Origin of the sequence: Lichenibacterium ramalinae (assembly GCF_004137085.1) — a bacterium.
Taxonomy (GTDB): Bacteria; Pseudomonadota; Alphaproteobacteria; order Rhizobiales; family Beijerinckiaceae; genus Lichenihabitans; species Lichenihabitans ramalinae.
Genome location: NZ_QYBC01000021.1, coordinates 52,912 through 109,285, shown reverse-complemented (window position 1 = coordinate 109,285; position 56,374 = coordinate 52,912). Strand labels below are relative to the sequence as shown.

The window sequence follows — 56,374 nt, the reverse complement described above, 5'->3', positions numbered from 1 at the left end:
TCGCGCCCTACCGGGCCGGCCTCGGGGTCACGCCGTGAGCCTCCTGCTCGGCGCCGTGGCCGACGACTACACGGGGGCCTCCGACCTCGCCGGGACCTTCGCGGGCGCGGGCCTGCGCGTGGTGCAGACCATCGGCGTGCCGCCCGGCGACCTCGCCCTGCCGGAGGTCGACGCCGTCGTGGTGGCGCTGAAGAGCCGCTCGGTCCCGGCGGAGCGCGCCGTGGCCTTGTCGCGCGCCGCCGACGCCTGGTTGCGCGAACGCGGCGCCCCCCACGTGCTGTTCAAGGTCTGCTCGACCTTCGATTCGACCGACGCCGGCAACATCGGGCCGGTGACGGAGGCGCTGGCGGCGCGCACCGGCGCGGTGCCGCTCGTGTGCCCGGCCTTCCCGCGCAACCGCCGCACCGTCTACCGCGGCCACCTCTTCGTCGGCGACGACCGGCTCGACGAGAGCCCGCTCAAGGACCATCCGCTGAACCCGATGCGGGATTCGAGCCTCGTCCGCACGCTGGCCCGCCAGAGCACGCGTCCGGTCGGCCTCGTCGCGCTCGAAACCGTGGAGGCGGGCGTGGAGGCCGTGCTGGAGCGCCTGGCCCTGTTGGCCGAGGACGGCTGCGGCAGCGCCGTCATCGACGCGGTGCTCGACCGGCACCTCGACGTCCTCGGCCGGGCCGCGCTCGCCGGCCCGCTGTCCACCGGCGCGTCGGGCCTCGGGCTCGGCCTCGCGCGCGCCGTGGCGGGGCAGGGGCGCGCCGGCCCGGCCGAGGCGCCGCGCCCGGGCCGGGACGCCGGGACGCCCGGCACGCTGATGCTGGCGGGGAGTTGCTCGGCCGCCACGCTGGGCCAGATCGACCGGGCCGAGGCCTCCGGCGTGCCGGTGCTGCACCTCGACGTCGCCGCGTTGCTGGCGGGGGGCGGCACCGCCGAAGCCCTCGCCTGGGCGCGGCAGCGGCTGGCATCCGGCCCCGCGCTGCTGGCGACGAGCCGCCCTCCCGCCGAGGTCGCCGCCCTGCAGGCCCGCTTCGGCGCGGCCGCGGTGTCGGAGCGGCTGGAACAGGCCCTCGCCGAGATCGCGGCGGCGCTGGCCGACGACGGCCTGTCCCGCCTCGTCGTGGCGGGCGGCGAGACGTCGGGCGCCGTGGTCGACCGCCTCGGCTTCCAGGCCTTCGCGCTCGGCCCCGAGATCGCGCCCGGGGTGCCGCTGCTGGAGGCGGTCGGCGCGCGGCACGCCGGGTTGAGCCTCGCGCTGAAGTCCGGCAATTTCGGCGGGCCGGACTTCTTCGCCGATGCCGCGCGGGCGTGAGTGTGGGTGAACGAATGGGCTTCGCTCCGGAAGCGAGGCGAAAGTCCCCGATGATCCCAGCGGGCCTTCGGGCACGGTTTCGAACCCGCCACAGGCTCTGAGCGGTCCGCCACAGTTTCTGAGCGGTCCGCATGGCGAGGCCGGTGCGGCCCCGCCATGCGGCAGGGGACGGGCAGCCCCGAGCCGAACGCCGGCCGGGGCGACGCCGGCCTTGCCTCGCCGTGCCGGCCTGGGCAAAAGTCCGTGCAGGATCCTCGCTCGGCGAGGCAGGATCCTCGCTTGGCGAGGCAGGGTCTTCGCCCGGCGAGGCTAGCTCCTCGCTTGGCGAGGCTAGCTCCTCGCTTGGCGAGGCAAGCTCCTCGCCCGGCGAGGCTGCGCGATCTCCCTCGAGCCCAGAACGGAATGTCCCATGCCAGACCTCAACCCCGCCCGTGACGGCACGGCCTTCACGGTTCGGCCCCACGCGTCCCCGGTTTCGGCCGAGCAGCGGGCCGAACTGTTGCGGGACCCCGGCTTCGGCCGCGTCTTCACCGACCACATGGCGGTGATCGACTATACCGAGGGTCGAGGCTGGCACGACGCCCGGATCGAGGCACGCGCCCCCGTCCTCATGGATCCGGCGTCGGCGGTGCTGCACTACGCGCAGGAGATCTTCGAGGGCCTCAAGGCCTATGCCACGCCGGACGGCGGCGCCACGCTGTTCCGGCCGGACCAGAACGCGCTCCGTTTCGCGCGGTCGGCGGAACGCCTGGCCATGCCGCCGCTGCCGAACGACCTCTTCGTCGATTCGCTGCAGCAGCTGATCCGGGTCGACCGGGACTGGATCCCGACGGTGGCGGGCGGCAGCCTCTACCTCAGGCCCTTCATGTTCGCCAGCGAGGTGTTCCTCGGTGTCCGGCCATCGAAACAGTACCTCTACATGGTGATCGCTTCGCCGGTCGGTTCCTACTTCAAGGGCGGGGCCAAGCCCGTCACGGTCTGGGTGTCGCAGGACTATACGCGGGCGGCACCGGGGGGCACCGGCGAGGCGAAGTGCGGCGGCAACTACGCCGCCAGCCTCGCCGCCCAGGCCGAGGCGTCCCGGCACGGCTGCGAGCAGGTCGTGTTCCTCGATGCCGCGGAGCGCCGCTGGGTCGAGGAACTCGGCGGCATGAACATCTTCTTCGTCATGGACGACGGCACCCTGGTGACGCCGCCGCTCGGCACCATCCTGCCCGGCATCACGCGGGACTCGCTGATCGCCATGGCGCAGCGCGAGGGCATCACGGTCCGCCAGGAGCCCTATTCCATCGACCAGTGGCGCGCCGATGCGGCGAGCGGCCGCCTGCGCGAAGTCTTCGCCTGCGGAACCGCCGCCGTCATCACGCCGATCGGAACCGTGCGGACGACGGAGGGTGAGTTCATCATGCCGGGCTCCGGCGCCACGCAGGGCATCACGGAACGGCTCCGCCGGACCCTGACCGACATGCAGCGCGGCTCCGGGCCGGACCCGTTCGGCTGGGTCCACCACGCGGCGTGACGCCGGCGCGGGGCTGGCCCGGCGGCGGCGGGCGGGCCGGAACAGCGGTCGGATGGCGCCCGTTCCGCAGCCACGACGGCCCGAAGTCCCCGGCGGAGCCGCGCTCCGCCGTTGCCCCCGGGCCGCGGGGTCGCGGCGCGTTTCGGGCCGGCGGCGACCGGGGACGAGCATCGCGCACGGTGGGTCATGGCCGGCATCGACGGGGAGCTGACGGATCGGACCGCCGCGTGGCGGGACGTGGTGGCGACGGCCGCCCGCCTCATCTGCGAGTGCGACGGGCGGCGGTGGGAGGCGCTGGCGCCCTGGGAACAGGACCGCTACGCGCGCGTCGCCGCCCTCGTCGAGGACACGATCGCGCGGATGCGCGGCGGGTCGAGCCGTGCCGCGGCGATGAACTGACACCGGCGGAGACGGCCTGGGGGGCTCGAGCCTCGAAGGCCGTCGATCTGTCGCACCGTGCCCGGAACACCCCCGACGCCACCAGGAGAGTCCGCTTCGGTTTCAGGGAGGAGGGCCTTCATTCGGTTTCTCAGTGCGCCAAGGCCGGGCGACGCCCGCGGCGTACGGCCAGGACCACCAGGAGCGCGACACCGCCCGCCATGCCGCCGACCAGCACGGCCGGCCGCACCCCGGTGCGCTGCGACAGGTTCTGCACCGCCACCTCGCCGGCCCCGGCGACGTCCATGGCGAAGGGCACCACGACCTGGTCGAGGTAGCGCTTTGCCGGCGACGGGCCGGGCGGCTTTTCCAGCATGTAGGATTTGTCGACCATCGCGGGGATCCTTGCGTTGTCGGTGACGGATGGCGGCGCCGTCCCTGGCCGTCAATGGCCGGGCATCCCCGACTCCATCGGCGCCGTCGGGCCCATGGGCATCATGTTGCGGTTCATGTTGCCCATGATCCACACCGATCCTCCCACCACCAGAACCACGATGAGCACGCCGAAGGCGAGCGCCATGACGTTGTTGGTGTTGTCGGGGCCGGTCGTGATGTGGAGGAAGAAGACGAGGTGCACGCCCATCTGGGCGATGGCGAAGACGATGAGGGCGAGCGGGATGGCCGGCGCCCAGACTAGCTGGGTGCGCAGCACCACGAAGGACGCCACCGTGAGCAGGGCCGCGAGGCCGAGCCCGATCGAATAGCCGCGCAGGCCGGCGCCGATGTCCTCCTGGCCGAACTCGTCGCCCGGTGCCGTGTCGGCATGCCGGCGCTGGTCCCCGCCCTCGTCCTGCGAAACCGTGTCGCTCATCACAGGACTCCCATGAGGTAGACGATGGTGAACACCGCGACCCAGATGATGTCGAGCGCGTGCCAGAACAGCGCGAAGCACATGGTCCGGCGCAGGATGTCGGCCCGGAACCCCTTGGTGAGCACCTGCGCCATCATGGTCAGCAGCCACAGGAGCCCGGCCGCGACATGCAGGCCGTGGCAGCCGACCAGGGTGAAGAAGGACGACAGGAAGGCGCTGCGGTCCGGCCCGTCGCCCCGGGCCAGCAGGCCGGCGAATTCCCGCATCTCGAGGGCCAGGAACCCCGCGCCGAGCAGGAAGGTCCCCGCCATGGCGGCCTGGAACAGCAGCGCCCGGCGGGCCGACAGGGCGAGGGTGGCGAGCCCGCACACGAAGCTCGACAGCAGCAGGCAGCCGGTCTCGATCGCCACCGTGTCGAGGTCGAAGATGTCCCGGCCGGACGGGCCGTCCGCGGTCCCGCCCCGCAGCACCGCATAGGCGGCGAAGAGGGCCGCGAACATGATGATGTCGCTGAGGATGAAGACCCAGAAGCCGTAGCCCACCACGATGCGCTTGGGGGCGGGGCCGCCGGTGCCGCGGCCGGGCGCGCGGGAGCCTTCCCGGTTGCCCGTGTGGCCGAGGTGGTTGGGATCGGGCCGCGGGCGCAGCGCGATCGGGGCGTTGGCGGTGGCGTCGCTCATGCGGCCCTCCGGCGCAGCGAGGCCAGCGCCTCGGCGCGGGTCGCCCGGTTGGCCCGGTCGAAGCGCGCCACGGTCTCGGCCGGGATCTCGTATTCCACCCGGTCACGCCAGGCGAAGATCACGAAGGTCGCGAAGGCGCCGAGCAGCCCCAGGCCGGCCATCCACCAGATGTGCCAGATCATGGCGAAGCCGACCAGCGTGGCGAAGAAGGCGCAGATGACGCCGGTCGCGCTGTTCAGCGGCATCTCCACCGCCTCGTAGGAGGGCTCCTCGCGCAGGCGCCGCTGGTCGCGGGCGGCCTGCTTGACGCCCCAATAGGCTTCCTCGCCATGCACTTCGGGCAGGACCGCGAAGTTGAAGGCGGGCGGGGGCGAGGCCGTGGCCCACTCCAGCGAGCGCCCATCCCACGGGTCGCCGGTGACGTCGCGAAGCTCCTCGCGGCGACGGATGCTGACGACGAGCTGGACGATCTGGCACACGACGCCGATCGCCATGACGATCACGCCCGCGCTGGCCGCCAGCACCCAGGGCCGCCATTCGGGCACGTCGTAGTGCTGCATGCGCCGCGTCATGCCGAGCAGGCCCACGACGTAGAGCGGGGCGAAGACCGCCACGAAGCCCGTGACCGAGAACCAGAAGGCCGCCTTGCCCCAACCCTCGTGCAGCTTGAAGCCGAAGGCCTTGGGGAACCAGTAGCCGTAGCCGGCGAAGCCCGCGAAGATCACGGCCGACACCATGACGTTGTGGAAATGCGCCACCAGAAACAGGCTGTTGTGGAGCACGAAGTCGGCCGGGGGCACGGCCAGCAGCACGCCGGTGGCGCCGCCCACCACGAAGGTGACGACGAAGCCCAGCGACCACAGCATCGGCGTCGTGAAGCGGACCCGGCCGCCGTACATGGTGAACATCCAGTCGAAGACCTTCACCCCCGTCGGCACCGCGATGATCATCGACGTGACGCCGAAGATGCCGTTGACGTCGCCGCCCGGCCCCATGGTGAAGAAGTGGTGGAGCCAGACCATGAAGGACAGCACCAGGATCGCCATGGTGGCGGCCACCATCGACCGGTAGGCGAAGAGCGGCTTCGACGAGAAGGTCGAGATCACCTCCGAGAAGACGCCGTAGCCCGGCAGGGCCAGGATGTAGACCTCGGGATGGCCCCAGGCCCAGAACAGGTTCATGAACATCATGGAATTGCCGCCACGCTCGTCCGTGAAGAAGTGGAAGCCGAGGTAGCGGTCGAGCGTCAGCATCGCGAGCGTCGCGGTGAGGATGGGGAAGGCCGCCACGATGAGGAGGTTCGAGGCGAGGGCCGTCCAGCAGAACATCGGCATGCGCAGGTAGCTCATGCCGGGGGCGCGCATCTTGAGGATGGTCGTGGTGAGGTTGATGCCCGACATCAGCGTGCCGATGCCCGCGATCTGGATCGCCCACAGGTAATAGTCGACGCCGACGCCGGGCGAGTAGGTCACCTCGCTCAGCGGCGGGGACGGCCACCAGCCGGTGCGGGCGAACTCGCCGATGACGAGCGACATGTTCACCAGGAGGGCGCCGGTGGCGGTGAGCCAGAAGCTGACGGAGTTCAGGGTCGGGAAGGCGACGTCGCGCACGCCGAGCTGCAGCGGCACGACGAAGTTCATCAACCCGATGATGAACGGCATGGCGCCGAAGAAGATCATGATCGTCCCGTGCGCGGTGAAGATCTGGTCGTAGTGTTCGGGCGGCAGGAAACCCGGCGACTTGTAGGCCACCGCCTGCTGCGAGCGCATGAGAACGACGTCGGAGAAGCCGCGGATGAGCATCACGAGGCCGAGCACCACGTACATGACGCCGATGCGCTTGTGGTCGACCGAGGTGATCCACTCCTTCCACAGGTAGGGGAGGTGGCCGGCGAAGACGATCCAGCCGATCACGCCGAGCAGCACCACCACGACGGCCGCGCCCGCGATGAGCGGGATCGGCTGGTCGAGCGGCAGGGCGGAGAGAGAAAGCTTGCCGAGCATCACATCGTGCCTCCCTTGGGCGTGACATCCGGTGGCGTGCCGCCGGTCGGTGCGTTCGGGCCGGGCCCGGGCGGCAGCTTGCCGCTCACCACCCGCTCGAAGAGGCCGTCGGCGACGGCGTGGTAGGTCTTGGGCGCGTCCGCCACGCTCTGCTTGGTGAGGTCGCGGTAGAGCCGGTCGTCGAGGGTCTGCCCGCCGCCGCCCTGTCCGCCGCCGCCCTGTGCTTCGGCCACCCACGCCTGGAAGGCGTCGGGCGACACGGCCCGGGTCTCGAACTGCATGTCGGGGAAGCCGTCGCCGCTGAAATGCGTCGACAGGCCGTGATACGTGCCTTCGTGATCGGCCTGCAGGTTGAGGCGGCTCGTCATGCCCTTCATGGTGTAGATCATGCTGCCGAGCTGCGTGATGAAGAAGGAGTTCCACACCGACGACGAGGTCAGCGAGAAGTCGACCGGCGTGCCGACGGGGATCACCAGCTGGTTGACGGTGGCGATATGCTGCTCGGGGTAGATGAACAGCCATTTCCAGTCGAGCGACACGACCTGGACCACGACGGGCTTCTTGTCCGAGGCGAGGGGCTTGGCGGGGTCGAGGTCGTGCGAGCCGACCCAGGCGATGCCGCCGAGGAAGATGATGGTGAGCAGCGGCACCGACCAGACGACGAGTTCGATGCGGCCCGAATAGGCCCAGTCGGGACGGTACGTCGCCTTGGTGTTCGACTCCCGGTACCACCAGGCGAAGGCCAGCGTGCCGATCATGGTCGGGACGATGATGGCCAGCATGATGGCGATGGAGTCGAACAGGATCGTGCGCTCGGCACCCCCCACCGGTCCCCTGGGCGCCAGGATCCCGGTGCAGCCCGACAGGGCGAGGCCCGCCGCCGAGACCGCGGCGACCCGCCCCAGGATGCGCCACCCTCGGCCGATGCGGCCCCGACGCCCGTGTCTTCCTGGATCCATCCCGGCTCTCCTGGTCCAACAGGCCGCGACGCCCCGGTCACCCGCAGTCGCGTCGAGGTCCGCCGCGGTCGCGACGGGCTCGACGCGAGGTCGCCCGACGTTTAGTCCGGAAACGCCCCGCCGTGCGATGCGGCTATCGCACCGCAGCGTAGACGCGTCTCAGGCTGGTTCGGCCTCCATGGCGGGCACCACGGCCCGTCCGCTGTCCCGATGCACCGTCACGGGGATCGACTTCGCCGCCGGCGTCTTGCTGCCTTCCGCATAGTGCCAGATCGGCAGCAGGACGTTGCATTCGGGATAGTAGCCGCCGAGGCAGCCCACCGGGATGTCGTACGCCACCACCAGCAGGCCGGGGCGGACGCGGTCGATGCCGTCCTTGGACACCGTCTTCAGCGTCACGGTTTCGCCGACCTTGAGGCCGAGCCGGTCGATGTCGGCGCGGTTCATCAGCACCACCAGGCGGGTGCCGTTGATGCCGCGGAAGCGGTCGCTGTAGCCGTAGACCGTCGTGTTGAACTGGTCGTTGCTGCGCAGCGTCATGAGCCGGAAGGAGTCGTGGCCGACCTCCGGCATGTCGAGGTCCTCGACGAGGCCCTTGGGGGTCACGAAATTGGCCTTGCCGGTGTCGGTCTTCCAGTCCCGCTTGCGGGCCGGCAAGGGGCGCTGGAAGCCGCCCGGCTCCCACATCCGCCGCTCGTAGTCGTGGAAGATGTCCGGGTAGGTTTCGGCGATGGCGGTGCGGATCTCGGCATAGTCGGCAGCCCAACGGTCCCACGGCACCTTGGGGTTGGGGTCGAGCGTGGCCTTGGCGATCTCGCAGACGAGCCGCGGCTCGCTGATGAGGAAGGGCGAGGCGGGGGCGCGCACGCCCTTGTTGCCGTGGATGCAGCCCGACGTGTCCTCCATGGACAGGGCCTGGGAGGACGGCCCCGCGCCCCGGTCGACCTCGATGCGGCTCGCCACGGGCAGGATGAAGCTGATCTCGCCGTGGACGAGGTGGCTGCGGTTGAGCTTGGTGGCGACGTTGACGGTGAGGCGCATCTTGCGCCAGGCCGGCTCCATCCGGCTGTGGTCGGGGATGGCGCGGACGAAGTTGCCGCCCAGCATCACGAAGGCCTTCACCTTGCCGTCGAGGATGGCTTCGCAGGCCTCGACCGTGTCGTAGCCCTTCTCGCGCGGCGGCTCGAAGCCGTATTGCTCGGCGAGCCGGTCGAGCGGGGCGAGTTCGGGCTTCTCGGTGATGCCGACGGTGCGCTGGCCCTGCACGTTGGAATGGCCGCGGACCGGGCAGATGCCGGCCCCGTCGCGCCCGATGTTGCCCTTCATGAGCAGCAGGTTGACGAGCAGACGCACGGTCTCGACGCCGGCCCGGTGCTGCGTCAGCCCCATGCCGTAGATGCCGATCGTGGCCTTGGCCCTGGCATAGGTGTGGGCCGTGGCCTCGAGCGCGCCGCGGTGCAGGCCCGAGCGGCGCTCGATCTCGTCCCAGTCCTCCTGGCCGAGCCACGCCACGAAGTCCGCGAAGCCGTGGGTCTCGCGCGCGATGAAGTCTTCGTCCAGCACCGAAGGCCGGCCCGCCGCCTTTTCGGCCGCGTCGAGGTCGACCAGGGCCTTGCAGATGCCCGTCAAGGCGGCGAGGTCGCCGCCCGTCTTGACCTGGTTGTAGCGCGAGCTGATCCGCGTCTCCTCGCCGGTGAGCATCTCGGCGGGGGACTGGGGGTTGGTGAAGCGCTCGAGCCCCCGCTCGCGCAGCGGGTTGAAGGTGATGATCGGCACGCCGCGCCGGCTCGCCTCCTGCAGCGGGTGCAGCATCCGCGGCGAGTTGCTGCCCGGGTTCTGGCCGAAGAACATGATGCAGTCGGCCTTGGCGAAATCGTCCAGCGCCACCGTGCCGACGCCCTGCCCGATGCTCAGCGGCAGCGCCACCGAGGTCGTCTCGTGGCACATGTTGGAGCTGTCGGGCAGGTTGTTGTTGCCGTAGAGCCGGGCGAAGAGCGCGTAAAGGTAGCTGGTCTCGTTGGCGGTGCGGCCCGACGAGTAGAAGACGGCGCTCTTGCGGTCCTCGATGGCGCGCAGCTCACGGCCGATCTCCGCGATGGCCGCCGCCCAGGACACCGGCAGGTAGCGGTCCGAGGCCGCGTCGTAGCGCAGCGGGTGGGTGAGGCGGCCGGTCTGCTCCAACTGGTATTCGTCCCAGTCGAGCAGCTCCGTCACCCTGTGCTTGGCGAAGAACTCGGGCGTGCAGCGGCGCGATGTGATGTCCCAGGCCGTGGCCTTGGCGCCGTTCTCGCAGAATTCGAAGGGCAGGGGTTTGGCGGGCTTGATCCAGGCGCAGCTCACGCATTGGAAGCCGTCGACCTTGTTCTGCCGCGTCAGCGCCAGTGCGCCGCTGATCGGCACGCCCGCGCGGGTGAGGATGTCGCCGAGAGAACGCGCCGAGCCCCAGCCGCCCGAGGGGGCGTCGTAGGGCGCGAATTGCGGCTTGTCGTTGCTCATGAACGGCTCCTTGCTGCCCCCACAACCGCGCGCATCAGCATTCTGTTGCGCGGCACGGCATGGCGGCGGCACGGGAGCGGCTTGGAGGGCCGGCCGCCGTCAGGGTTCGGGTGTCGCCGCGTCCCGCGCGTCCGGTGCGGCGCCGCGCTCGACCTCGGCCTGCAGGGCGGACAGGTGGACCGCCGCGGCCTCGGCGGCGACCCGCTCGATGGCCCGGAACCGGGCGACCAACGCCAGCCCCAGCGCCGTCAGCCGCGCGCCGCCGCCCCGGCGCCCGCCGGCCTGCCGCTCGACGACCGGCTGGCCGAACATGGCGTTGATCTCCCCGACGAGGTCCCAGGCGCGGCGGTAGGACATGTCCATGGCGCGCCCCGCCGCCGAGATGGAGCCGAAGGCCGCGATCTTCTCGAGGAGCTCGATCTTGCCCGGCCCGATGCGGCCCGCCGGATGGAGGTCGATCCGCAGGCTCAGCGACGCCATGGCGGCCCCCCTCGCGGCCCGCCGGGGTTCACCGGCGTGCACGGCCCCGGACAGGGCCGGTCTCCTCGCTCGATCGTCGACGCCTCGGGCATTGTGGCCAGGGATCCGGTCTCGCGGCGCGGTCGCGCACCCGCCGGACCGCGAGCGAACACGGGCGGCCCGCCCCTTGTCAATGCGGCCCGGCCGTCGGCGGTGCGCGATGAGCGGAGGCCCGGCCCGCCTCGGCGGTGGCGCGGAGCGCGGGTCCGACGCTATATGGCGATGGGGACGACGCGCCGCGGCGGCGCGTCCGCTCCGCCGGCACCCGTCCAAAGGTCGCCCCCACGTCCAACCCCCTGCGGGCCGATCGCCGGTCCGCACCGCGCCGACCTGCCGGCCCCCGCGGCCGCCGAGGTCGGGCGAACCATCACCGAGGCCACCCATGTTCACCTGCGTAGGTTACGCCACCGAGGCCGCCGACCAGCCGCTGCGGCCCTTCAGCTTCGAGCGCCGCGACCCCGGCCCCCGCGACGTCAGGATCGACATCCAATATTGCGGCGTCTGCCACTCCGACCTGCACCAGGCCCGGAACGAGTGGCAGAACACGCTCTATCCCTGCCTCCCCGGCCACGAGATCGTGGGTCGCGTCAGCGCGGTCGGCAGCGCCGTCACCAAGTTCAAGGTCGGCGACTTCGCCGGCGTCGGCTGCCTCGTCGACAGCTGCCGGAACTGCCCGTCCTGCGCCGAGGGGCTCGAGAACTATTGCGAGAAGGGCCAGACCTTCACGTACAACAGCGAGGACAAGGTTTCGGGCGGCCTCACCTTCGGCGGCTATTCCCAGGCCGTCGTCGTCGACGAGGGCTTCACGCTGAAGATCCCGGCGAACCTCGACCTCAAGGCCGTGGCACCGCTGCTCTGCGCCGGCATCACGACCTTCTCGCCCCTCAAGCATTGGAAGGTCGGCCCCGGCCAGCGCGTCGGCGTGGTGGGGCTCGGCGGCCTCGGCCACATGGGCGTGAAGCTCGCCCATGCCATGGGGGCCCGCGTCGCCCTGTTCACGACCTCGCCCAACAAGGCCGAGGATGCCCGGCGCCTCGGCGCCGAGGAGGTGATCGTGTCGCGCGACCCCGCCGCCATGGCGGCCCAGGCCGGCAGCTTCGACTTCATCCTCGACACGGTGGCGGCGGAGCACGACATCAACGCCCTGCTGAACTGCCTGAAGCGCGACGCGACGCTCTGCCAGGTGGGTGCGCCCGACAAGCCGCTGTCGACCAACGTCTTCGGCCTGATCTTCAAGCGCCGCAACTTCGCCGGCTCGCTGATCGGCGGCATCGCCGAGACGCAGGAGATGCTGGACTTCTGCGGCCAGCACGGCATCACGGCCGATATCGAGATGATCCGCATGGAGGAGATCGAGACGGCCTTCGACCGCATGCAGCGGAGCGACGTGAAGTATCGCTTCGTCATCGACATGGCGAGCATGCCGGCCGCCGCCTGATCCGACACGCGAACGGACCCGCCGGTCCGGCAACGGGCCGGCGGACGGCTTGTCCCCCGACGCGCCGACCAGCTTCCCCGTCCCGAAGCGCTGAGGGTCATGACGGCTACGGCATGACCCTCCCGTCCCTCAGGTCAGGTTGGCGACGGCGGCGAGCAGCCGGGCGATGTCCTCCTCGCGCGACAGGCGGTGGTCGCCGTCCTTGACCAGCGTGATGCTGACGGGGTCGGCGGCGAGATGCTCGACGAGCCGCATCGCATGCTCCCAGGGCACGTCCGCGTCCCGCATGCCCTGCAGGATGTGGACCGGCCCGTGCGCCCGCACGACGCCGCCGAGCAGCAGGTGGCGCCGCCCCTCCTCGATCAGCGCCCGCGTCACCGGATAGCCCTCGTTGGCGTAGGGCGATGGCCGGATCCAGCGGCCCGTGCGCTCGATCTCGGCGCGGATCTCGGGGTCGAACCGCTCCCACATGAGGGCTTCCGTGAAGTCCACCGCCGGGGCGATCAGCACCAGCCCGGCGATCCGCTCCGCCTCGCCGGCCTCGGCCAGGGCGCGGGCGGCCAGCAGCGCGATCCACGCCCCCATGGAGGAGCCGACCAGGATCTGCGGCCCGGCGCTGGCGGCGCGGATCGCCGCCAGGGCATCGTCGAGCCAGAGCCCGATGGTGCCGTCCTCGAAGCGGCCCTCGGAGGCGCCGTGCCCCGAATAGTCGAAGCGCAGGCAGGCGCGTCCCCGGCGTCCCGCCCAGGCGTCGAGCGCCACGGCCTTGCCGGACGTCTGGTCCGACTTGAAGCCGCCGAGCCACACGAGCCCGGGCCCGTCGCCGTCGCCGGCGACCCCGGCGCCGCCCGTGGCCGCCGGTCGGGCCGTGACGGCGAGCCGGCGCTCCCCCAGCGCCGTTCGCACGAGCAGCATTGTCGGTTGGGCGTCTTGCGGCATAATCAGGGCACACCGGTCGGGGACAGACTGAACCATGCGCACGAAACACCGTAGAGCCTGATGCCGCAAGCCTCGCCGCGTGCGCCCTCGCCGGCCGCCCCCAAGGACCTGTCGGCCGTCTCGCTCACCGGCGTGACGGTGCTGCAGATCATCCCGGCCCTCGATGCCGGCGGCGCCGAGCGCACCACGATCGACATCGCCGGCGCCCTGGTGGATGCCGGCGCCCGCGCCCTGGTGGCGAGCCGCGGCGGCCGCCTCGTCAGCGAATTGCAGGCGCGCGGCGGCATCTGGGTGCCGTTCCCGGCCGATTCCAAGAACCCGGCCGCCATGGCGTGGAACGTCGCCCGGCTGGCGCGGCTCATCAGGCTCGAGCGCCCCGCCATCGTGCATGCGCGGTCGCGCGCCCCGGCCTGGGTGGCGCTCGGCGCCGCGCGCGCCACCGGCACGCCCTTCGTGACCACGTTCCACGGCTCCTACGGTGGCACCAGCGCCTTGAAGCTGCGCTACAATTCCGTGATGGCGCGGGGCGATGTGGTCATTGCGAATTCCGATTACACCCGCGGTCTCATCGCTTCCCTCTATCCCTGGGCGGTGCCGCAAGTCGCCGTGGTGCACCGGGGCACCGACCTCAAGCTCTTCGCCCCCGGCGCAGTGGCGCCGGGGCGCGTCGCCAAGCTCAGGGCGGATTGGGGCGTCGAGGCCGGCGACCGCATCGTGCTGCTGGCGGCCCGCCTCACGGGCTGGAAGGGGCAGCGCGTGCTGATCGAGGCCGCCCGCCTGTTGCGGGCGGCGGGGCTCGACGGCACGCATTTCGTGCTGGCCGGCGACCCCCAGGGGCGCAGCCGCTACGTCGCCGAACTCGACGAGGCCATCGCGGCGGCCGGGCTCGACGGCATCGTGTCGCGCGTCGGCCACGTCGCCGACATGCCGGCCGCCTTCCTGGCGGCGAGCGTCGTCGTGGTGCCGTCGACCAAGCCCGAAGCCTTCGGCCGCTCGGCTGTCGAAGCCCAGGCCATGGGCACGCCCGTGGTGGTGTCGGATCTCGGCGCCGTGCCCGAGACGGTGCTGTCCGCGCCCCGCGTCCCCGTCGAGGCCCGCACCGGCTGGTGCGTGCCGCCCGACGACCCGCGCAATCTGGCGCTCGCCATCGGCGAAGCGCTGGCCCTCGGCGCCAGCGCGCGGGACGCGCTGGCGCGGCGCGCCCAGGCCCATGTGGCGGACCATTTCTCCCTGGAGCGGATGGAGCGGGGCACGCTCGACCTTTACCGCGAGGTGCTGGCCGGCCGCCGGCGTGCAGCCTCCGGGGACGGCAAGCCCGGCGCGCCGTCGCCCGACGCGACCCGCCGGTGACGGGGGCGACGACGCTCCGGCGCGCCACGGCCGCCGATGCCGGAGCGGTGGCGGCGCTGCACGTCGCGAGCTGGCGTTCGGCCTATCGCGGGCTCTTGGCCGACGCCTATCTCGACGGCCCGGTCGAGCGGGAGCGCGGCACCGTCTGGGCGCGGAAGCTTGCCGAAGGCGCGGCCGGGTCCGAGACGGTGCTGGCCTGCGCCGACGCGGCCGTGGTGGGGTTCGTGTGTTTCGTCCTCGACGCCGACCCGCTCTGGGGCACGCTGGTCGACAACCTCCACGCCGACCCCGCCCGGAGGGGACTCGGCATCGGGCGCGCCCTCCTCGCCGAAACGGCACGGCGGGCCGGCCTCGCGGCGCCGCTGCGCCCCGTGCATCTCTTCTGCCTCGCCGGCAACGCTCCCGCGCGGGGCTTCTACGAGCGGCTCGGCGGCGGGATCGTCGAACGGCTCGAGGCCGACGAGCCGGACGGGCAGCGCCATCCCGTGTTGCGCTACGCCTGGGGCTCGCCCGCCGCGCTGGCGGCAGGCTGTCGTTGATGGGCCGCAGCTGATCGGCCGTGGCCGGCGCGTCGCTTCGCCCCGCCGCCTTGCGGCGGGGCTCGCCCGCGCCTTACTTCTTGTTGAAGTTGATGCCGGCGAAGCGGGAGTTGAAGCGCGACAGGCGGCCGCCGCGATCCATCAGCTGCTGGGAACCGCCGGTCCAGGCCGGGTGGGTCTTGGGGTCGATGTCGAGGTTCAGCGTGTCGCCCTCGGTGCCGAGCGTCGAGCGCGTCATGAACTCGGTGCCGTCGGTCATCACGACCTTGATCATGTGGTAGTGGGGATGCGTCGAGGTCTTCATGGTCGGTCCTAGAGGGCTGTCACGCATGGCAACGTGAGGACCCGATCGAAGCCCTCGTGATTTTCGCCATACAGGGGAGAATTGCGGTCCTATAAACCAGGCGCGCGGCGAAGACCAGCCCGTCGCGCCGGCGCGCGGGGCGGCGTGCCGCGAAACGTCAGCGGGGAAGCATGAGACGCAAGAGCGGGACGGCAGCTACGGCAGAGGCGGCGGAAGGCGGCCGGGCCCCGCGGGGCTCGCTCGCGGCCCTGAAACCGCTGATGCCCTACGTCCGGCGCTATCGGGGCCGCATCGCGCTCGGCATCCTGGCGCTCGTCGTGGCCTCCCTCGCCACCCTCGTGGTGCCGGAAGCGGTGCGGCGTCTCGTCGACTTCGGCTTCTCGCCCGACCGCGTCGGGGTCATCAACGCCTATTTCACCGCCATGGTGGCGGTGGTGGCGGCGCTGGCGCTGGCCTCGGGCGCCCGCTACTACCTCGTCATGACGCTCGGCGAGCGCATCGTGGCCGACCTGCGCTCCGACCTCTACGCCCACCTGACGCGGCTCGACGCCGGCTTCTTCGACCGCGCCCAGTCGGGCGAGCTCGTGTCCCGCCTCACCGCCGACACCACGCAGCTCAAGGCCACCTTCGGCTCCTCGGCCTCCGTGGCGCTGCGCAACGTCTTCCTGTTCCTCGGGGCCGTCGCCATGATGGTCTATTCGAGCCCCAAGCTGTCGGGCTTCGTCCTGCTGGCCATCCCGGTGATCGTGCTGCCGCTGGTCCTGTCGGGCCGGGGCGTGCGGCTGCGCTCGCGGGCCGCGCAGGACCGGCTCGCCGAGGCCATGTCCTTCGCCACCGAAACGCTCGGCGCCATGCGCACCATCCAGGCCTACGGCGCCGAGGGCCTGTCGACGGCGCGGTTCGACCGGGCCGTCGAGGGCTCCTACCGGGCCGCGGCCCTGGCAGCGCGCGCCCGGGCGCTGCTCACGGTCGTGGCCATCTTCCTCGCTTTCGGCAGCGTCGTGGGCGTGCTGTGGTTCGGCGCCCACGAGGTGATCGCGGGCCGCATGTCGGGGGGGCTGCTGTCGCAGTTCGTGCTCTACGCGGTCTTCGGCGCCAGCGCGCTCGGCCAGCTCAGCGAGGTGATGAACGAGATCTCGGCCGCGGCGGGCGCGGCGGGGCGGCTCAGCGAGATCCTCGCCGTGGTCCCCACCATCGCGCCGCCGGCGGTGCCGGCCGACCTGCCGCGCCCGGCGCAGGGCGCCCTCGCCTTCGAGACCGTGAGCTTCGCCTATCCGACGCGGGCGCGGGACGCCGTGGTCCGGGACATCACGGTGACGGTGCGGCCCGGCGAGCGGGTCGCCATCGTGGGGCCGTCGGGGGCCGGCAAATCGACCCTGTTCCAGCTCCTGACCCGCTTCTACGACCCGACGGCGGGCCGCGTCCTCGTGGACGGCATCGACCTGCGCAGCCTCGACCCGACGGCGCTGCGCGCCCGCATCGCCCTCGTGCCGCAGGACCCCGCGATCTTCTCGGCCTCGATCGCCGACAACATCCGCTTCGGCCGGCCCGACGCCTCCGACGCCGAGGTGCGCGCCGCCGCCGAGCGCGCCGCCGCCTGGGGCTTCATCACGGCGCTGCCGGACGGGCCGGACACGCGCCTCGGCGAGCGGGGGGTGACGCTGTCGGGGGGACAGCGCCAGCGGCTCGCCATCGCCCGCGCCATCTTGAAGGACGCCCCCATCCTGCTGCTCGACGAGGCGACCTCGGCGCTCGACGCCGAAAGCGAGACGCTGGTGCAGCGCGCCCTCGACGAGGTGATGCGCGGCCGCACCACGCTGGTCATCGCCCACCGCCTCGCCACCGTGGTGACGGCCGACCGCATCCTGGTCATGCAGGACGGCGGCATCGTCGAGGAGGGCACGCATGCGGCGCTGCTCGCCCGCGACGGGCTCTACGCGCGCCTCGCCCGGCTGCAGTTCGACATGGACGGCAAGTTCGATGCGGGCGGAACCCGCGGGTCGGCGGAGGCCGCCGAGTAGCGGCGCCGATTTGGCCTTGCGCGGGTCCGGCAGGGGCCGATGATGCCGGCCCCCGACGCCCCGCGAGGAGCCAGGACCTTGACCCGTTCCAAAGCCGTCCCGTCCGTCGCTTCGCCGCCCGCGCCACCGCCCCCGCCCGAGGACCCGGCCGCGACGCTGCAGCTCGCCACCACGCAATCCATCGCGCTGGCGGCGGTGGCGACGCGGCGCGAGCACGACCTCCTCGGCGAGGTCGACGTGCCGGCCGACGTCTACTGGGGCGTCCACACCAAGCGGGCGGTCGAGAACTTCCCCATCACGGGCGTGCCGGTGGGGCATTTCCCCGACTTCGTGCGGGCGCTCGCCCTGGTGAAACAGGCGGCGGCCCGGGCCAACCGGCGGCTCCACCTGCTCGACGAGGAGAAGGCGAGGCACATCGACGAGGCCTGCCGCCTCATCGCCGAGGAGGGGCGCCACCACGACCAGTTCGTGGTCGACGCCGTGCAGGGCGGGGCCGGCACCTCGACCAACATGAACGCCAACGAGGTCATCGCCAACGTGGCGCTGGAGCTGATGGGCCGCGAGCGCGGCGACTACCGCGCGCTCCATCCCAACGACGACGTCAACATGGCGCAGTCGACCAACGACGCCTACCCGACGGCGTTGCGCCTCGGCATCATCCTGGCGACGGCGCCGCTGGTGCGGGCGCTCGGCGACCTCTCCTTCGCCTTCCGCACCAAGGCGGTGGACTTCGCCGACATCGTCAAGATGGGCCGCACCCAGCTCCAGGACGCCGTGCCGATGACGCTCGGCCAGGAGTTCGACGCCTTCGCCGTCACCATCAAGGAGGATGTGGCGCGGCTGGGCGACCTGTCGGCCCTGTTCCGCGAGGTGAACCTCGGCGCCACCGCCATCGGCACCGGCATCAACGCCGACCCGCGCTACGCGGCCCTCGCCGTCGAGGAGCTGGCACGGCTCTCGGGCCAGCCGATGGTGCTGGCCTCGAACCTCATCGAGGCCACCTCCGACATGGGGGCCTTCGTGCTGTTCTCGGGGCTGCTGAAGCGCATCGCCGTGAAGCTGTCCAAGATCTGCAACGACCTGCGGCTGCTGTCCTCCGGGCCGCGCACGGGCCTGGCCGAGATCCGCCTGCCGCCCGTGCAGGCCGGCTCCTCCATCATGCCCGGCAAGGTCAACCCGGTGATCCCCGAGGTGGTCAACCAGGTGGCTTTCCTGGTCATCGGCCACGACCTCACCGTCACCATGTGCGCCGAGGGCGGCCAGCTGCAGCTCAACGCCTTCGAGCCGACGATCGGCTATTGCGTGCTGAACTCCATCAAGGTGCTCACCGCCGCCATCGACACGCTGACGAACCGCTGCGTCGCCGGCATCGAGGCCGACCGCGCCCGCTGCGAGGCGCTGGTGCAGGGCTCGATCGGCATCGTCACGGCGCTCGGCCCCGCCCTCGGCTACGAGGCCTCCTCGCGCATCGCCCGCCGGGCGCTGGCCGAGAACCGCGGCGTCGCCGAACTCGTGCTGGAAGAAGGGCTGCTCACCCCGGCCGAGCTCGACACGCTGCTCCGCGTCGAGGCCATGACGCTGCCCTCGCGCCCGAAGCGCGTGCGGCCGCCGGAGGGGTGAGGGTGCGGGAGATCAGGCCGGCCTTCCCTGGCGATGTGCCTCCATGGTGGAGGATGACGAACACTGTCCCATTTGGTAGGTTGTCCATGTCGGCGACAAGGAAGGCTACGATGACGGACAAGCAGCGTGCCGCCCTGCAGAGGCGGATCGAAGAGCACACGCGATCCATCGCACGTGATCCCGAAGCGGCTCGCGCCTCGCTGATTCGGATGGGGATCATCGACGAAGATGGTCGGCTCACCCCGGAGTACCAGCCCGAGACAGACCGTGTGACGATCGTCGTCTAAGTCTTGAGCCGCCTCGCCACATCGGTTGTCCTCGGTTTCCATGGCTGTTCAAAAGCCGTCGGAACGCGGATCCTCGACGGGGAGACGGATCTGATCGAAAGCGATCAAGAATACGATTGGCTTGGCCCTGGAGCGTACTTCTGGGAGAACGATGCCGTCCGGGCGAGAGAGTGGGCTGAGGACAAGGTGACTCTGGGACGGTTTAAAGAGGCCTTCGTCATCGGTGCCGTCATTGATCTCGGCAATTGTCTGGACCTTCTGGTGCGGGAGGATCTCCCTCTTTTGCGCTCCGCATATGATGACCTCGTAGCGCAGCGCAACGCGACGAATTCTCAAATGCCGAGAAACGGCGACCTCCCTCACGATGCGCATAAAGACAAGCTGCTGCGGAAGCTCGATTGTGCCGTGATTAGAAATCTGCACGAAATCATCGCGAACACACCTGACGATGCTCCTGATCGCGTTGAGCCGTTCGACACGGTTCGAGGACTCTTTACGGAAGGTGCGCCGCTCTATCCAGGCGCCGGTTTCTATGAAAAGACCCACACGCAAATTGCAGTGAGGAATGTAGCCTGCATCAGGGGACTGTTCCGTCCGCGTGACTGAGTGTGATCGTCTTTGATGCGGGTATGAGGCGTTGCGGCGATGTTCATCCACGTCATGCAGTCCACCGCCGATCCAATGGAGCGCATTGGCCCGTCGCCTTCGCCTGAAGCAGCGGGGTGTGTGCCCGGAATCCACCGACCGAAAGCGGGGTCGAGAAAGCGCGTGGCAGGAGGCGAGAGTGACGCAGGAGCGATCTGACGGAGGTCGGCAGGATGGTCCCGAAGCCCCGCGCCTCTTCGCCCTCTGCGCGGCGCTGCTCGAGGCCGGCGACCCCAGGGCCGCGGCGGTGCTCGACCGCTGCCTCGCGCTCCATCCCGGCATCGCACCGGGATTGGCGCCGGGCTGGCGCCGGCTCGGCGACACGCTGGTGGGGCTGAAGCAGCCTGCGGCGGCGCTCGTGTGTTTCGAGCGGGCGGCCCGCGCCGCGCCGACCGCCGAGGCCTTCCTCAAGGTCGGTACCATGCTGCAGGGGCTCGGGCGGGCCGCGGCGGCCCAGGCGGCCTTCGCCGAGGCCGCGGCGCGCGATCCCGCCTCGGTGCGGGCGCGCTTCCTCGAAGGCGTGGCGGCGCAGGATGCGGGCGACCTCGCGGGCGCGGCGCGGGCCTATGGCGCGGCGCTCGCCCTCGACCCGGCGCTCGCCGAGGCGGCGCTGAACCTCGGCACGGTCCGCCAGCGCCTGGGGGACCTGCCGGGCGCCCGGGAAGCCTACGGCCGCGCTCTGCGGCTGCGGCCCGACAGCTTCGGCCGCGCCGCCCAGGCCCTCACGACGGCCCCGGTCGGCGAATTATGGCTCGACCTCGCCGCCCTGCGGCGCCACCTCGCCGGCGACGCCTGAGCGGCCGCGCCGCGCCCGATGGCGGCGTCGGTAGGTGCCGGGCGCCGACAGCAGGGCGTGGGCGGTGGCCTCGAAGGCGTCGCAGCCCGCGGCGTCGAGCGGCCCGACGTCGAGCGCCAGCGGCGTGCGCGGCACCGGGAAACACTGGGCCACGGGGGTGCCGCGCGGCAGCACGCCCGAGAAGCCCGGATCCTTCCACTGCGCCGGGAACAGGATGCCGACCGCGGTGAAGCGGTCCGCATCGACGAGGCCGGTGAGGAGCCGGAAGGGCAGGTCCTCGCGGTTGGCGGGGTGGGTGGCGAACAGCGACCAGCCGGGCTCGAGTTCCACCGTCCAGAAGCTGTTGAACTTCACCATGGCGCAGTCCGCCCGATGGAAGGGCGAGCCTTCGACCTGGGCGGGCGCGTGGAACGACAGGGGCGAGCGCGGATGCGAGGGCAGGGCGGGCTCCGGCAGGTCCCAGTTCCAGGACAGCCGGCCGCCCGCCACCGTCACGTCGCAGGGCAGGGGGATGACGAAGCCATGCGCCATGGCGTCCACGAAGGGCGGGCAGGTCTTGACGGTGCGGACGGGGCCGCCGTGGAGCTCCGAGGCGGCCCGGGCCGGCATGTCGCGCAGCCAGTCCGGCAGCGCGGCCCGGGCCGGCACGGGCGGCGGGATGTGGCCGAGGAGGGCCGGGTCGCAGCGGAAACGGATCAGCATGGGGCGAAGGCTGCCCCGCCGGCCCGGCCCGGGGATGGGGCGCGCCCGCGCGTCATGCGTCCCGCGCCAGCACCGTGCGGGCCACGGCGTCGCGCCAGCCGGCGAGCTTGGCGTCGCGCCGCGCGGGCGTCATCTCGGGCGAGAAGCGCCGCTCGAGCTTCCAGCTTCGGGCGAATTCGGCCGGGGCCGGGTAGAGGCCGCAGCGCTGGCCGGCGAGGTAGCCGGCACCCAGCGCCGTGGTTTCCAGGACGGCGGGGCGGTCGACCGGCGCGTCGATCATGTCGGCGACGCTCTGCATGGTGAAGTCGCTGGCGCTCATGCCGCCGTCGGCGCGGATCACCGCGGCCCGGGCGGCGTCGCTGGAATCGTCGGCCCGCATGGCGTCGACGAGGTCCCGGGTCTGGAAGGCCGTGCTTTCCAGCGCCGCACGGGCGATCTCGCGGCGGCCGGAGCCGCGCGTCAGCCCCGTGATGGTGGCGCGCGCCTCGGCGTTCCAGTGCGGCGCGCCGAGGCCGACGAAGGCCGGCACGAGGTAGACGGGCTGGCCGGGGTCGGAATCGGCGGCGAGGTCGCCGGTCTCGGCCGAGGAGCGCACGAGCTGCAGCCCGTCGCGCAGCCATTGCACGGTGGCGCCGGCCGAGAAGATCGAGCCTTCGAGCGCGTAGGTGCGCCGGCCCTCGAGCTGGTACGCCACGGTGGTGAGCAGGCGATGGGTCGAGCGCACGGGCTCGGCGCCGGTGTTCAGCAGCACGAAGGCGCCGGTGCCGAAGGTGGCCTTGACCATGCCGGGCTCGAAACAGGCTTGGCCGATCAGCGCGGCCTGCTGGTCCCCCGCGATGCCGAGCACCGGCAGGGGGCGCCCGAGGTGGCGCGCCGCCACGGTGCCGAACTCGGCCGCGCAGTCCTTCACCTCCGGCAGCATGGCGGCCGGTACCCGGAACAGGCGGCACAGGTCCTCGTCCCAGGCGCCGCGCCGGATGTCGTAGAGGGCGGTGCGCGACGCGTTGGTGGCGTCGGTGGCGTGCACGGCCCCGTCGGTGAGGTGCCAGAGCAGGAAGCTGTCGACCGTGCCGAACAGCAGTTCGCCCCGCGCGGCCCGGGCCCGCGCGCCCTCGACGTCGTCGAGCATCCAGGCGGCCTTGGTGGCGGAGAAATAAGGGTCGAGCAGGAGGCCGGCCCGGTTCTGCACCAGGGCCTCGGCGCCCTCGCGCTTGAGGTCGGCGCAGGCGCCGGCCGTGCGCCGGTCCTGCCACACGACCGCGCGGTGGATGGCGGCGCCGGTGCGGCGGTCCCACACCAGCGCGGTTTCGCGCTGGTTGGCGATGCCGAGGGCCGCGACCGTGAAGCCCGCCTCCTCGGCGCGCGCCATGGCGATCCTCGCCGTCGAGAGGGAGGTGCGCAGCAGGTCCTTGGGGTCGTGCTCGACCCAGCCGGCGCGGGGGAAATGCTGGGGGAACTCCTCCTGGGCGGAGGCCACCGGCACGGCATCGGGGCCGAACACGATGGCCCGGGTCGAGGTCGTGCCTTGGTCGATGACGAGGATGGCGCCGGGCATGGGAGAAGCTCGATGAGGAACGGGGCAGCGAACCTTCGTCCGCCGGGCGGAAGAAGGTGGCCCGACGCAGTCCGGTCGGATGAGGGGATCCCGAGCGTCGCGACGCCCCTCATCCGTCGTCACTGCGTGACGACACCTTCTCCCGTCCTACGGGAGAAGGGCAAGCGTGGTCACGCCTTCTTGGGCGGGGTGGAGGGCCAGGACTTGATCAGGGCGTCGTAGTCGACCGTCTCGCCCTTGGGCTTCTCGTTGGCGAGCTTGCGCTGGGGCGCGAGGTTGCCGTCCTTCTCGGCCCTGGCGAACCAGTATTCGGCCGTCTCCTCCTTGTTCATCTTCGGGCCGAGCTTGCCCTGCACGCCCGATTTCTCGAGCCGCGCCATGATGGCGTCCTGGTCGCGGGCGAGCCCGTCCATGGCCTGCTGCGGCGTCACCTGTCCCGAGATGGCGTTGGCGATGTTCTGCCACCACACCTGGGACATCTTGGCGTAGTCGGGAACGTTGACGCCCGTGGGGGTCCACTGCTTGCGGGCCGGGCTGCGGTAGAACTCGACGAGGCCGCCGACCTTGGGGGCGAGTTCCGTCATGGCGGGGTGCCACACGTCCGATTCGCGGATGAGGTGGAGCGTCTTCAGCGCCTTCTTCAGCGACACGGTCTTCGACGTGCAGAACTGGGCATAGAGCCAGCCCGCCTTGACGTGCTCGAGCGGGGCGTATTTCAGCATCGTCCAGCAGCCGACGTCCTGGTAGCCGAGCTTCATGCCCTCCTTCCAGTAGGCGCCGTGCGGCGAGGGGGCCATGCGCCACTTCGGCGTGCCGTCCTCGTTCATCACCGGGCCGGGCTGGCGGGCCGAATCCGTGAAGGCCGAGTACCAGAAGATCTGCTGGGCGATGTGGCCCTGGCCGACCACCGGCCCGGATTCGAGGAAGTCCATGCCGGCGGCTTCCGGCGGCGCGTACTTCTTCAGCCACTCGATGTATTTCGTCAGCGCGTAGACGGCGGCCGGGCCGTTGGCGTCGCCGCCGCGGGTGACCGAGGAGCCCACCGGGATGCCGTTCTCGGCCCGGATGCCCCATTCGTCGACCGGCCTGCCGTTGGGCAGGCCGCGGTCGCCGGCGCCGGCCATCGACAGCCAGGCGTCGGTGAAGCGCCAGCCGAGCGAGGGATCCTTCTTGCCGTAGTCCATGTGGCCATAGACCTTCTGGCCGTCGATCTCCTTCACGTCGTTGGTGAAGAAGTCGGCGATGTCCTCGTAGGCCGACCAGTTGACGGGCACGCCGAGCTCGTAGCCGTACTTCGCCTTGAACTTGGCCTTCAGCTCGGGCTTCTGGAACCAATCGTAGCGGAACCAGTAGAGGTTGGCGAACTGCTGGTCGGGCAGCTGGTAGAGCTTGCCGTCCGTGAAGGTGCCGAACGACAGGCCCATGAAGTCGTTGAGGTCCAGCGTCGGGCTCGTCACGTCCTTGCCCTGGCCGGCCATGAAGTCGGTCAGCGAGCCGTCGACGATGTCGTTGTAGCGCGGATGCGTGCCGATGAAGTCGGAATCGTTCATCCAGAAGTCGTAGATCGGCCGGCCCGACTGCATCTCAACGCCGATCTTATCGACGAGCGCGCCCTCGTCCATGATGTCGTGCCGGACCTCGATGCCGGTGATCTCGGCGAAGGCCTTGGTGAGCACCTGGGACTCGTAGTCGTGGACCTTGAGGCTTTCCGACACGCAGGACAGCTTCAGGCCGGCGAAGGGCTTGGCGGCGTCGGTGAACCACTGCATCTCGGCCATGGCCTCGTCCTTGGACAGGGTCGAGGGGCTGAACTCGGTCTCGACCCAGCGCTTGGCGGCATCGGCCTTCTGCGCCATCGAGGGGGTGGGGGCGATGCCGGCGGCGGCGGCGGCGCCGGCGGCAGCGGTTCCCTTCAGGATCGTACGGCGGTTGAACATGGGTGTCCTCTCCTCATGAGGCCGGTTGGCGGGATCGCCCCGGCTCTGTTGGTCTTGGCGCCTGGGCGCCCGGCGAGGCCGGGACGCCGCCCCCTCGATCCGGGGGTCAGGCGAAACGGAACATCACGGCCGCCAGCAGCAGGGCGGCGGCGGCCGGATACAGGAAGTTCTCCCCCCCGAAGCGGATGAAGCCGAGGAAGATGAAGGCCGAGGCGAGCAGCGACACGAAGAACCGGTCGCCGCGCGTCGTGGCGAAGCCCAGAATGCCGCGGTGCGGCGTCTCGGGGCGCAGCACCGCCAGCGTCGTCAGCCCCGCCAGGGCCGCCGCCATGCAGGCGAAGAACACGATGGTCTGCCAGGTCCAGGCCATCCAGGCGAGGTGGTCGGCGATGGTGTCCACGGCGGCCCCCCTCAGACGCGGCCGAGGGCGAAGCCCTTGGCGATGTGGTTGCGCACGAACCAGATGACGATGGCGCCCGGGATCATGGTGAGGACGCCGGCGGCGGCCAGCAGGCCCCAGTCGAGCCCCGCCGCCGAATAGGCGCGCGACATCATGCCGGCGATGGGCTTGGCGTCGACGGTGGTGAGGGTCGTGGCGAGCAGCTGCTCGACCCAGGAGAACATGAAGCAGAAGAAGGCCGCGACCCCGATGCCGTTGGCGATCAGCGGCAGGAAGATCTTCACGAAGAAGCGCGGGAACGAATAGCCGTCGATGGCCGCCGTCTCGTCGATCTCGCGCGGCACGCCCGAGATGAAGCCCTCGAGGATCCACACTGCCAGGGGCACGTTGAACAGGCAATGGGCCAGTGCCACCGCCCAGATCGAGTCGAACAGGCCGGTCGCCGAATACAGGTTGAAGAACGGCATGGCGTAGACCGCCGGCGGCGCCATGAGGTTCGACAGCAGCCAGAAGAACAGCGGCTTGTCGCCGACGAAGCGATAGCGGCTGAACGCATAGGCGGCGGGCAGCGCCACCGCTACCGACACGATCGTGTTGATGCCCACGTACAGGATCGAGTTGACGAAGCTCGCGTGCCACTCCGGATCGACGAAGATGCGGCGGTAGTTGTCGAGCGTCGGGTGTTGCGGCCACAGGCTGAGGCCCGACAGGATATCGGTGTTGGTCTTGAAGCTGACGTTGACGAGCCAATAGATCGGCACGAACAGGAACAGCACGTAGAGCGCGATGCCGACCGTGGTGCCGCTGGGGCGGCGGGCCGTCGGGGCCGCTGCCGCCGAGGCGGCGCCGAGGGGGGCCGAAAGGACGGAGGAGGAGCTCATGCGGCATCCTTCTGGTCGGCGTGGGTCGTGTAGGTGAAGAAGACCCAGCAGACCGTCAGCGTGATGAGGTTGTAGACCAGCGAATAGGCGGCGGCATTGCCGAGGTCGACCTGGCCCAGCGCCATCTTGACGAGGTCGATCGACAGGAAGCTCGTGGCCTCGCCGGGCCCGCCGCCCGTCACCGTGAAGGGCTCGGTATAGATCATGAACGAGCCCATGAAGCGCAGCAGCATGCCGATGACCAGCACCTTGCGGAGCTTCGGCAGCTCGATGTTGCGGAACACGCTCCAGCGGTTGGCGCCGTCGATGCGCGCCGCCTGGTAATAGGCGTCCGGGATGGCCTTCAGGCCCGCGTAGCACAGCAGGGCCAGCATGGAGGTCCAGTGCCACACGTCCATGACGATGATGACGAACCAGGCCGAGGCCGCATCCTGGGTGACGTTGAAGGGCACGCCCGCCGCCGTGAGGCCGACGCCCAGCAGGCCGATGTCGGTGCGGCTGAACAGCTGCCAGATGACGCCGACGACGTTGTAGGGGATCAGCAGCGGCAGGGCGATCAGCACCAGCGCGGCCCCGACCCGCCAGCCGGATTTCGGGATGCACAGCGACACCGCGATGCCGAGCGGCACCTCGATGGCCAGCACCACGGCCGAAAAGAGGAGGTTGCGCAGCAGCGATCCCTGGAAGCGCTGGCCCACCGCGGTCGTCGGGTCGAGCAGGTTCTGGAACCAGCCGACGCCGTTCCAGAAGAAGTTGTTCTGCCCCATCGTGTCCTGGAAGGAATAGTTCACCACCGTCATCATGGGGGTGAGCGAGGAGAACAGAACCACGATCATGACGGGCACGACGAAGAGCCAGGCCCGGTTGGCGAAAGCGCGGGTGTCCATCAGGCGGCCCTTCCGGCAGTGAGGCTTCGGCCCTCGACGCGGCGCTCGTCGTGATAGACGTGGGTCTTGGCCGGGTCGAGGCGGAGGCGGGCCGGGCCGAGGTCGACGCCCATGCCGCGCGGCACGCTCGCCACCAGCGACTGGGCGCCGGCCCCGCCGAGGCTCACATGGGCCAGCAGCTTGCGGCCGAGGTCGTCGATGCGCGTCACCGTCACGGGCAGGCCCTCGCCTTGGGTCAGCGTCGCGTAATCGGGGCGGATGCCGAGCTTCACGCTCGCCCCGCCGGCGAGGTTCGGGTAGGCGGCGCCGAGCGGCAGCACGTGGCCGTCGACCCGCGCCTCGGCCCCCGACACCTCGCCCCGCAGGAGGTTCATGCCCGGCGAGCCGATGAAATAGCCCACGAACGTGTGTTCGGGCCGCTCGAACAGCTCCGTCGGCGTGCCGATCTGCACGGCGCGCCCGTCGTTCATCACCACCACCTTGTCGGCGAAGGTCAGGGCCTCGACCTGGTCGTGGGTGACGTAGATCATCAGCAGGTCGAGCGCGCGGTGCACGGCCTTCAGCTTCGAGCGCAGCTCCCATTTCAGCGCCGGGTCGATGACGGTGAGGGGCTCGTCGAACAGCACGGCCGAGACGTCCGAGCGCACGAGGCCGCGCCCGAGCGAGATCTTCTGCTTGGCATCCGCCGTGAGGCCGCGGGCGCGGCGCCCGAGGTCGGGCACGAGGTCGAGCATGGCGGCGATCTCGCCGACGCGCTTCTCGATCTGCGGGCGCGCCATGCCGCGGTTCTTCAGCGGAAAGGCCAGGTTCTCCGCCACCGTCATGGTGTCGTAGATGACGGGGAACTGGAACACCTGGGCGATGTTGCGCTGCTCGGTCGGCAGCCGGGTCACGTCCCGGTCGCCGAAGAGCAGCCGCCCGTGCGACGGGATGACGAGGCCCGAGATGATGTTGAGCAGGGTGGTCTTGCCGCAGCCGGAAGGGCCGAGCAGGGCATAGGCCTTGCCGGATTCCCACACGTGGTGGATGGGCTTCAGCGCGTAGTCGGCCTCGCTCCGCGGCGCGCCGCCATAGGCGTGCCCGATGCCGTCGAGGGTGATGTCGGCCATGGATCCTCTCCTCAGGCCGGGACGGGCTGGCGCAGGCCGGGCCCGGTCGCCACGGCCCTGCCGCCCCTGGCGGCGATGCGGCGACCGTCGGGGCCGAAGGCGAAGGCGGCGCCGAGATCGAGCTCCACCGCCACGCGGTCGCCCGGCTCGAAGGCGTGGACGCCCTCGACCAGGCACACGACCGTGCCGAGCCCGGCGTCGGTGACGACGTGGACGAAGCTTTCCGAGCCGCTGATCTCGGTGACCGAGACGGCGCCGGGGAAGCTCGGGCCGGACGGCGGAAGCCCGTCCCCCAGCCCGCCCCCCTGCGTCGCCACGCGGGCGGCGTCGGCGCGGAAACCGAGCGTGCAGGCGCCGTCGGGCAGGCCGGCGAGCGGGCCCTCGGCCGGGAAGCCGCGGCCGTCGGCCAGCGTCGCCGTCCCGCCGGCGACCGTGACGGCGAGCTCGTTCAGCGGCGGGTCGGAGAAGACGCGGGCGGCGTCGCGGTTGGCGGGGTCGCGGTAGACGGCCGCGGTCGGCCCCACCTGGGTGATGCGGCCCTCGTGCAGGGTGGCGGTGCGGCCGCGCAGCAGCAGCGCTTCGCCGGGCTCGGTCGTGGCATAGACCAGGATGGCGCCCGTCTCGGCGAAGATGCGCGGCAGTTCCTCGCGCAGTTCCTCGCGCAGCTTGTAGTCGAGGTTCGCCAGGGGCTCGTCGAGCAGCACGAGCTTCGCCTGCTTGACGAGGGCGCGGGCGAGCGCCGTGCGCTGCTGCTGGCCGCCCGACAGCTGGGCGGGCGTGCGCTTCAGCATGGGCTCGAGCCGCATCAGCTTGGCGGCGCGCGCCACCCGGGCCTCGATCTCGGCCTTGGCCAGGCCCTGCACCCGCAGCGGGGACGCGATATTGTCGTAGACCGACAGGGTCGGGTAGTTGACGAACTGCTGGTACACCATGGCGACCGAGCGGGCCTTCACGCCCAGGCCCGTCACGTCGCGCCCGTCCTCGACGATGCGGCCGGAGGTCGGCCGGTCCAGCCCCGCCATGAGGCGCATCAGCGTGGTCTTGCCGCTCAGCGTCGGGCCGAGCAGGACGTTCATGGTGCCGGGCTGGAGATCCAGCGACGCATCGGCGATGATGACCTCGTCGCCCCGCTTGAGACCGACGGCGTCGAGCACGAGGCTCATGAGCAGGGAGGTCCTGCTGTGCTCCGGCGTAGGTCGTCCATGGATCATCCTCCCGGGGCGGCGCTTTGACGTTGCGCTCGTTCGTCGACGCATGGAAGGTATGTCGAAGATGGAAGGGCTGGCAAGCGAATAAAACGAAGGTTGGAACGAAAGCCGCCCGGGCCGAGATGCCGGCCGAGACACTGGCCGAGATACCGGCCGAGACGCACCGCCGCCCCTCCGCCACGGGAGAACCCCAGGCCCTTCCCGGCGCCGTCGGGCCGGCTATACTGGCCGGAAAGCGGGCACGGGACCGGAGGCGAGGCGTGGCGACGGGCCGGGATGCGGGGCGGCCGCACGCCGTCACCCGGGTGATGGCGTCACCGGTCGGCGCCCTGACGCTGGCGGCGACCGGGCGCGGGCTGGCCGCGATCCTGTGGGAGGCCGACGACCCGCGGCGGGTGCCGCTGACCCTCGCCGGCGCGGACCCGGACCATCCGGTGCTGCGCGAGGCCGAGCGGCAGCTCGACAGCTACTTCGCCGGCGCGCTCCGGTGCTTCGACCTGCCGCTCGACGCCCACGGCACGGAATTCCAGAAGCGGGTCTGGGCGCAACTGCTGCGCATCCCCTATGGCGAGACGCGCAGCTATGGCGCGATCGCGCGCTCGCTCGGCGACGCGAACCTCATGCGCGCCGTGGGGGCCGCCAACGGCCGCAACCCCCTCTCGATCGTGGCGCCCTGCCACCGGGTCGTCGGCGCCGCCGGCCAGCTCACGGGTTTCGCGGGCGGGCTGGCGGCGAAACGGTTCCTGCTGGGGCTCGAGGGCGCGGGGCCTGGGCCGGACCTGTTCGGCGGGAACGGGTTGGGGTAGGGCGGCGTCGCCTCGGGTGGACTCGCAGTGGGCGAGCCCGCCTCGGCCCGGCGTTCAATCGTCGTCGTCGTCCTTCTTGGCCGGGGTCGCGACCTGGGCCTCGGCGCCGTCGCGGCCGAGCGGGCGCCCGCCGTTGACCGGGTAGGGCTTGCCACCCATCAGGCCCTTCCACAGGATCTGGTTGTAGGCCACGGCGTCGACCTTGTCCTCCTGGGAAAAGTCGAGGCCCTGCGTCCGGTCCATCCAGTAGCGGGCGTCGTGCGGGCTCCGGGCGGCGTCGGCGAATCTCGCGCCCTTGGGGAAGGGGAGGGCGGTGCCGCGCAGCAGGCTCGACGCGCGGGCGTCGAAGCCCCAGGCCGGCACCGACAGGTCGAAGGCGTCCGACATGGGCCGCTGGTTGGCGTCGTAGAGGCTGAGATGGTCCATCCCGAGGACGTCGGAGATGGTCCTGAGCATGCTGATCGTGGTGTAATGCGTGCTCACCACGGCGCCGTGCTTGACGTAGGGACCGACGATGAAGGCGGTGCTGCGGTGGGCGTCGACGTGGTCGGGGCCGTCCTGGGCGTCGTCCTCGACGACGAAGACCAGCGTGTCCCGCGCATAGGTGCTGCGGGCGATCGCCTGCACCAACGCCCCGACCGCGTAATCGTTGTCGGCGACCTGCAGGTCCGGCTTGTTCACGCCGTCGATGGCGTTCTTGTAGTTGCCGGTGTGGTCGTTCATGAACCGCACGAGGCTCAGGCTCGGCAGGTTGCCGTGGGCGACGTAGCCGGCGAACTCGCGCTCCCATTCCTGTTCCCGGTAGAAGTCCGGATAGGCATCGTCGAAGCCGCGGAAATAGGGATCGGTGAGCGGCACGAGCTGCGGGTTGGCGGCGTAGGACTGCACGCTGGCGGGGTAGGGCGACCGCACCGCGGAGATCTGCAGGTTGGCGCTCGGCGTCCCGGCGAGGCTGTAGCGGGTGAGGTCGATGTAGAAGCCGTAGTTGCGCACCGTCAGGCCGGCGCGCAGGGCGGCGTTCCACAAGTAGCCCTTCTGCACCTCGCCGTCGGGCCCGTCCGGCGCCGCGACGTTGCCGGTCCCGGGCAGGGTGTCGGGATCGAGGGAGGCGGCGAGCGGGTCGGCCGCGACGCGGGCCGCGCCGCTCAGGCCGACGTTGACGTTGCGGTTCGTGCCCTCCCAATCGTAGGAGCCGCCGGCGCCGTTGGCGGCATAGTTCGGCGGCAGCATCTTGGCGCCCGCGTCCGATTCCTTGGCGGCGGTGCTCCACGGCCAGCCGTTGCCGCTGACGTCACCGGCATCGTAGAAATTGTCGAAGGTCACGAAATCCGTGGCGAGCGCATGCTGGTTCGGCGTCGTGCCGCGCGGGAACTCGGCGAGGTTCGCGTCGCCGTTGGCCTTGCGCACGTCCCCGAGCACCTGGTCGTAGGTGCGGTTCTCCTTCACGATGTAGATCACGTGTTTGATCTTCTGGCGGAGCGCCGCCATCGTCGGGTCGAGCACCGGCGGGGCGTCGAAGCCGTTGTTGGCGGCGACGCGCTGCGTCATGTATTCGAGCGCCGTCCCGCGCGGGACCGAGAAGCTGAGCAGCGCCGATCCGGTCAGGTTGAGGATGTACTGGTTGGGCGCGAAGACCACGGGCGAGTTGGCCACCGGGCACGGCACGCTCTGGTAGCCCAGGCAATTGCCGGGGTTCGCGCCGGGGTCGGTCTTGGCGTTGCTGACGTAGACGGTGCGCCCGTCGGCGGAAGCGCGGACGTCGGACGGAGACCAGCCCGTGGGGATCAGCCCGGCGAGTCGCGGCGTGCCGCCCGCCAGGGCGATGACGGCGAGCGAGTTGGTGCCGCGGTTCGTCACGTAGAGCGTGCCGCCGTCCGCGGACAGGGCGAGGCCGTCCGGCGACGCGCCCTTGTACTTCGCCCGCTGCGGCGCGAGGAGGCCGGTCGGCGCGATGGTCGACACCGTGGACGTCACGGCATTGGCGGCGGTCGCGATGACGCTCACGACGTCGGCGTTGTCGCTCGCGACGTAGAGGGTCTTGCCGGCGGCGTCCAAGGCGAGCTTGTTCGGGTTGCCCTGGACCGGGATGCGGGCGACGACCGCGGGCTGGCCGCCGGAGATGTCGACCGCCACGATCTCGCGGTCCCGCTCGCTGCTGACATAGGCGATGCGGTTGCCCGCGATGGCCACGGAATTGGGATATTCGCCGCCCGGCGTGCCGGAGGCGCCCCCGCTCCTGCCGGGGCGCAGGTCCTGCTCGGCCACCACGGCGCGGCGGGCGAGGTCCACGACCGAGACCGAGTCGTTGTAGCGGTTGACCACGACGGCGCGGGTGCCGTCGGCCGTGACGGCGATGCCGGACGCCAGCGGCTTCTGGGCCAGCCCGTTGCCGGCCTTGTGGCCCAGCTGGATCGGCGCGCCCGATTCGGCCCAGGTGCTGCCCTGCAGGGCGAAGACGTGGATATTGTCCTCGCCGGCCCCCGGCACGTAGAAGGTCCTGCCGTCCGGCGCGAAGGCGATGCCGACGAAGCTGTTCGACACCTGCAGGATCTGCCGCTGCACCGGCGTGCCGCTCGTCACGTCGAAGACGAAGATGAACTGCGTCGAATCCTTCGGCAGCTGCTTGCCGTTGGCATCCACCACTTCGTTGTAGCCGGTGGTGAGCACCAGCAGGGTCCTGCCGTCGGGGCTCAGCGCCTCCGAATCGGCGTAGCCGGCCTTGACGTTCGGCGCGTCCGCGAGGTTCGGCAGGAGCGGCTGGTAGACGGCGTTCGGGGCCGCCCGGGGCGTGATGAACTGGCCGGTCGGCAGGAGCTCGCCGACGTTCTGCGGGACGCGCCCGGCGGCGGCGGTGGAGTCCGCCGCGGCGGCGTCCCCGAGGAGGGCCGGCGCCAGGCCCAAGCCGAGGCCCAAGCCGAGCCCCAAGCCGAGGCCCAGCAGGATCGGACGGCTGATCGACCTCATCGGCGTATCTCCCCCTCGGCGCCACGGGATGCGACACCCGATGCATCCAGCGGATGAGAAGGCCGTTGCGTGACGGCCGTGTGTCGGAACGCGCCCCGGCCCGGCCACGCGTTGCCGCGCACCGGTTCCCAGGCGCCCCCTCACCCTTCCTCCCCCTCCACCGGCCCGCCCGCCTCCACCACCTCGACGCCGTGCTGGCGGCACAGCTCCGCGGCGGCGGCGGGCAGGCGGTCCGTCACCAGGATGTCGACATCGTCGAGATGCGCCACGCGTGCCGGGGCCGAGCGGGCGAACTTGCTGGAATCCGCCACCAGCACGACGCGCCGCGCGTGCTCGATGATGGCGCGCTGCGCCTGCACCTCGCGGATGTCGAAATCCAGCAGGGTGCCGTCGGCGTCGATCGCCGAGGTGCCGATCACGGCCAGGTCGACGCGGAACTGCGCGATCAGGGCTTCCGACTGCGCCCCCACGATGCCGCCGTCGCCGTGGCGCACGCTGCCGCCCGTGACGACCACCTCCATGGCGCTGTTGCGGTACAGCTCGGCCGCCACCTGCAGGTTGTTGGTGATGACGAGCAGGCCCGAATGACCGCCGAGCGCCCGCGCCACCTCCTCGGTCGTCGTCCCGATGGTGAGGAACACCGAGGAATGGTCCGGCACGAGCCGCGCCGCCGCTTCCCCGATCAGCCGCTTGTGGGGGCCGGCGATGAGCTTGCGGGCCTCGTAGGCGAGGTTGACGACGCCCGACGCCACCATGGCGCCCCCGTGCACCCGCACCACCATCTGGGCGTCGGACAGGTCGTTGAGGTCGCGCCGGATGGTTTGCGGCGTCACGGCGAAATGGGCGGCGAGGTCCTCCACCGTCACGCGCCCCTTCTCGCGCAGCCAGTCCACGATCTCGACTTGGCGGCGGGTGGGCGCCTTGGCGTTCTGGAGGTTCACCGGCGCGGGCTCACGCGGGCAGGCTGAAGTTGAAGGCGACGGAGATGCGCGTGCCGGTGCCGCGGTAGGGCCGCACCTGGTGCAGCAGCCAGGACGGAAACACGATGAGCAGCCCGGGCTTGGGCCGGATCGTCTCGGCGCCGCCCACCGAGGCGCCGTCGCCGGCGAACTTCAGCGACGGCGCATACATGCCGGGGCCGGGGCCGCGCGGGTCCAGCATCTCGAACTCGCCCCCGAGCGAGGGATCGGCGGCGCAGCCGCCGTCCTCGACGTAATAGGTGCCCGACCAGAAGGCGCCCGCGTGGTAGTGGGCGACGTTGGCGTGGCCGGCCGTGTTGACGTTGGCCCAGGCCGCGACCTTCCAGGCGGGGCGGATCGGCTGGCCGGCCCGGTCCGCCGTGAGCTGCCCCGCCACGCCGCGGGCGAGGTCGATGACCTCCGCGGCGCAGGGGCCGCCCCACGCCAGCAGGTCCCGGTCCGAATGCCATCCGCCCGCGTTCGAGGCCTGCACCGAGGGCTGGCGCGCGCGCCGCTCCAGGATGGCGGCCGAGAGGGCCGCGTTGATCCGCCCGGCTTCCGGTACGTCCAGCGCCGCCACCGGCGTGGCGAAGAGCCCCCGCACCGCCAGATTGAGCCGCACCGTCATCCCGTCCTCCCGGATCGTCCCGCGACAGGGCGGGTTGGGCCGCGCCACGGCGCGGGTCCACACGACACTAGCCGATCGCCCGAGCCCGCGACACTGCCGCATTCCCTTTCGCTTCGGCTTTCGTTGTGATCGCTTGAAGCTTCTCTATTTTCGTTTATCGTTTGCCGCTGGAGACGGACGATGCCGCCCCGGGGGAGGACAGCCTTGGACACCACCTATGATCTCGCCATCATCGGCGGGGGCGTGAACGGATGCGGCATCGCCCGGGACGCGACGGGCCGGGGCTTCAAGGTGCTGCTCTGCGAGCAGGACGACCTCGCCAGCGGCACCTCCTCGGCCGCCACCAAGCTCATCCACGGCGGGCTGCGCTACCTCGAGCACCGCGAGTTCCGCCTGGTGCGCGAGGCGCTGATGGAGCGCGAGGTGCTGTGGGGCATCGCGCCCCACATCATCTGGCCGCTGCGCTTCGTCCTCCCCTACCAGAAGGGCCTGCGGCCGGCCTGGATGCTGCGGCTCGGCCTGCTGCTCTACGACAACCTCGGCGGCCGCAAGCGCCTGCCCGCCACCCGCACGCTGGACCTGCGGCGCGACCCCGCCGGGGCGCCGCTCAAGCCCGGCGCCTTCCGCAAGGGCTTCGAATATTCGGACTGCTGGGTCGAAGACTCGCGCCTCGTGGCGCTGAACGCGCGCGACGCCGCCGACCGCGGCGCGACGGTGCTGACCCGGACGCGCGCGGTGGCGGCCGAGCGGGCGGCCGAGGGCTGGACGCTGACGCTGCAGGACCGCAACACCCGCCAGACCCGCACCGTGCGGGCCCGCGCCGTGGTCAACGCCGCCGGCCCCTGGGTCGGCCAGGTGCTGAACAACACGCTGGGACAGAACAACGCCGCGAAGGTGCGGCTGGTCCAGGGGTCGCACATCGTCGTGCCGAAACTCTACGACCACGACCGCTGCTACTTCTTCCAGAACCCGGACGGCCGCATCTTCTTCGCCATCCCGTACGAGACGGACTTCACGCTGATCGGCACGACGGACCGGGACTACGAGGGCGACCCCGCCGACGTGCGCGCCACGCCCGAGGAGGTCGACTACATCTGCCGTTCGGCGAGCGACTATTTCGCGCGCGCCGTCACCCCGGCCGACGTCGTGTGGCGCTATTCGGGCGTGCGGCCGCTCTACGACAAGGGCGACGGCGCCGCCCAGGCCGCCACCCGCGACTACGTGCTCGACCTCGACGCCGGCGCGGGCCGGGCGCCGCTGCTCAGCGTCTTCGGCGGCAAGCTGACCACCTACCGCAAGCTCGCCGAACACGCCCTGCAACTCGTCGCCCCGCACCTCCCCGCGCCCGCCTCCGGCACCGCCCTCCCGGCGGGCTGGACGGGGCGGGAGGCGCTGCCGGGCGGCGACTTCCCGGTCGACGGCTTCGAGGCCCTCGTGGCCGAGATCCGCGCGCGCTGGCCCTTCCTCCGGCCCGCCCATGCCCGCCGCCTCGCCCGCCATTACGGCACGCGGGCCCGCGACATCCTCGGGACGGCGCTCTCCGCGGCCGACCTCGGCACCGATTACGGCGCGACGCTGACCGAAGCCGAACTCGACCACCTCATGACGCGCGAATGGGCCCGCACCGCGACCGACGTCGCCTGGCGCCGCACCAAGCTCGGGCTCCGCCTGACCCCGGCCGAGATGGACGCCCTCGACCGCGCCATGGCCGACAAGGCGGCGGCGCGCCCGGCGCTGGCGGGGACCGGCTAGAGCTGTCGCCGCTCGCCTTGGCTCGCGACTTCAGCTCTAGTGCTATGATTTTACGAGCATCTTTACGCGATCAGGTGACTCGACCTGATCGCGATCTGTTCTAGGGCGCTTTCGCCTTCGGCGAATCCGCTCGAGCTCCGAAGCGAGAGCGGTGTCGTCGGCTTGGAGCCGCCAAGGCGACGCGGGAGACATCCGATGCGGCTCTCGGTTCGGAGGTGTAGGCCGCCTCGAAGTCTGCGCTCCATGCCATGACGGTGGGACTCGCCGTCGACATCGAGGCGGACGGCATCGCGGTCACGCGGCCGGCCCGGGCTCCACGAACCTCACCGGGGTGGGTGGTGAGGGGGCCGCTTTCGACGGGGTGGAGCCTGCGAAGGACACTCGGTCAGCGTGTCGGGTCCCTGACGCCCGCCCTCGGCTCCTCGGCGAGACCATCGATGAACGCTGCGGTGCGCCGGACGACGTCGTCGCGATCGAGGTCGAGTTGCGCCATGTGATAGGATCGGTGCAGCCACCCGATCGATTTCGTCGTCGACGACACCTCGGCCAGGATCGTCTCGGCACTGCGGCGCGGCACGACGTGATCTGACACGGATTGCAGGACGAGAACCGGGGCCCTCACGAGGGGCAGGGCCTCGCGCGCCAGAGCCGTCATCGCAAGCAGGTCGATGCCGCTCTTGCGGCTGCGCTCCGGGTAAGTGATCTCCGGCACGGCCGGGCCGACGAAGGCGGGGCCTTCCCAGGTCGACAGCCGGTCCGCCGCTGCGCCGTCCATCACCTCACGCGCGAATGCCGGTCGGTCGAGGAAGACCGGCGCGTTGAGGGTGACGAGGCCTGCCACGCGATCGCATTCGAGGCAGGCGATCTGCAGCGCGAGTGCGCCACCCATCGACACCCCGAGCAGGTAGACCCGCTCGTAAACGTCGGCGAGGGCGACCAGAGCGCGGCGTGCTTCGGCGATCCATTCGGAGGGTCCCGTGCGGGCGAGATCTTCAGGGTCGGTGCCGTGCCCGGGCAACGTCGGCATCAGGACGGCGAAGCCTGAAGCTGCCAAGCCGCCGCCCAGGAAGCGCATGCTTTCGGCCGACGCGCCCCACCCGTGCAGCGCCAGGATGGCCGTGTCGGCGTCCGGGCCGGCCAGGAAGGCCGCTTCGGCTCCGGGGATCGTGACGCGCCAAGCCGTTTCGCGCAGGAGCGCGGAGATGGCGTCGCTCGCCGCCCCGTCGGTGCTCGTCGCCATCGTCACGCCGACGCTGTGCGGGGAAACGGCTCCGGTGCCTGCTCGAGCGAGGCGAGTTCGACCCCGCCCGCCATCAGGTTCACCACGTCCGACGCGCTCCGCTCGCCCCGATCGAAGGACGCGGCGATGCGCCCGTGGCTGAGAACGGAGAAGCGATCCCCGATCGACAGGGCGTGGTGGGCATTGTGGGTGATCAGGATGACGCCGACGCCCCGCGCTCGGACCTCGGCGATGAGCCTGAGCACGGTCGTGGCTTCCCGCACGCCGAGCGCGGAGGTCGGTTCGTCGAGGATGAGGAGGCGAGCGCCGAAATAGGTCGCCCGGCAGATGGCGACGGCCTGGCGCTGTCCGCCCGACAGGGTGCCGATCGGGCGCGCCGCGTCGGTGACGCGCCGGACGCCGAGGCTGCAGATCTCCGATAGCGCGATCGCGTTCATGCGATCGAGGTCGAGACGGCGGAACGGGCCGCTGCCCTTCGTCAGCTCCGCACCGAGAAAGAAGTTGCGCGCGATGCTCATCAGCGGAACCGTCCCGCCGTATTGGTGCACGGTGGAGATGCCGGCCGAGCGCGCGTCGCGCGGCTCGCGGAAGCGGACCGGAACCCCGTCGACGAGCAACTGCCCCCGGCTCGGCTCATGGACGCCGGACAGGAGCTTGATCAGCGTCGACTTCCCCGCGCCATTGTCGCCGAGCAGGCAGACGACCTCACCGGCGCCGACCTGCAGCGACACGTCCTCGAGGGCGGCGACGCCGGCGAAGTGTTTGGAAACGCCGCGGGCCTCGATGATCGGCGGGGAGGATCCCATCGTCTCGCCCGTCATGCGCTCAATGCCGCGCGGCGGAACAGGTTGTTGGCCAGCACCGCCGCGAGCAGGAGCAGACCGAGCAGGAGTTGGGCCCAATCCGAGTTCCACCCCGTGTAGAAAATGCCGACGTTGACGATGCCGAAGGTCGCGGCCCCGAATGCGACGCCGATGGGCGAGCCGTAACCGCCCTGGAGCAGCACGCCGCCGATGACGGAAGCGATGATGGAGTTGAAGACGTAGACCTGGCCCCGCGTCGCCTCGCCACCGTTGAAGGCCATCGTCTGGATGATGCCGACGAGCACGGCGGCGAGCGCCGTCAGGATGAACAGGACGATCTTCACCCGATCGGTGCGTATGCCCGCCTCGCGTGCGGAGCGCGCATCGCCGCCGGTGGCCAGGACCCAGTTGCCGAAGGTCGTGCGGAACAGCACCCAGGCGGCCGCGAGCGAAACCGCGGCCCACCAGAGGATCGACACGTTGGCCTGCTGCCAGCGCCCGGCGAACACGGCGCGCAGGGGACCCTCGACCTTCAACGAGACGTTCGGCGTGCCCGCGAGCAGGCGCGCCATGCCGAGGGCCGACCCGGCGAGCGCCAGCATGCTGACCAGGGTGATGATGAACGACGGCAAGCCGGTGCGGATCGTGAGGACGCCGTTGAACAGCCCGACGCCGACCCCGAGTGTGATCGCAAGCGCGATGGAAATCCAGAGCGGCACGCCGTAGAGCCCGGACGCCGTCGCGATCAGAACCGAGGTCGCGCCGATCACGGAGCCGATCGACAGGTCGAGCTCGCCGCCGATCATCAACAACGCGACCGGCACCGCCACGATGCCGAGTTCGGCGGCGACGTTGAGCCAGCCGGTGACGCCCCGCCAGGCCAGGAAGCCGTTGCCCGCGGTCGCGACCGCGAAGAAAGCGAAGACCGCCAGCGTCCCGACCAGCGCCCCGAACTCGGGATGCCGCATCAGGCGCGAAAGGATCAGGGCGATGCGCGAGCGATCCGCCGCCGCCGCCAGGCGCACGGCGCCCTCATTATTCGTGTCCATGGGGCCCATCGCTGTCCGCCCCCGTCACATCGCGCCGCGGTAGGGTGAGACGCCGGGCTTCAAGGCTTCGCCGACGTTGTCCTTCGTGATCGTGAGCGGTCCGGTGGTGACGACGCCGATGGGATGCATGCCGTACTTCAGGTACTGCGCGGCGATCTGTACGCCGTAGTAGGCCTGCAGGTAGGGTTGCTGGTCGAGATCGAAGGCGAGCTTGCCGTCGCGTAAGGCTTCCAAGGTCTGCCGCGAAAAGTCGGACGTGCCGACCTTGACGCGCGCCGCAGCGTCGTTGTCCTCGACGGCCTGGAGGGCGTTCGCCGCGATGCCGGACCCCAGCGTGTAGAGGGCATCGACCGACCGATCCGACATCAGTTCGCCGGCGATGGCCTGCACGATCTGCTGCGGGTTGCCCTGGCTCGAGTAGGGAAGGCTCAGCACCTTCGCCCGGCCCCCGCCCGCCTCCATGCCGGCCTTGAAGCCGGAACACCGGCTCTCGGTGCCGGGGTTGCCCGGGACGTGGTTGACGCAAAGACCGCTCTTCGCGCCATTCGCCAGATGCAGCTCTGCCGCCTTGCGACCCGTCGCGGTGGCGTCCTCGCCCACATAGGACACGGCGCCGAGTTCCGACCAGTTGCCGCTGCCCGTGTTGACGATCACCACCTTGATGCCGGCCGCCACCGCGGCGCGGATGCCCTCGTTCTCCGCATCCGGAATGAAGTTGCCGATCACCATGGCATCGGGCCGGCGCGCAGCCCCGACGTCGATCAGTCGAGCGAGGTCCTGCGCCAGGTTGTCGAAGCCGTTCGGCGCCGTGTATTCGAATTCGACGTTCGAGGCTTTTGCAGCGTCCTTCGCTCCCTTCTCCATCGCGCTGAAGAACGGGTCGCCGAGCGGCCCGAGCACCGCGATGATCTTCAGTGGGCGGTCCTGCGCCTCGGCGGCATGGACCGCGCCCGCGATCGCCGCCGCACTTGCGAGGCAGGTGAAAAGACTGCGGAATGCTCGACGGCCACGCGTCATAGGACCCTCCCGATCAGTTCCACGGCCCTCTTCCGGAGCAGTGTGCCGTGAGGTTCGCACAAGGCGGAAACCTTGTCTACACGTGTAGACGGAGGCGTGGCGAACTCCGGATCCCCCGGGTCCGATCGCGCTCGATCGACCGTGCCCATCGGGTCGTGCGACCTCTGGCTCATGCGATCAGCTCTGGGCCACGGCGGGATCGAGGTTGTTCGCCCTCGCGGAGTCATGCGACAGCGAGGCATGACGATCCGAACGCGAGCGACACGCCTCGATGTGGCCCGCCTGGCCGGCGTCTCGTCGGCTGTGGTGTCCTACGTCGTGAACAACGGTCCGAAGCCGGTCGCCGCCACGACGCGTCACCGCGTGCTCGAGGCGATCCGGGCGCTCGACTATTACCCGGACGAGGCGGCGCGGCGGCTGCGCGGGGTCGGCGGTTCGACGATCGGGTATCTGGTGCCGGACATCCGCAACCCGTTCTTCGCCGACATGACCGCGGCGTTCAATCGAGCCCTGCGCCTGCGCGGGTACCATCTCCTGCTGGCGGATCTCGGCGACGACGATGCCCAGGAGCGTTCCTACCTCGAACTCTTCCGCACGAAGCGCGTCGACGGCGTGATCGCATGGCAGACCGCTTCGGTGAACGATCTCGTCGACTTCCTCACGAGCAGCGCCATCCCGTTCGTGCTGGTGGCGGCTCGTCACCCCGGCGCATCGAGCATCATGATCGACGAGGAGGCGGCCGCCAACTTGGCCGTCGGACACCTGAAGGCGCTCGGACATCGCCGCATCGCCTACGTCGGTCCGCGTGACGTGACGCACCACCCGCAGTCACGCCGCCCGTTCGTCGAGAGGGCTCTCCGGCAGGCCGGCCTGCCCGTGAACGGTGAGTGGTTCGTGGACATGGCGGCGCTCGACGACGCGCCGACGGCAGCACGCCGCCTTGCGACCGCACCAGGCCGCCCGACCGCGGCGATCGTGCACAACGACGCCTTCGCGATCCGGATCGTTTCGAACCTGATCGAACTCGGATCCGCCGTGCCGGGTGACCTGTCCATCGTCGGATACGATGATCTCGAGGCGAGCCGCTACACGAGAGTCCCCCTGACGTCGATCGGATATTCCAAATCCGACATCGGCCGGCTCGCGATCGATCTCCTCCTGCGCAGGGGCGAGGGCGCCACCACGCGCGAAGAGCTGACGCTGCCGGTCGCACTGGTGGTGCGAGCCTCCAGCGCACGCGCCGGCTGACGTCGCCGCCATGATGGGGGCAAAGCTTGCCCACCCGGCACGACCGTCGCGGTTCATCGAGGTGAGCCGGTCGGGCGCGGGCCTGACGAGCGCCGCGCCAGCATGACCGGGCGATGACCTGGGCTGGAGCGATCCGTCGCGCTCCGCAGAGCAAGGCGACGGGTCTTCTGCACGGACCAGCAGATCAGGTCAGCCGACGCTGCCGACCGCGCCTTGCCCCTCCCGCCTCCCGCCTCGCGGCCTTCCCAAGCGCGCCCCGGCGCCCCACCCTTGGGGGGCAACCCCGGAGGCTCCATGACCATCCCCGACACGATGACGGCCATCGCCATCCAGGCCCACGGCGGGCCCGAGATGCTTCAGCCGCAGCGGCGACCCGTGCCGCGGCCCCGGGCGGGCGAGGTCTTGATCCGGGTCGCGGCGGCGGGCGTCAACCGGCCGGACGTGCTGCAGCGCTCCGGCAACTACGCGCCGCCGCCCGGCGCCTCCGACCTGCCGGGGCTCGAAGTGTCCGGCGAGGTCGCGGCGTTGGGCGAGGGCGCGACGCGCTTCGCGGTGGGCGACAAGGTCTGCGCGTTGGTGCCGGGCGGCGGCTATGCGCCCTTTGTGGCGACGCCCGAGGTCCAGGCGCTGCGCATCCCCGGCGGGCTCTCCGCCGTCGAGGCGGCGGGCGTGCCGGAAACCTTCTTCACCGTCTGGGTCAACGTCTTCGACCACGGCCGGCTCCAAGCCGGCGAGGCGCTGCTGGTCCACGGCGGCACGTCGGGCATCGGCACCACCGCCATCCAGCTCGGCAAGGCCTTCGGCGCCACCGTGCTGGCCACGGCCGGCAGCCCCGGCAAGTGCGACGCCATGCTGGGCCTCGGCGCCGACCGCGCCATCGACTACCGGCGGGAAGACTTCGTCGCCGTCGCCAAGGAGGTCACGGGGGGGCGCGGCGTCGACGTGATCCTCGACATGGTCGGGGGCTCCTACGTCGAGCGCAACTACGCGGCCGCGGCCGACCGGGGCCGCATCGTGCAGATCGCTTTCCTCGGCGGCGCCAAGGCCGAGGTGAACTTCACCCAGCTCATGATGAAGCGCCTCGTCCACACGGGATCGACGCTGCGGCCCCGCACCGTCGACGAGAAGGCCGCCATCGCGCGCGCCCTGGAGGCGAAGGTGTGGCCGCTGCTGGCGGCCGGCACGGTGCGGCCGCTCATCGACCGGGTCTTCCCGCTGCAGGAGGCCGCCGAGGCCCATCGCTGGATGGAGCAGGGCGACCACGTCGGCAAGATCGTGCTGGCGGTGGAGGGCTGACGATGGCGCGCGATGCGGCGGAGGACAGGCCGGCCCCGAAGCCGCGGCACGCCATCGGCGAGCCGCTCGACGCCGTCTCGGTCGACGAGCTGCGCGAGCGCATCGCGGCGCTGCACGAGGAGGTCGCCCGGCTCGAGGCGGAGGTCGCCAGGAAGCAGGCGTCCCGCAGCGCCGCCGACGCGGTGTTCCGGCGATGAGGATCCTCGTCGCGGTGCTGCTGGCGGGCCTCGGGTCCGCCGCGGCCCGCGCCGCGTCCCCCGTCCCCGCTCCCCTGATCCCCGCGCCGTCGTGGCACCCGGCCGTGCTCGACGTCCCCGTCCCCGGCGGCGGCACCGAACGCGCCCTGCTGCTCCGGCCGGACCGGCCGCGCGGCACGTCGTTGGTGCTGCCGGGCGGCGCCGGCACGCTGGTGATGCTGCCGGGCGGCGCCGGCACGGTCGGCATCGGGGCGGACGGCACGGTCGCGCGTCCCGACAATGTCGTGATCCGCACGGCCCCGCTGTGGCTGGGCCGCGGCTACGCCCTGCTGATCGCGGATGCGGGCGAGAACCTGCGCGGCGCGCGCGCCGGGACGGCCTATGGCGGGGCGGTCGCCGCCCTGGTGGCGGCCGCCCATGCAGCGGTGCCGGGGCCGGCGGTGCTGGTCGGCACCAGCCAGGGCGCCATCGCGGCGGTGAACGGTGCGGGACGCGCCGACGTCGCCGGCCTCGTGCTGCTCGAAGCCGTGTCGCGCCTGGGCGGCAGCGGCGAGACGGTGTTCGAGGCCCGTCCCGCCGCCGTCGCGGCACCCGTGCTGGTGGTGGCGAACGGCGCCGACCGCTGCCCCGTGACGCCGCCCGGGGATGCGGCCCGGGTCGCCGCGGCCTTCACGGGGGCGTCCCGCGTCGACGTGCTGCGCCTCGCCGGGCCGGATGCGGGCGGCCGCGACTGCGGCTCGCTGTCGGCGCACGGCTACCGCGGCGTCGAGGGCGAGATGGTGGAGCGCGTGGCGGGCTGGCTCGAGCGCCTCCGCCTTCGATGAAGTCGCTCCGGCTCCGAGTCGCCGAGGCGGCTCCGAGCCGATCCCGCTTTGGCGCGCGGAGCGGCAGCCCGCCGAGGGGCGGGCGCCGGCCGCGACGCCGGGTCAGGCGTTGCCGAGGCTGTCGAAGTCGAAGGGCAGCGAGCGGAGCCGCTTGCCGGTCGCCGCGAAGACCGCGTTGGAGACGGCGGGCGCCACCGGCGGCACGCCGGGTTCGCCGACGCCCGTCGGCGGTTCCTGCGAGGGCACGATATGCACCTCGACCACCGGCATGTCGCTCATGCGCAGCGGCTCGTAGCTGTCGAAGTTCGCCTGCTCGACCACGCCCTTGTCGAAGGTGATCTTGTTGCGCAGCGCGGCCCCGAGCCCGTAGCCGGCGCCGCCCGACATCTGGGCCCTGATGATGTCGGGGTTGATGGCGATGCCGCAATCCACCGCGATGACGAGCCGGTCCACCTTCACCGCCGTGCCCTTGACGGTGACGTCCGCCACCATGGCCACGAAGGTGTTGAAGCTCTCGTGCACGGCGATGCCGCGCCCGCGCCCGGCCGGGAGCGTCTCGCCGAAGCCCGCCTTCTCGGCCGCGAGCTTCAGCACGCCGACATGGCGCGGGTGGTCCTTCAGCATGGCGATGCGGAAGGCCACCGGGTCCTGCCCGGCCGCGTGGGCGAGGTCGTCGATCATCACCTCGACGGCCTGGGCGGTGTGGCTGTGGCCCACCGAGCGCCACCACAGGGTCGAGACCGGCGAAGGCGCGTCGTGCCAGTCGACCAGGAGGTTCGGCACCGCATAGGGCATGTCGGCCACGCCCTCGACGGCCGTCGAGTCGACGCCCCCCTTGAACATCACGGGCTCGAAGGCCGTGCCCTTCATGAAGGACTGGCCGACGAGGCGGTGCTTCCAGGCCGCGACGCCGCCCTTCGGGTCGAGCGCGGCCTCGATGGCGTGGAAGAACATCGGACGGTAGCGGCCGCCCTTGATGTCGTCCTCGCGGGTGTAGACGAGGTGGACGGGGCGCTTGCCGTCGGTCTTGGCCATGATGGCGGCGGCTTCGGCGAAATAGTCGCCGTTCGGGGTCGCGCGGCGCCCGAAGGAGCCCCCGGCCCAGACCGTGTGGATCCTGACCTTGTCGGGGGTGACGCCGAGGGTCGCGGCCGCGACCGCCTGCTCGATCGTCTGGAACTGCGAGCCGGCGTAGAAGTCGTAGGACCCGTCGGCGGCCTTCTCCACCGTGCAGTTCAGCGGCTCCATCGGGGCATGGGCCAGGTAGGGGAAGACGAACTCGGCCTTGACGACCTTGCCGGAGCTTTTCAGCGCCTGTTCGGCGTCGCCGCTCTTCAGCGCCAGGGCGCCCTGGGACTGGGCGGCGGACCGGTAGTCGGCCAGCATCTCGGCGCTGGAGCGCATCTCGGCCTTGGAATCGTCCCAGGCGATCTTCAGGGCGTCGCGGCCCTGGCGCGCCGCCCAGGTGTTCTCGGCCAGCACCGCCACCCCCTGCGGCACCGTCACGACGTCGACCACGCCCTTGACGGCGCGGGCCGCCGCGTCGTCGACGCTCTTCACGGTGGCGCCGAAGCGCTCGGGCCGCTGCATCACGGCGGTGAGCATGCCGGGGCGGCGGATGTCGAGCGCGTAGCGCGCCGTGCCGTCGGTCTTCTCGATGTGGTCGATGCGGTGGAAGGACGTGCCGATCAGCCGGAAGTCCTTGGGGTCCTTGGTGTGGACGTCCATGGGGACGGGCTGGCGCGCGGCCGCCTCGGCGAGTTCGCCGAAGCGCGCCGACTTGCCGGACTTGTGCCGGAGCACGCCCTTCTCGATCGTCACCTCGGTCGCCGGCACCTTCCAGGCGTCGACGGCGGCGGCGATCAGCATGGCGCGGGCCGCCGCGCCCGCCTTGCGCAGCTGGTTCCAGCTGTTGGCCACCGAGGTCGAACCGCCGGTGCCCTGCACGGGGCCGAAGGCGAGGTTGTTGTATAGCTGGGCGTCGGCGGGCGCGAAGGCGAAGCGCATCTGCGACCAGTCGGCGTCGAGCTCCTCGGCCACGATGGTGGGCAGGCCCGTGGTGACGCCCTGGCCCTTGTCGAGGTGCTTGACGATGACCGTGACGGTGTCGTCGGCCGCGATGTGCACGAAGGCGTTGGGGCGCGGCGTGTCGCCCGGCACCGCCAGCAGCGCCTTGCCGCCGCCGGGGGCCTCCTCGGCGAAGCTTTTGCCGCCCCGCAGCACGACGCCCAGCACCAGGGCGCCGGCGGCCGAGAGTTTCAGGATGTCGCGGCGCGACGGTGCGGTCTCGGCGGTGCCGATGGGCGCCGACTCGCCGATGGGCGCCGACGCGCCGATGGGCGCCGACTGGGTCTTGCTGTACATGGCGGGTCCCCTCAGGCGAGCTTGGCGGCGGCGTCGTGGATGGCGGCCCGGATGCGGGGATAGGTGGCGCAGCGGCACACGTTCCCGTCCATGGCGCTCTCGATGTCGGCGTCGGTGGGCTTCGGCGTCTGGCTGAGCAGGCCGATGGCCGACATGATCTGGCCCGACTGGCAGTAGCCGCACTGGACCACGTCGAGGTCCTGCCAGGCGGCCTGAACGGCCTTGGCGACCTTGCCGCCGACGCCCTCGATGGTGGTGATCTCGTGGCCGGCGGCGTCGCCCACCTGCGTCTGGCAGGAGCGCACCGGCTGGCCGTCGAGGTGGACCGTGCAGGCGCCGCACTGGGCGATGCCGCAGCCGTATTTGGTGCCCGTCATGTTGAGCACGTCGCGGATGGCCCACAGCAGCGGCATGTCCGCGTCGACGTCGAGGTCGTGCTGTGATCCGTTGATCTTCAGGCTGATCATGGGTCGCTTTCCGAAGGCGGGGGCGCGCGGACGTCCATATGACGGGACGCGGCCCGGCGGGTCCGAGGCGGGGCCGATCGGCCCGGTACGGAAGGGGCGGATCGTCGGCGACCTTGGAACGGTCCCAATCTAGACGGAAGGGTTCGGTTGTACCATCGGGCGTTTCGGTTGTGCCGACGAGCGCGAGGATCGCGCCGGCTCGGCGCGGCGGCGCTCCGCATGCCCCGCCATCGCCGTCCCGCCTTGCGCCGCCGGGGGGAAAGCGCTACATAACACTCGTACCGACGATCTTCGGTACGGTCCGGTAGTTTGATGAAGAGTGGGCTCCTGCCGGACCCGCTCTTTTGCTTTTTGGGCTTCAGCCCCGGCCCCATGGACAGTGCCTTCTTGACCCTTCCGCCCCCCGATCACGCCGCTCCGCAGCCCGACGCCATCCCGGCGAGTGCCGCCACCGCCGGTGCCGCCGTCGCCGAGGCGCCGCTCGACGAGCCGCGCTTCACGGTGGAGGGCGGCGTCGCCGCCCGGGTCGGCCAGGCCGCCGTGCCGGTGCTGGCCGATCTCGGCTACCGGCTGGTGTGGGTGAAGCTGTCGGCCGGCCCGCCGTCCCTGCTGCGCATCATGGCGGAGCGTCCCGACGGCACCTTCACGATCGGCGACTGCGAGGCCGTGAGCCGGGCGCTCGCGCCGGTGCTCGACCTCGACGACCCGATCACGGGGGAATACCGGCTCGAAGTGTCCTCGCCCGGCATCGACCGTCCGCTCGTCCGCCTGTCGGACCTGCGCCGCGGCCTCGGGCACGAGGTCAAGGTGGAGCTCGCCGTCCCCATGGACGGGCGCCGGCGGTTCCGGGGCTTCATCGCGGCGGTCGCCGACGACGGCCGCCTCGCCCTGAAGCTCATGGACAAGAAGGCCGGCCAGGACGAGACGGTCGAGATCCCGACGCGCGACATCGCCGAAGCCAAGCTGGTCCTGACCGATGCGCTGATCCGCGTCGCCCTCAAGACGCAGGAAACCTCCGGCGAGGACCCGGCCGACGGTGCCGAGGCCGCCCCGGAGGCGGCCGACGCCCCCCGCGGCCCGGGCCGGTTCGCGGACCGCAACAAGGCCAGGCGCGCCGTCCCGGCGGGCGTGCAGACACGGGCGCGACCCGCGCCGAAGGCTCCGCGCGGACGCTGATCCGCCGCCGCCCCTTCAGACCTTTCGAGGAGACAACCCCATGGCCGTCAGCGCCAACAGGCTCGAACTCTTGCAGATCGCCGAGGCGGTGGCGCGCGAGAAGAACATCGACCGCTCCATCGTGATCCAGTCCATGGAGGACGCGCTGCAGAAGGCCGCGCGGTCCCGCTACGGGCAGGAGACCGAGGTGCGGGCCGAGATCAACCCGCGCACCGGCGAGACGCGCTTCTCGCGGCTGCTCCTGGTCGTCGACGAGATCGAGAACGACGCCATCCACATCACGTTGCCGGAGGCGCGCCGCCGCAACCCGGCCGCCCAGGTCGGCGACTGGATCTCCGAAACCCTGCCGCCCTTCGAGTTCGGCCGCATCGCCGGACAGTCGGCCAAGCAGGTCATCGTGCAGAAGCTGCGCGAGGCCGAGCGCGACAAGCAGTACGACGAGTTCAAGGACCGCATCGGCGAGATCATCAACGGCGTGGTCAAGCGCGTCGAATACGGCAACGTCGTCGTCGACCTCGCCGGCCGCGGCGAGGCCATCGTGCGCCGTGACGAGCTGATCCCGCGCGAAACCTTCCGCCCGGCGGACCGCATCCGGGCCTACGTCTACGACGTGCGGCGCGAGCAGCGCGGGCCGCAGATCTTCCTGTCGCGCACCCATCCCCAGTTCATGGCCAAGCTCTTCGCCCAGGAGGTGCCGGAAATCTACGACGGCATCATCGAGGTGAAGGCCGTCGCCCGCGACCCCGGCTCCCGCGCCAAGATCGGCGTCACGTCGCGCGACAGCTCCATCGACCCCGTGGGCGCCTGCGTCGGCATGCGCGGCTCGCGCGTTCAGGCCGTGGTGAACGAGCTGCAGGGCGAGAAGGTCGACATCATCCCCTGGTCGCCCGACGCCGCGACCTTCATCGTCAACGCGCTGCAGCCGGCCGAGGTCGTCAAGGTGGTGCTCGACGAAGACTCGTCGCGCATTGAAGTCGTGGTGCCGGATGACCAGTTATCCCTAGCGATCGGTCGTCGTGGCCAGAACGTGCGGCTGGCATCCCAGCTCACCGGCTGGGACATCGACATCCTGACCGAAGCCGAGGAATCCGAGCGGCGCCAGAAGGAATTCGTCGAACGCACCAACCTCTTCATGGAGGCGCTCGACGTCGACGAGGTGGTGGCCCAGCTGCTCGCCTCGGAAGGGTTCCGCTCGCTGGAGGAACTGGCCTACGTGGAGCCGGCCGAACTCTCGAACATCGAGGGGTTCGACGAGGACACGGCGGCCGAGATCCAGTCCCGGGCCCGAGGCTACCTCGACGCGATCGAGAAGGCTCACGACGACAGGCGCCTGGAACTCGGCGTCGCCGACGACCTGAAGGAGATCGACGGCCTCACCACGGCCATGCTGGTGAAGCTCGGCGAGAACGACGTGAAATCCGTCGAGGACTTCGCCGGCTGCGTGCCCGACGACCTCGTGGGCTACACGGAGCGCAAGGACGGCGAGGCGACCCGCGTGCCGGGCTACCTCGACGGGTTCGAGATGTCGCGCGAGGACGCCGAGGCCATGATCATGCAGGCCCGCATCAAGGCGGGCTGGATCGAGGCCGAGGTGGAAGCCGAGGCCGAGGAGGCTCCGGCCGACGAGGAGATGGCCTGACGCTTCGCGCGGGGGCCCGGGCATGACGGCCGCGACCGACGATGCCGCAGGGGAAGACCCGGCGGGGCAGGGGGCTTCGGAGCAGGGGATTTCGGAGCAGGAGGTTTCGGGGCAGGATCCGTCCGACCCCGCGGCCTTTCCCGACACGGGGCCGGAGCGCACCTGCATCGTCACCCGGCGCAAGGGCGCGCCGGACACGTTCATCCGCTTCGTGGTCGGTCCCGACCGCGCGGTGGTCCCCGACCTCCGGTGCAAGCTGCCGGGGCGCGGGGCCTGGGTGACGGCCGAGAAGGCCGTCGTCCTCGAGGCGATGAAGCGGAAAAGCTTCAAGCGCGCGTTCAAATCCGAGGTGGAGGTGCCGCCCACGCTGGCCGAGCTGATTGACGGCCTCATGGAAAAAGATGCATTGCAGGCGCTCAGCCTCGCCAACAAGGCCGGCCTGGTGGTGGCGGGTGCCACCAAGGTCGAAGGGTCCATCGGGCCGAAGGTGCCGGCCGCGCTCGTCCAGGCGAGCGACGGCAGCCCCGACGGGGTCCGCAAGATGGAGGCCGCGGTCCGTCGCCTTCTCGGCGACGAGGCCGATGCCTTACCGCGCATTCGAGATTTTCGCTCCGACCAATTGGATTTGGCACTGGGGCGCACAAATGTGATACACGCTGCGGTGGCCGGGGGAACGGTCGGCGAGGGTTTTGTGTCGCGAGCGCGGCGATTGAAACGTTACCGCGGGGAACCGCCGGCGCAAGCCGCGGGGCCAGGACGATCTATCGATGTAGAACCTACCAGAGATTGAGCGAGACACTTGCCGAAGATCGGCTTCGGCGCTCGCAGGATTGGGGCACGGACACGGCCCTCAGGACGAATGACTGATGAGTGAACCGAACAACGTTGGCGAGAAGACTCTGAGCGTGAGCCCGAAGACCACCCTGTCGTTGAAGCGACCGGTCGAGCAGGGCACCGTGCGACAGAGCTTCTCCCACGGCCGTACGAAGCAGGTGGTCGTCGAGAAAGTGAAGAGCCGCGTCGTGGCGCCCGCCAAGCCGGCTGCCGCGGCGCCGTCGCCGGCCGCCCCCGCACGGGCTGCGGCGCCCGCCGCCCCGACCTCGCCGGCCGCCGCGGCCCCGGCCCCCAGGGCCGAGGCTCCGAGGGCGGACGCGCCGAAGGTCGACGCTGCCAAGCTGGAAGCCCTCCGGGTCGAGACCGCCAGGGTCGAGGCTGCGAGAGCCGAAGCCGTCAGGGTCGAAGCCGCCAGGGTCGAGGCTGCCAAGGCCGCCGCGCCTGTCGCGACGCCTCCTGTCGCCACGCCTGCCGCCGCGACGACGCCCGACGGCGTCAAGGCCGAGCCGGCCAGGAGCGAGCCCGCCAAGAGCGAGCCTGCCAAGGCCGAGGTGGCGCCGCCGAGCCCGCCCGTGACGGCTTCCGCCGCGCCGGCTCAGCCGGCGTCGGTCGCCACGCAGGCACCTGCGGCCATTCAGGCACCTGCGGCAACACAGGCACCGGCCGCCATGCAGGCACCGGCGGCATCGGCCGCCACACCGGCCCCTGCCGCGCCGGTTGCGGCTGCCCCGCAGCCCGCACGCCCCGCCGCTCCCGCGGCGCCGCGTCCTGCTGCCCCCTCGTCCACCGGTGTGGCGCCCCGCGGCGTCCCGGCGCGTCCCGGCCAGCCGCTGCGTCCCGGCCAGCCCGGCGCCCGTGGTCCTGCGCCCGCCGGCCGTTCCGGCTCGGCCGCCCCGGCGGCCGGCGCCCGTGGTGCGCCCGCGGCTCCTGGCCGCGGTGCCCCGCCGGCCCGTCCCGGCGGCAACCGTCCGCAGACCGGCGTCGTGCTTCGCACGCTGACCGAGGAGGAGCGCGAGGCCCGCGCCCGCGCCCTGGTCGGTGCCAAGTCCCGCGAGGAGGACGACCGTCGTCGCGCCGAGGAGGATGCCAAGCGCCGGGCCGAGCGCGAAGCCGCCGCCGCCGCCGAGCGCGTCGCCGCTGAGGAGCGGCAGCGCCAGGAGGATGCGCGCCGCGCCGCCGAGCTCGACGTGAAGCGTCGCGCCGAGGAGGAGGCCGCGCGCCGCCTGTCCCCGGCCGGTGGCCCGCCCACCGCCAGCGCAGCCCGGCCGACCGAGGGCGTGCTGACGCCCATCACGCGCCGTCCGCCCATGAATGCGCCGGCCCGGCTCGCCGTGCCGCGCCCGTCGCGCTCCGGTCCCCAGAAGGACCGCGGTCGCCTGACGGTGTCGACCGCCACGACCGAGCAGGAAGACCGCACGCGCTCCGTCGCGGCCTTCCGCCGCCGCACGCAGCGCATGAAGGGCTTCGGCTCGCAGGAGACGAAGGAGAAGCTCACCCGCGAGGTGATCCTGCCCGAGACCATCACCATCCAGGAACTCGCCAGCCGCATGTCGGAGCGGGCCGTGGACGTGATCAAGCTGCTGATGAAGCAGGGCCACATGGCCAAGATCACCGACGTGATCGACGCCGACATGGCGCAGCTCATCGCCGAGGACCTCGGCCATACGGTGCGCCGCGTCGCCGAGTCGGACGTCGAAGAGGGTCTCTTCGACGAGCCGGGTTCGGACGACGACCTGCTGCCGCGGCCCCCGGTCGTGACCATCATGGGCCACGTCGACCACGGCAAGACGTCGCTGCTCGACGCCATCCGGCAGACCACGGTCGTGTCGGGCGAGGCGGGCGGCATCACCCAGCACATCGGCGCCTACCAGGTGACGGCGCCGAACGGTGGCGCCGTGACGTTCATCGACACGCCCGGCCACGCCGCCTTCACGGCGATGCGCGCCCGCGGCGCCAAGGTGACGGACGTGGTGGTGCTGGTGGTGGCGGCGGACGACGGCGTCATGCCGCAGACCATCGAGGCCATCAACCACGCCAAGGCGGCCGGCGTGCCGCTGATCGTGGCGATCAACAAGATCGACAAGCCCGGCGCCAAGCCCGAGCGCGTCCGCTCCGAACTGCTGCACTACGACGTGCAGGTGGAAAGCATGGGCGGCGACACGCTCGAGGTCGAGGTTTCGGCCTTGAAGCGCCAGAACCTCGAGCGGCTGCTCGAGGCCATCGCGCTGCAGAGCGAAGTGCTGGACCTCAAGGCGGATCCCAACCGGGCCGCCGAGGGCACGGTGATCGAGGCGCGGCTCGACCGCGGCCGAGGCCCCGTCGCCACCGTGCTGGTGCAGCGCGGCTCGCTGAAGGTCGGCAACATCGTGGTGGCGGGGTCCCAGTGGGGCCGCGTGCGCGCGCTGATCGACGACAAGGGCGAGACCGTCACCGAAGCGGCGCCGTCCTTCCCGGTCGAGGTGCTGGGCTTCTCGGGTGCGCCCGACGCCGGCGACCGCGTCGCCGTGGTCGACAGCGAGGCCCGTGCCCGCGAGATCACCGAATACCGCGAGCGCCAGAAGCGCGAAAAGCTGGCGGCCCGCGGCGCCTCGGTGCGCGGTTCGCTGGTCGACATGATGACCCAGCTCCGCACGGTGGGGAAGAAGGAGTTCCCGCTGCTCATCAAGGGCGACGTGCAGGGCTCGGTCGAAGCCATCATCGCCACGTTGGAGAAGCTCGGCACCGACGAGGTCGCGGCCCGCATCATCCACGCGGGCGTCGGCGGCATCACCGAATCCGACATCACTCTGGCCGAAGCCTCCAACGCCGCGATCATCGGCTTCAACGTCCGCGCCCACAAGGAAGCGCGCACGCTGGCCGAGCAGTCGAAGCAGGAGATCCGCTACTACAACATCATCTACGACCTCGTGGATGACGTTAAGGCCGCCATGTCGGGCCTGCTCTCGCCCACGCTGCGCGAGGAGATGCTCGGCAATGCCCTGATCCTGGAGGTGTTCCACATCACCAAGGTCGGCAAGGTGGCGGGCTGCCGGGTCACGGACGGCAACGTCCAGCGCGGCGCCAACGTGCGGCTCATCCGCGACAACGTCGTGGTGCACGAGGGCAAGCTGTCGACGCTCAAGCGCTTCAAGGACGAGGTCAAGGACGTGGTGGCCGGCCAGGAATGCGGCATGGCCTTCGAGACCTACCAGGACATGCGCGCCGGCGACGTGATCGAGTGCTATCGCGTCCACGAAGAGAAGCGCTCGCTCTGACGGCGCTCCCCGGAAACGGGGCGATCTCGACGGGAAGGCGGGCCGAAGGGCCTGCCTTCCCGTCTTTCGTTTGAGGGCCGCGCGTCGCGGCCGAGCCGGTCGATGGCGAGCGCGGCGGGACGGTCCCGCGCGCCGGCCGGCGCATTCCACGAGGGCACCGCCGGGCGGTCGACCCGACAGGTCCAGGACCAGTAGAGATCATGTCCAGAGCTCATCATTCCGGCGCGCAGCCGTCCCAGCGCATGTTGCGGGTCGGCGAACTCGTGCGGCACGTCGTGGCCGAGATGCTGTCGCGCGGCGCCATGCCGGATCCCGTGCTGGAGAAGCACGTCATCACGGTGCCGGAGGTCCGCATGTCGCCGGACCTGAAGCTCGCCAACGTCTACGTTATGCCGCTCGGCGGCGGCGACGTGAAGGCCGTGATCGAGGCGCTCGACAAGCAGAAGAAGTTCCTGCGCACCGAACTGGCCCACAAGGTCAACCTGAAGTTCGCGCCCGACCTCAAGTTCAGGGTCGACGAGAGTTTCGAGAAATCCGCCCGGATCGACGCGTTGCTGGCCTCCCCGGTGGTGCAGCGCGACCTGCAGGGCGACGACGAGAGCCAGGACTGAACCCATGACCACGACCGAGGCGCAGGACGCGCGACCCGCACGGCCCCCCCGCAGGGTCAAGGCCGAGGTGAACGGCTGGCTGGTTCTGGACAAGCCCGTCGGCATGACGTCGACCCAGGCGGTGAGCCGCCTGAAGCACATGTTCAACGCCAAGAAGGCCGGCCATGCCGGCACGCTCGACCCCCTGGCCTCGGGCCTGCTGCCGATCGCCTTCGGCGAGGCGACCAAGACCGTGCCCTTCGTGCAGGACGGCGCCAAGACCTACCGGTTCCGCATCCGCTGGGGCGTCAAGACCGACAGCGACGACACCGAAGGCGCCGTGATCGAGACCTCGGACCGGCGGCCGACGCGGGCCGAGATCGAGGCGCTGCTGCCCTCCTTCGAGGGCACCATCATGCAGCGCCCGCCGGCCTATTCGGCCATCAAGGTCAACGGCGAGCGCGCCTACGACCGGGCGCGCGAGGGCGAGATCTTCGAACTCGCCGCCCGGCCCATCACCATCCACGCGCTGAACCTCATCGAGTCCGCGGCCGACGAGGCCGTGCTCGAGGCGCATTGCGGCAAAGGCACCTATGTGCGGGCCATCGCCCGCGACCTCGGCGATGCGCTGGGCTGCCTCGGCCACGTCAACGCCCTGCGGCGCACCCGCGTCGGGCCGTTCCTCGAGGTGGACGGCGTCGCGCCGCCCGGCGACGACCAGGACCCGGCAGCCTTTCTGGCGGCGCTGCGCCGCGTCGAGGCTGGCCTCGGCGAGGTGCCGAGCGTCGACATCGTGCGCCAGGACGCGGCCCGCCTGCGCCGGGGCCAGCCGCTGCTGCTGCGCGGCCGCGACGCGCCGAGCGAGGGCATGGCCTATGCGGCCTGCGGCGGCGTGGTGGTGGCCTTCGGCCCCATCGAACAGGGGGCGCTGCAGCCCTACCGGGTTTTCAACCTTCCGTTCTGAGCGGGTCGGGCTCCCGCCCGGGCCCGGACGCCCTCAGGGCGCGCGCGCCACGATCACGTCGCGGCGCTTGATGACCCGGTCGACGCGGTGTGCCAGCGCGTCGTAGGGCGCCTCCGTGACGACGCGCAGCGGCGACAGGTCTTCGACCAGCGCCGCCATCTCGTCGCGGGTGGCCCGGGTGCTGTCCCACGAGAAGGCCAGCGTACCGCCGGGCTCCATCTGGCCGGCCCAGGCCGGCAGGCACCGCCCGAGAAGCTCGGCCAGGGGCGCATTGTGCTGGATGCCGTAGGGCAGGTCCGTCACGACGAGGTGCGGCCGGCCGAATCCCGCCAGGAGGTCGCGCGAGAGCGCACTGTCGCCCGCCACGAGCAGCGCGCGGCGCGGGTCCTCCTTCTCGCGGCCGATGCGGAACTGCCAGCGATGCGCGTCGAGGGCGCGCAGCCGCTCCTCGCGCACGCCGACCGAGACGCGCGCCTCGCGGCAGAACTGCGTCAGGAAGGTCGCGGTGGATTCGGCGTCGCCGCGCTCGCGCTCGATGCCGGCCGCGTGGGCGCCGAGCGCCAGGGCGGTGAACAGCGTGGTGCCGCCGCCGCACAGCGGATCGAAGACCCGCAGCTCGCGCCAGGGCGTCTCGGCGAAGCGGCTGGCGAACTTCGCCATGTTGCACAGGAACAGCGTGAAGAGTTCGCTGGTCTTGCCCTTGTAGCGCCGCACGGCGGCGATGTCGGGCGACAGGGCGTGGGGATAGTCGGTCGCCACGGGCCGCAGCAGCGGCCCCGCCACGTCGCCCAGGCCGTCGTAGAGTTCGAACAGGTTGCCGAGCGTGCCGAGGCTCGCCAGCAGGCGGGTGTCGTCCTCGGACAGGTCCCCGCCCGGCAGCGCGAAGGTGGCGTAGTCCTGCCCGGCGAGCCGCCGCACCGCGATCTCGCCGGCGCGGCGCCCGAGCGGCGAGGCGGC

51 protein-coding genes (2 of these 51 running past the window's edge) are annotated in these 56,374 nt (G+C 71.3%); 24 read left to right on the top strand and 27 right to left on the bottom strand.

Going from position 1 to position 56,374, the window contains the following annotated elements; genetic code table 11:
* The 4 genes from otnI to D3272_RS21935 all read left to right on the top strand — a co-directional run.
* A protein-coding gene (otnI, locus tag D3272_RS21950) for a 2-oxo-tetronate isomerase (RefSeq protein WP_129221349.1) crosses the window boundary here: on the top strand, positions 1–38 show its 3' portion. It extends 751 nt beyond the left edge of the window; only the last 38 of its 789 coding nucleotides appear in the window; its start codon lies beyond the left edge, outside the window; its stop codon occupies positions 36–38.
* A complete protein-coding gene (gene otnK / locus D3272_RS21945; RefSeq protein ID WP_129221348.1) occupies positions 35–1,303 on the top strand; it encodes a 3-oxo-tetronate kinase in 1,269 nt (422 codons plus the stop codon). Before otnI ends, otnK begins: the two co-directional genes overlap by 4 nt.
* A gap of 409 nt (positions 1,304–1,712) precedes the next feature.
* Complete coding sequence (locus D3272_RS21940) at positions 1,713–2,822, top strand: branched-chain amino acid aminotransferase (protein WP_129221347.1); 1,110 nt, start codon at positions 1,713–1,715, stop codon at positions 2,820–2,822.
* A gap of 186 nt (positions 2,823–3,008) precedes the next feature.
* Positions 3,009–3,221, top strand: a complete 213-nt coding sequence (locus tag D3272_RS21935; protein WP_129221346.1) for a hypothetical protein — start codon at positions 3,009–3,011, stop codon at positions 3,219–3,221.
* 130 nt (positions 3,222–3,351) lie between these two features.
* On the opposite strand, the gene D3272_RS21930 is transcribed toward D3272_RS21935, so the two are convergent.
* The 7 genes from D3272_RS21930 to D3272_RS21900 all read right to left on the bottom strand — a co-directional run bounded on the left by D3272_RS21930 (position 3,352) and on the right by D3272_RS21900 (position 10,689).
* Positions 3,352–3,594, bottom strand: a complete 243-nt coding sequence (locus D3272_RS21930) for a hypothetical protein (RefSeq protein WP_129221345.1) — start codon at positions 3,592–3,594, stop codon at positions 3,352–3,354.
* Between the two features lie 51 nt (positions 3,595–3,645).
* Positions 3,646–4,071, bottom strand: coding sequence for a cytochrome o ubiquinol oxidase subunit IV (gene cyoD, locus D3272_RS21925; RefSeq protein WP_129221344.1), 426 nt, complete (start codon positions 4,069–4,071; stop codon positions 3,646–3,648).
* Positions 4,071–4,751: a cytochrome o ubiquinol oxidase subunit III gene (gene cyoC, locus D3272_RS21920; protein WP_129221343.1), complete on the bottom strand. Its 681-nt coding sequence runs from the start codon at positions 4,749–4,751 to the stop codon at positions 4,071–4,073. The genes cyoD and cyoC overlap by 1 nt, the downstream gene beginning before the upstream one ends.
* Positions 4,748–6,754, bottom strand: coding sequence for a cbb3-type cytochrome c oxidase subunit I (locus tag D3272_RS21915; RefSeq protein WP_129221366.1), 2,007 nt, complete (start codon positions 6,752–6,754; stop codon positions 4,748–4,750). The genes cyoC and D3272_RS21915 overlap by 4 nt, the downstream gene beginning before the upstream one ends.
* Positions 6,754–7,713, bottom strand: a complete 960-nt coding sequence (cyoA, locus tag D3272_RS21910) for a ubiquinol oxidase subunit II (protein WP_129221342.1) — start codon at positions 7,711–7,713, stop codon at positions 6,754–6,756. The genes D3272_RS21915 and cyoA overlap by 1 nt, the downstream gene beginning before the upstream one ends.
* 159 nt (positions 7,714–7,872) lie before the next feature.
* The gene (locus D3272_RS21905; RefSeq protein WP_129221341.1) at positions 7,873–10,209 is read right to left on the bottom strand and encodes an FdhF/YdeP family oxidoreductase; all 2,337 of its coding nucleotides are present in this window, start codon (positions 10,207–10,209) and stop codon (positions 7,873–7,875) included.
* 99 nt (positions 10,210–10,308) lie between these two features.
* Complete coding sequence (locus tag D3272_RS21900; RefSeq protein WP_129221340.1) at positions 10,309–10,689, bottom strand: winged helix-turn-helix domain-containing protein; 381 nt, start codon at positions 10,687–10,689, stop codon at positions 10,309–10,311.
* Between the two features lie 421 nt (positions 10,690–11,110).
* Between D3272_RS21900 and D3272_RS21895 the strand changes: the two genes are divergently transcribed.
* On the top strand, positions 11,111–12,166 hold the full coding sequence (locus D3272_RS21895; RefSeq protein WP_129221339.1) for an NAD(P)-dependent alcohol dehydrogenase: 1,056 nt from the start codon (positions 11,111–11,113) through the stop codon (positions 12,164–12,166).
* Positions 12,167–12,295: 129 nt separating this feature from the next.
* Here the strand turns inward: D3272_RS21895 and D3272_RS21890 are convergent, their stop codons facing one another.
* A complete protein-coding gene (locus D3272_RS21890; RefSeq protein WP_129221338.1) occupies positions 12,296–13,081 on the bottom strand; it encodes an alpha/beta hydrolase in 786 nt (261 codons plus the stop codon).
* Positions 13,082–13,165: 84 nt separating this feature from the next.
* On the opposite strand from D3272_RS21890, the gene D3272_RS21885 reads away from it, so the two are divergent.
* Positions 13,166–14,455 carry a glycosyltransferase family 4 protein gene (locus tag D3272_RS21885; RefSeq protein WP_129221337.1) on the top strand — a complete coding sequence of 430 codons (1,290 nt, stop codon included), beginning with the start codon at positions 13,166–13,168 and terminating at the stop codon, positions 14,453–14,455.
* Positions 14,452–14,994 carry a GNAT family N-acetyltransferase gene (locus D3272_RS21880; protein WP_129221336.1) on the top strand — a complete coding sequence of 181 codons (543 nt, stop codon included), beginning with the start codon at positions 14,452–14,454 and terminating at the stop codon, positions 14,992–14,994. Before D3272_RS21885 ends, D3272_RS21880 begins: the two co-directional genes overlap by 4 nt.
* A 73-nt stretch (positions 14,995–15,067) precedes the next feature.
* Here D3272_RS21880 and rpmE read toward each other — a convergent pair whose 3' ends face one another.
* Positions 15,068–15,298, bottom strand: coding sequence for a 50S ribosomal protein L31 (rpmE, locus tag D3272_RS21875; RefSeq protein WP_129221335.1), 231 nt, complete (start codon positions 15,296–15,298; stop codon positions 15,068–15,070).
* 170 nt (positions 15,299–15,468) lie between these two features.
* On the opposite strand from rpmE, the gene D3272_RS21870 reads away from it, so the two are divergent.
* The 5 genes from D3272_RS21870 to D3272_RS21855 all read left to right on the top strand — a co-directional run bounded on the left by D3272_RS21870 (position 15,469) and on the right by D3272_RS21855 (position 20,667).
* Positions 15,469–17,319: an ABC transporter transmembrane domain-containing protein gene (locus tag D3272_RS21870; RefSeq protein ID WP_129221334.1), complete on the top strand. Its 1,851-nt coding sequence runs from the start codon at positions 15,469–15,471 to the stop codon at positions 17,317–17,319.
* 156 nt (positions 17,320–17,475) lie between these two features.
* Complete coding sequence (locus D3272_RS21865; protein WP_245496721.1) at positions 17,476–18,939, top strand: aspartate ammonia-lyase; 1,464 nt, start codon at positions 17,476–17,478, stop codon at positions 18,937–18,939.
* 110 nt (positions 18,940–19,049) lie between these two features.
* Positions 19,050–19,226, top strand: coding sequence for an ATP-binding protein (locus tag D3272_RS27485; RefSeq protein WP_165361467.1), 177 nt, complete (start codon positions 19,050–19,052; stop codon positions 19,224–19,226).
* A 3-nt stretch (positions 19,227–19,229) separates the two neighbouring features.
* A complete protein-coding gene (locus D3272_RS21860) occupies positions 19,230–19,832 on the top strand; it encodes a hypothetical protein (protein ID WP_129221332.1) in 603 nt (200 codons plus the stop codon).
* A 178-nt stretch (positions 19,833–20,010) separates the two neighbouring features.
* The gene (locus tag D3272_RS21855; RefSeq protein WP_129221331.1) at positions 20,011–20,667 is read left to right on the top strand and encodes a tetratricopeptide repeat protein; all 657 of its coding nucleotides are present in this window, start codon (positions 20,011–20,013) and stop codon (positions 20,665–20,667) included.
* Here D3272_RS21855 and D3272_RS21850 read toward each other — a convergent pair.
* The 8 genes from D3272_RS21850 to D3272_RS21815 form a co-directional block, all read right to left on the bottom strand.
* Entirely contained in the window at positions 20,617–21,369 is a 753-nt protein-coding gene (locus D3272_RS21850; RefSeq protein ID WP_129221330.1) for a hypothetical protein, read from the bottom strand. The genes D3272_RS21855 and D3272_RS21850 overlap by 51 nt on opposite strands.
* Positions 21,370–21,421: 52 nt before the next feature.
* A complete protein-coding gene (gene glpK, locus D3272_RS21845) occupies positions 21,422–22,924 on the bottom strand; it encodes a glycerol kinase GlpK (protein WP_129221329.1) in 1,503 nt (500 codons plus the stop codon).
* A gap of 170 nt (positions 22,925–23,094) precedes the next feature.
* Entirely contained in the window at positions 23,095–24,861 is a 1,767-nt protein-coding gene (locus tag D3272_RS21840) for an ABC transporter substrate-binding protein (protein ID WP_129221328.1), read from the bottom strand.
* Between the two features lie 106 nt (positions 24,862–24,967).
* On the bottom strand, positions 24,968–25,261 hold the full coding sequence (locus D3272_RS21835; protein ID WP_207210281.1) for a DUF2160 domain-containing protein: 294 nt from the start codon (positions 25,259–25,261) through the stop codon (positions 24,968–24,970).
* Positions 25,262–25,272: 11 nt separating this feature from the next.
* On the bottom strand, positions 25,273–26,142 hold the full coding sequence (locus D3272_RS21830; RefSeq protein WP_129221327.1) for a carbohydrate ABC transporter permease: 870 nt from the start codon (positions 26,140–26,142) through the stop codon (positions 25,273–25,275).
* The gene (locus D3272_RS21825) at positions 26,139–27,029 is read right to left on the bottom strand and encodes a carbohydrate ABC transporter permease (RefSeq protein WP_129221326.1); all 891 of its coding nucleotides are present in this window, start codon (positions 27,027–27,029) and stop codon (positions 26,139–26,141) included. Before D3272_RS21825 ends, D3272_RS21830 begins: the two co-directional genes overlap by 4 nt.
* Positions 27,029–28,138, bottom strand: coding sequence for an ABC transporter ATP-binding protein (locus tag D3272_RS21820; protein ID WP_129221325.1), 1,110 nt, complete (start codon positions 28,136–28,138; stop codon positions 27,029–27,031). Before D3272_RS21820 ends, D3272_RS21825 begins: the two co-directional genes overlap by 1 nt.
* A gap of 11 nt (positions 28,139–28,149) precedes the next feature.
* The gene (locus D3272_RS21815; RefSeq protein WP_129221324.1) at positions 28,150–29,301 is read right to left on the bottom strand and encodes an ABC transporter ATP-binding protein; all 1,152 of its coding nucleotides are present in this window, start codon (positions 29,299–29,301) and stop codon (positions 28,150–28,152) included.
* A 353-nt stretch (positions 29,302–29,654) separates the two neighbouring features.
* Here D3272_RS21815 and D3272_RS21810 point away from each other — a divergent pair, with 353 nt between their 5' ends.
* A complete protein-coding gene (locus tag D3272_RS21810) occupies positions 29,655–30,152 on the top strand; it encodes a methylated-DNA--[protein]-cysteine S-methyltransferase (RefSeq protein WP_129221364.1) in 498 nt (165 codons plus the stop codon).
* A 54-nt stretch (positions 30,153–30,206) separates the two neighbouring features.
* On the opposite strand, the gene D3272_RS21805 is transcribed toward D3272_RS21810, so the two are convergent.
* From D3272_RS21805 to D3272_RS21795, 3 genes are all read right to left on the bottom strand, one after another.
* On the bottom strand, positions 30,207–33,116 hold the full coding sequence (locus D3272_RS21805; RefSeq protein WP_129221323.1) for a bifunctional YncE family protein/alkaline phosphatase family protein: 2,910 nt from the start codon (positions 33,114–33,116) through the stop codon (positions 30,207–30,209).
* Between the two features lie 140 nt (positions 33,117–33,256).
* Positions 33,257–34,057 carry a DeoR/GlpR family DNA-binding transcription regulator gene (locus tag D3272_RS21800; RefSeq protein WP_129221322.1) on the bottom strand — a complete coding sequence of 267 codons (801 nt, stop codon included), beginning with the start codon at positions 34,055–34,057 and terminating at the stop codon, positions 33,257–33,259.
* A 10-nt stretch (positions 34,058–34,067) separates the two neighbouring features.
* Complete coding sequence (locus D3272_RS21795) at positions 34,068–34,703, bottom strand: TIGR02466 family protein (RefSeq protein WP_165361466.1); 636 nt, start codon at positions 34,701–34,703, stop codon at positions 34,068–34,070.
* Positions 34,704–34,883: 180 nt separating this feature from the next.
* Here D3272_RS21795 and glpD point away from each other — a divergent pair, with 180 nt between their 5' ends.
* Positions 34,884–36,455 carry a glycerol-3-phosphate dehydrogenase gene (glpD, locus tag D3272_RS21790; protein ID WP_129221320.1) on the top strand — a complete coding sequence of 524 codons (1,572 nt, stop codon included), beginning with the start codon at positions 34,884–34,886 and terminating at the stop codon, positions 36,453–36,455.
* A gap of 385 nt (positions 36,456–36,840) precedes the next feature.
* Here the strand turns inward: glpD and D3272_RS21785 are convergent, their stop codons facing one another.
* From D3272_RS21785 to D3272_RS21770, 4 genes are read right to left on the bottom strand one after another with little or no spacing between them, the layout of a single operon-like run.
* Positions 36,841–37,695, bottom strand: a complete 855-nt coding sequence (locus D3272_RS21785) for an alpha/beta hydrolase (RefSeq protein ID WP_129221319.1) — start codon at positions 37,693–37,695, stop codon at positions 36,841–36,843.
* A gap of 2 nt (positions 37,696–37,697) precedes the next feature.
* Positions 37,698–38,516 (bottom strand): ATP-binding cassette domain-containing protein, encoded by an 819-nt coding sequence (locus D3272_RS21780; protein ID WP_245496718.1) that lies wholly within the window; start codon positions 38,514–38,516, stop codon positions 37,698–37,700.
* Positions 38,513–39,547 (bottom strand): ABC transporter permease, encoded by a 1,035-nt coding sequence (locus D3272_RS21775; protein WP_129221318.1) that lies wholly within the window; start codon positions 39,545–39,547, stop codon positions 38,513–38,515. The genes D3272_RS21780 and D3272_RS21775 overlap by 4 nt, the downstream gene beginning before the upstream one ends.
* Before the next feature lie 24 nt (positions 39,548–39,571).
* Positions 39,572–40,564, bottom strand: coding sequence for a substrate-binding domain-containing protein (locus tag D3272_RS21770; RefSeq protein ID WP_165361465.1), 993 nt, complete (start codon positions 40,562–40,564; stop codon positions 39,572–39,574).
* A 273-nt stretch (positions 40,565–40,837) separates the two neighbouring features.
* Here D3272_RS21770 and D3272_RS21765 point away from each other — a divergent pair, with 273 nt between their 5' ends.
* From D3272_RS21765 to D3272_RS21750, 4 genes are all read left to right on the top strand, one after another.
* Entirely contained in the window at positions 40,838–41,812 is a 975-nt protein-coding gene (locus D3272_RS21765) for a LacI family DNA-binding transcriptional regulator (RefSeq protein WP_165361464.1), read from the top strand.
* 294 nt (positions 41,813–42,106) lie between these two features.
* A complete protein-coding gene (locus D3272_RS21760) occupies positions 42,107–43,108 on the top strand; it encodes an NAD(P)H-quinone oxidoreductase (protein WP_129221315.1) in 1,002 nt (333 codons plus the stop codon).
* A 2-nt stretch (positions 43,109–43,110) separates the two neighbouring features.
* Positions 43,111–43,305, top strand: coding sequence for a DUF1192 domain-containing protein (locus D3272_RS21755; RefSeq protein WP_129221314.1), 195 nt, complete (start codon positions 43,111–43,113; stop codon positions 43,303–43,305).
* The gene (locus tag D3272_RS21750) at positions 43,302–44,129 is read left to right on the top strand and encodes an alpha/beta hydrolase (RefSeq protein ID WP_207210280.1); all 828 of its coding nucleotides are present in this window, start codon (positions 43,302–43,304) and stop codon (positions 44,127–44,129) included. Before D3272_RS21755 ends, D3272_RS21750 begins: the two co-directional genes overlap by 4 nt.
* 102 nt (positions 44,130–44,231) lie before the next feature.
* On the opposite strand, the gene D3272_RS21745 is transcribed toward D3272_RS21750, so the two are convergent.
* Complete coding sequence (locus D3272_RS21745; RefSeq protein ID WP_129221313.1) at positions 44,232–46,493, bottom strand: xanthine dehydrogenase family protein molybdopterin-binding subunit; 2,262 nt, start codon at positions 46,491–46,493, stop codon at positions 44,232–44,234.
* Positions 46,494–46,504: 11 nt separating this feature from the next.
* A complete protein-coding gene (locus D3272_RS21740) occupies positions 46,505–46,960 on the bottom strand; it encodes a (2Fe-2S)-binding protein (RefSeq protein WP_129221312.1) in 456 nt (151 codons plus the stop codon).
* Positions 46,961–47,347: 387 nt separating this feature from the next.
* On the opposite strand from D3272_RS21740, the gene rimP reads away from it, so the two are divergent.
* From rimP to truB, 6 genes are all read left to right on the top strand, one after another.
* Positions 47,348–48,136, top strand: a complete 789-nt coding sequence (gene rimP, locus D3272_RS21735) for a ribosome maturation factor RimP (RefSeq protein ID WP_245496717.1) — start codon at positions 47,348–47,350, stop codon at positions 48,134–48,136.
* Positions 48,137–48,176: 40 nt separating this feature from the next.
* A complete protein-coding gene (gene nusA, locus D3272_RS21730) occupies positions 48,177–49,775 on the top strand; it encodes a transcription termination factor NusA (protein WP_129221310.1) in 1,599 nt (532 codons plus the stop codon).
* A gap of 22 nt (positions 49,776–49,797) precedes the next feature.
* Positions 49,798–50,565 carry an RNA-binding protein gene (locus D3272_RS21725; protein ID WP_129221309.1) on the top strand — a complete coding sequence of 256 codons (768 nt, stop codon included), beginning with the start codon at positions 49,798–49,800 and terminating at the stop codon, positions 50,563–50,565.
* A 76-nt stretch (positions 50,566–50,641) separates the two neighbouring features.
* Positions 50,642–53,863 (top strand): translation initiation factor IF-2, encoded by a 3,222-nt coding sequence (infB, locus tag D3272_RS21720; RefSeq protein ID WP_129221308.1) that lies wholly within the window; start codon positions 50,642–50,644, stop codon positions 53,861–53,863.
* Between the two features lie 200 nt (positions 53,864–54,063).
* Positions 54,064–54,474, top strand: a complete 411-nt coding sequence (gene rbfA / locus D3272_RS21715) for a 30S ribosome-binding factor RbfA (RefSeq protein WP_129221307.1) — start codon at positions 54,064–54,066, stop codon at positions 54,472–54,474.
* 4 nt (positions 54,475–54,478) lie between these two features.
* Entirely contained in the window at positions 54,479–55,417 is a 939-nt protein-coding gene (gene truB / locus D3272_RS21710; protein ID WP_129221306.1) for a tRNA pseudouridine(55) synthase TruB, read from the top strand.
* Positions 55,418–55,450: 33 nt separating this feature from the next.
* Here truB and D3272_RS21705 read toward each other — a convergent pair whose 3' ends face one another.
* On the bottom strand, positions 55,451–56,374 hold the 3' portion of the coding sequence (locus D3272_RS21705) for a TRM11 family methyltransferase (RefSeq protein WP_129221305.1). 93 nt of this gene lie beyond the right edge of the window; 924 of the gene's 1,017 nt are visible here — the last part of the coding sequence; its start codon lies off the right edge, out of view; the stop codon is at positions 55,451–55,453.

What these genes read in the sequence shown, in the direction of transcription:
- D3272_RS21940 (WP_129221347.1), top strand. Translation starts at nt 1,713, where the DNA reads ATGCCAGACCTCAACCCCGCCCGTGACGGCACGGCCTTCACGGTTCGG.
- D3272_RS21935 (WP_129221346.1), top strand. Translation starts at nt 3,009, where the DNA reads ATGGCCGGCATCGACGGGGAGCTGACGGATCGGACCGCCGCGTGGCGG.
- D3272_RS21930 (WP_129221345.1), bottom strand. Translation starts at nt 3,594, where the DNA reads ATGGTCGACAAATCCTACATGCTGGAAAAGCCGCCCGGCCCGTCGCCG.
- cyoD (WP_129221344.1), bottom strand. Translation starts at nt 4,071, where the DNA reads ATGAGCGACACGGTTTCGCAGGACGAGGGCGGGGACCAGCGCCGGCAT.
- cyoC (WP_129221343.1), bottom strand. Translation starts at nt 4,751, where the DNA reads ATGAGCGACGCCACCGCCAACGCCCCGATCGCGCTGCGCCCGCGGCCC.
- D3272_RS21915 (WP_129221366.1), bottom strand. Translation starts at nt 6,754, where the DNA reads ATGCTCGGCAAGCTTTCTCTCTCCGCCCTGCCGCTCGACCAGCCGATC.
- cyoA (WP_129221342.1), bottom strand. Translation starts at nt 7,713, where the DNA reads ATGGATCCAGGAAGACACGGGCGTCGGGGCCGCATCGGCCGAGGGTGG.
- D3272_RS21905 (WP_129221341.1), bottom strand. Translation starts at nt 10,209, where the DNA reads ATGAGCAACGACAAGCCGCAATTCGCGCCCTACGACGCCCCCTCGGGC.
- D3272_RS21900 (WP_129221340.1), bottom strand. Translation starts at nt 10,689, where the DNA reads ATGGCGTCGCTGAGCCTGCGGATCGACCTCCATCCGGCGGGCCGCATC.
- D3272_RS21895 (WP_129221339.1), top strand. Translation starts at nt 11,111, where the DNA reads ATGTTCACCTGCGTAGGTTACGCCACCGAGGCCGCCGACCAGCCGCTG.
- D3272_RS21890 (WP_129221338.1), bottom strand. Translation starts at nt 13,081, where the DNA reads ATGCTGCTCGTGCGAACGGCGCTGGGGGAGCGCCGGCTCGCCGTCACG.
- D3272_RS21885 (WP_129221337.1), top strand. Translation starts at nt 13,166, where the DNA reads ATGCCGCAAGCCTCGCCGCGTGCGCCCTCGCCGGCCGCCCCCAAGGAC.
- rpmE (WP_129221335.1), bottom strand. Translation starts at nt 15,298, where the DNA reads ATGAAGACCTCGACGCATCCCCACTACCACATGATCAAGGTCGTGATG.
- D3272_RS21870 (WP_129221334.1), top strand. Translation starts at nt 15,469, where the DNA reads ATGAGACGCAAGAGCGGGACGGCAGCTACGGCAGAGGCGGCGGAAGGC.
- D3272_RS27485 (WP_165361467.1), top strand. Translation starts at nt 19,050, where the DNA reads ATGACGGACAAGCAGCGTGCCGCCCTGCAGAGGCGGATCGAAGAGCAC.
- D3272_RS21850 (WP_129221330.1), bottom strand. Translation starts at nt 21,369, where the DNA reads ATGCTGATCCGTTTCCGCTGCGACCCGGCCCTCCTCGGCCACATCCCG.
- glpK (WP_129221329.1), bottom strand. Translation starts at nt 22,924, where the DNA reads ATGCCCGGCGCCATCCTCGTCATCGACCAAGGCACGACCTCGACCCGG.
- D3272_RS21840 (WP_129221328.1), bottom strand. Translation starts at nt 24,861, where the DNA reads ATGTTCAACCGCCGTACGATCCTGAAGGGAACCGCTGCCGCCGGCGCC.
- D3272_RS21830 (WP_129221327.1), bottom strand. Translation starts at nt 26,142, where the DNA reads ATGAGCTCCTCCTCCGTCCTTTCGGCCCCCCTCGGCGCCGCCTCGGCG.
- D3272_RS21825 (WP_129221326.1), bottom strand. Translation starts at nt 27,029, where the DNA reads ATGGACACCCGCGCTTTCGCCAACCGGGCCTGGCTCTTCGTCGTGCCC.
- D3272_RS21820 (WP_129221325.1), bottom strand. Translation starts at nt 28,138, where the DNA reads ATGGCCGACATCACCCTCGACGGCATCGGGCACGCCTATGGCGGCGCG.
- D3272_RS21815 (WP_129221324.1), bottom strand. Translation starts at nt 29,301, where the DNA reads ATGAGCCTCGTGCTCGACGCCGTCGGTCTCAAGCGGGGCGACGAGGTC.
- D3272_RS21810 (WP_129221364.1), top strand. Translation starts at nt 29,655, where the DNA reads ATGGCGTCACCGGTCGGCGCCCTGACGCTGGCGGCGACCGGGCGCGGG.
- D3272_RS21805 (WP_129221323.1), bottom strand. Translation starts at nt 33,116, where the DNA reads ATGAGGTCGATCAGCCGTCCGATCCTGCTGGGCCTCGGCTTGGGGCTC.
- D3272_RS21795 (WP_165361466.1), bottom strand. Translation starts at nt 34,703, where the DNA reads ATGACGGTGCGGCTCAATCTGGCGGTGCGGGGGCTCTTCGCCACGCCG.
- glpD (WP_129221320.1), top strand. Translation starts at nt 34,884, where the DNA reads ATGCCGCCCCGGGGGAGGACAGCCTTGGACACCACCTATGATCTCGCC.
- D3272_RS21785 (WP_129221319.1), bottom strand. Translation starts at nt 37,695, where the DNA reads ATGGCGACGAGCACCGACGGGGCGGCGAGCGACGCCATCTCCGCGCTC.
- D3272_RS21780 (WP_245496718.1), bottom strand. Translation starts at nt 38,516, where the DNA reads ATGACGGGCGAGACGATGGGATCCTCCCCGCCGATCATCGAGGCCCGC.
- D3272_RS21775 (WP_129221318.1), bottom strand. Translation starts at nt 39,547, where the DNA reads ATGGACACGAATAATGAGGGCGCCGTGCGCCTGGCGGCGGCGGCGGAT.
- D3272_RS21770 (WP_165361465.1), bottom strand. Translation starts at nt 40,564, where the DNA reads ATGACGCGTGGCCGTCGAGCATTCCGCAGTCTTTTCACCTGCCTCGCA.
- D3272_RS21760 (WP_129221315.1), top strand. Translation starts at nt 42,107, where the DNA reads ATGACCATCCCCGACACGATGACGGCCATCGCCATCCAGGCCCACGGC.
- D3272_RS21755 (WP_129221314.1), top strand. Translation starts at nt 43,111, where the DNA reads ATGGCGCGCGATGCGGCGGAGGACAGGCCGGCCCCGAAGCCGCGGCAC.
- D3272_RS21750 (WP_207210280.1), top strand. Translation starts at nt 43,302, where the DNA reads ATGAGGATCCTCGTCGCGGTGCTGCTGGCGGGCCTCGGGTCCGCCGCG.
- D3272_RS21745 (WP_129221313.1), bottom strand. Translation starts at nt 46,493, where the DNA reads ATGTACAGCAAGACCCAGTCGGCGCCCATCGGCGCGTCGGCGCCCATC.
- D3272_RS21740 (WP_129221312.1), bottom strand. Translation starts at nt 46,960, where the DNA reads ATGATCAGCCTGAAGATCAACGGATCACAGCACGACCTCGACGTCGAC.
- nusA (WP_129221310.1), top strand. Translation starts at nt 48,177, where the DNA reads ATGGCCGTCAGCGCCAACAGGCTCGAACTCTTGCAGATCGCCGAGGCG.
- D3272_RS21725 (WP_129221309.1), top strand. Translation starts at nt 49,798, where the DNA reads ATGACGGCCGCGACCGACGATGCCGCAGGGGAAGACCCGGCGGGGCAG.
- infB (WP_129221308.1), top strand. Translation starts at nt 50,642, where the DNA reads ATGAGTGAACCGAACAACGTTGGCGAGAAGACTCTGAGCGTGAGCCCG.
- rbfA (WP_129221307.1), top strand. Translation starts at nt 54,064, where the DNA reads ATGTCCAGAGCTCATCATTCCGGCGCGCAGCCGTCCCAGCGCATGTTG.
- truB (WP_129221306.1), top strand. Translation starts at nt 54,479, where the DNA reads ATGACCACGACCGAGGCGCAGGACGCGCGACCCGCACGGCCCCCCCGC.